At 30.9% G+C, this 57,671-nt stretch carries 43 protein-coding genes, 1 tRNA gene, 2 rRNA genes, 1 pseudogene and 2 riboswitches (1 of these 49 running past the window's edge); of the genes and pseudogenes, 35 read left to right on the forward strand and 12 right to left on the reverse strand.

What is annotated here, in order from left to right:
* From CLRAG_RS09040 to CLRAG_RS09050, 3 genes are all read left to right on the forward strand, one after another.
* Positions 1-173, forward strand: a 23S ribosomal RNA gene (locus CLRAG_RS09040); the annotation flags it as partial.
* Between the two features lie 110 nt (positions 174-283).
* Positions 284-400 (forward strand): 5S ribosomal RNA (gene rrf, locus CLRAG_RS09045).
* A gap of 14 nt (positions 401-414) precedes the next feature.
* Positions 415-489: transfer RNA gene (locus CLRAG_RS09050), tRNA-Asn, on the forward strand.
* Positions 490-579: 90 nt separating this feature from the next.
* Here CLRAG_RS09050 and CLRAG_RS09055 read toward each other — a convergent pair.
* The 3 genes from CLRAG_RS09055 to CLRAG_RS09065 all read right to left on the reverse strand — a co-directional run bounded on the left by CLRAG_RS09055 (position 580) and on the right by CLRAG_RS09065 (position 3,322).
* Positions 580-1,494: a DMT family transporter gene (locus CLRAG_RS09055; protein WP_065078143.1), complete on the reverse strand. Its 915-nt coding sequence runs from the start codon at positions 1,492-1,494 to the stop codon at positions 580-582.
* A gap of 21 nt (positions 1,495-1,515) precedes the next feature.
* On the reverse strand, positions 1,516-2,376 hold the full coding sequence (locus tag CLRAG_RS09060; RefSeq protein WP_065078144.1) for a ComEC/Rec2 family competence protein: 861 nt from the start codon (positions 2,374-2,376) through the stop codon (positions 1,516-1,518).
* A 220-nt stretch (positions 2,377-2,596) separates the two neighbouring features.
* Positions 2,597-3,322, reverse strand: a complete 726-nt coding sequence (locus CLRAG_RS09065) for a lysophospholipid acyltransferase family protein (protein ID WP_065078145.1) — start codon at positions 3,320-3,322, stop codon at positions 2,597-2,599.
* 398 nt (positions 3,323-3,720) lie between these two features.
* Between CLRAG_RS09065 and CLRAG_RS09070 the strand changes: the two genes are divergently transcribed.
* Together CLRAG_RS09070 and CLRAG_RS09075 are read left to right on the forward strand one after the other, a co-directional pair.
* A complete protein-coding gene (locus tag CLRAG_RS09070; protein WP_065078146.1) occupies positions 3,721-5,082 on the forward strand; it encodes a beta/alpha barrel domain-containing protein in 1,362 nt (453 codons plus the stop codon).
* Between the two features lie 46 nt (positions 5,083-5,128).
* Complete coding sequence (locus CLRAG_RS09075; RefSeq protein WP_065078147.1) at positions 5,129-6,139, forward strand: isocitrate/isopropylmalate dehydrogenase family protein; 1,011 nt, start codon at positions 5,129-5,131, stop codon at positions 6,137-6,139.
* A gap of 300 nt (positions 6,140-6,439) precedes the next feature.
* Here the strand turns inward: CLRAG_RS09075 and CLRAG_RS09080 are convergent, their stop codons facing one another.
* A complete protein-coding gene (locus CLRAG_RS09080) occupies positions 6,440-7,723 on the reverse strand; it encodes an O-acetylhomoserine aminocarboxypropyltransferase/cysteine synthase family protein (protein ID WP_065078148.1) in 1,284 nt (427 codons plus the stop codon).
* A gap of 111 nt (positions 7,724-7,834) precedes the next feature.
* Positions 7,835-7,943, reverse strand: a riboswitch (SAM riboswitch).
* Between the two features lie 334 nt (positions 7,944-8,277).
* Positions 8,278-8,385, forward strand: a riboswitch (SAM riboswitch).
* 273 nt (positions 8,386-8,658) lie between these two features.
* Between CLRAG_RS09080 and CLRAG_RS09085 the strand changes: the two genes are divergently transcribed.
* From CLRAG_RS09085 to argH, 7 genes are all read left to right on the forward strand, one after another.
* Complete coding sequence (locus tag CLRAG_RS09085; protein WP_065078149.1) at positions 8,659-11,058, forward strand: homocysteine S-methyltransferase family protein; 2,400 nt, start codon at positions 8,659-8,661, stop codon at positions 11,056-11,058.
* Between the two features lie 93 nt (positions 11,059-11,151).
* Positions 11,152-11,838: a beta/alpha barrel domain-containing protein gene (locus tag CLRAG_RS09090; RefSeq protein WP_065078150.1), complete on the forward strand. Its 687-nt coding sequence runs from the start codon at positions 11,152-11,154 to the stop codon at positions 11,836-11,838.
* A 387-nt stretch (positions 11,839-12,225) separates the two neighbouring features.
* Complete coding sequence (locus tag CLRAG_RS09095) at positions 12,226-13,050, forward strand: ABC transporter substrate-binding protein (RefSeq protein ID WP_065078151.1); 825 nt, start codon at positions 12,226-12,228, stop codon at positions 13,048-13,050.
* A gap of 29 nt (positions 13,051-13,079) precedes the next feature.
* Positions 13,080-13,730: an ectoine/hydroxyectoine ABC transporter permease subunit EhuC gene (ehuC, locus tag CLRAG_RS09100; RefSeq protein WP_023162835.1), complete on the forward strand. Its 651-nt coding sequence runs from the start codon at positions 13,080-13,082 to the stop codon at positions 13,728-13,730.
* A gap of 33 nt (positions 13,731-13,763) precedes the next feature.
* A complete protein-coding gene (locus CLRAG_RS09105; RefSeq protein WP_065078152.1) occupies positions 13,764-14,543 on the forward strand; it encodes an amino acid ABC transporter ATP-binding protein in 780 nt (259 codons plus the stop codon).
* A gap of 86 nt (positions 14,544-14,629) precedes the next feature.
* A complete protein-coding gene (locus tag CLRAG_RS09110; protein ID WP_065078153.1) occupies positions 14,630-15,835 on the forward strand; it encodes an argininosuccinate synthase in 1,206 nt (401 codons plus the stop codon).
* A 1-nt stretch (position 15,836) separates the two neighbouring features.
* Positions 15,837-17,153 carry an argininosuccinate lyase gene (gene argH / locus CLRAG_RS09115; RefSeq protein ID WP_065078154.1) on the forward strand — a complete coding sequence of 439 codons (1,317 nt, stop codon included), beginning with the start codon at positions 15,837-15,839 and terminating at the stop codon, positions 17,151-17,153.
* A 222-nt stretch (positions 17,154-17,375) separates the two neighbouring features.
* On the opposite strand, the gene CLRAG_RS09120 is transcribed toward argH, so the two are convergent.
* Both CLRAG_RS09120 and CLRAG_RS09125 read right to left on the reverse strand, forming a co-directional pair.
* Complete coding sequence (locus CLRAG_RS09120; RefSeq protein WP_065078155.1) at positions 17,376-17,594, reverse strand: DUF378 domain-containing protein; 219 nt, start codon at positions 17,592-17,594, stop codon at positions 17,376-17,378.
* 104 nt (positions 17,595-17,698) lie between these two features.
* Positions 17,699-18,178 carry an Lrp/AsnC ligand binding domain-containing protein gene (locus tag CLRAG_RS09125; protein ID WP_065078156.1) on the reverse strand — a complete coding sequence of 160 codons (480 nt, stop codon included), beginning with the start codon at positions 18,176-18,178 and terminating at the stop codon, positions 17,699-17,701.
* A 294-nt stretch (positions 18,179-18,472) separates the two neighbouring features.
* On the opposite strand from CLRAG_RS09125, the gene CLRAG_RS09130 reads away from it, so the two are divergent.
* The 6 genes from CLRAG_RS09130 (at position 18,473) to CLRAG_RS09155 (ending at position 25,537) form a co-directional block, all read left to right on the forward strand.
* Positions 18,473-19,441, forward strand: coding sequence for an asparagine synthetase A (locus tag CLRAG_RS09130; protein WP_065078157.1), 969 nt, complete (start codon positions 18,473-18,475; stop codon positions 19,439-19,441).
* 152 nt (positions 19,442-19,593) lie between these two features.
* Positions 19,594-19,956: a hypothetical protein gene (locus tag CLRAG_RS09135; RefSeq protein ID WP_013237345.1), complete on the forward strand. Its 363-nt coding sequence runs from the start codon at positions 19,594-19,596 to the stop codon at positions 19,954-19,956.
* 697 nt (positions 19,957-20,653) lie between these two features.
* A complete protein-coding gene (locus CLRAG_RS09140; protein ID WP_065078158.1) occupies positions 20,654-21,352 on the forward strand; it encodes a GntR family transcriptional regulator in 699 nt (232 codons plus the stop codon).
* Positions 21,353-21,645: 293 nt separating this feature from the next.
* Positions 21,646-22,731, forward strand: coding sequence for an XdhC family aldehyde oxidoreductase maturation factor (locus CLRAG_RS09145; protein ID WP_065078159.1), 1,086 nt, complete (start codon positions 21,646-21,648; stop codon positions 22,729-22,731).
* 213 nt (positions 22,732-22,944) lie between these two features.
* Positions 22,945-23,325 carry a BlaI/MecI/CopY family transcriptional regulator gene (locus CLRAG_RS09150; RefSeq protein ID WP_065078160.1) on the forward strand — a complete coding sequence of 127 codons (381 nt, stop codon included), beginning with the start codon at positions 22,945-22,947 and terminating at the stop codon, positions 23,323-23,325.
* Positions 23,326-23,365: 40 nt separating this feature from the next.
* Positions 23,366-25,537 (forward strand): M56 family metallopeptidase, encoded by a 2,172-nt coding sequence (locus CLRAG_RS09155; RefSeq protein WP_065078161.1) that lies wholly within the window; start codon positions 23,366-23,368, stop codon positions 25,535-25,537.
* 83 nt (positions 25,538-25,620) lie between these two features.
* On the opposite strand, the gene CLRAG_RS09160 is transcribed toward CLRAG_RS09155, so the two are convergent.
* Together CLRAG_RS09160 and CLRAG_RS09165 are read right to left on the reverse strand one after the other, a co-directional pair.
* Positions 25,621-27,054: a hypothetical protein gene (locus CLRAG_RS09160; RefSeq protein WP_065078162.1), complete on the reverse strand. Its 1,434-nt coding sequence runs from the start codon at positions 27,052-27,054 to the stop codon at positions 25,621-25,623.
* Positions 27,051-27,615: pseudogene (locus CLRAG_RS09165) on the reverse strand (sigma-70 family RNA polymerase sigma factor). The gene CLRAG_RS09160 and the pseudogene CLRAG_RS09165 overlap by 4 nt, the downstream one beginning before the upstream one ends.
* A 291-nt stretch (positions 27,616-27,906) precedes the next feature.
* Here CLRAG_RS09165 and CLRAG_RS09170 point away from each other — a divergent pair.
* The 6 genes from CLRAG_RS09170 (at position 27,907) to pfkA (ending at position 34,468) form a co-directional block, all read left to right on the forward strand.
* Positions 27,907-28,608: a FadR/GntR family transcriptional regulator gene (locus CLRAG_RS09170; RefSeq protein ID WP_065078163.1), complete on the forward strand. Its 702-nt coding sequence runs from the start codon at positions 27,907-27,909 to the stop codon at positions 28,606-28,608.
* A gap of 549 nt (positions 28,609-29,157) precedes the next feature.
* A complete protein-coding gene (locus tag CLRAG_RS09175; RefSeq protein ID WP_083985644.1) occupies positions 29,158-30,009 on the forward strand; it encodes a transketolase in 852 nt (283 codons plus the stop codon).
* A complete protein-coding gene (locus CLRAG_RS09180) occupies positions 30,009-30,941 on the forward strand; it encodes a transketolase family protein (RefSeq protein WP_065078165.1) in 933 nt (310 codons plus the stop codon). The genes CLRAG_RS09175 and CLRAG_RS09180 overlap by 1 nt, the downstream gene beginning before the upstream one ends.
* 56 nt (positions 30,942-30,997) lie before the next feature.
* A complete protein-coding gene (locus tag CLRAG_RS09185) occupies positions 30,998-31,756 on the forward strand; it encodes an SDR family NAD(P)-dependent oxidoreductase (RefSeq protein ID WP_065078166.1) in 759 nt (252 codons plus the stop codon).
* Positions 31,757-32,081: 325 nt separating this feature from the next.
* On the forward strand, positions 32,082-33,410 hold the full coding sequence (locus CLRAG_RS09190; protein ID WP_065078167.1) for an MFS transporter: 1,329 nt from the start codon (positions 32,082-32,084) through the stop codon (positions 33,408-33,410).
* A gap of 104 nt (positions 33,411-33,514) precedes the next feature.
* The gene (gene pfkA / locus CLRAG_RS09195; RefSeq protein ID WP_065078168.1) at positions 33,515-34,468 is read left to right on the forward strand and encodes a 6-phosphofructokinase; all 954 of its coding nucleotides are present in this window, start codon (positions 33,515-33,517) and stop codon (positions 34,466-34,468) included.
* A gap of 313 nt (positions 34,469-34,781) precedes the next feature.
* Here pfkA and CLRAG_RS09200 read toward each other — a convergent pair whose 3' ends face one another.
* The gene (locus CLRAG_RS09200) at positions 34,782-37,823 is read right to left on the reverse strand and encodes a vitamin B12-dependent ribonucleotide reductase (RefSeq protein ID WP_065078169.1); all 3,042 of its coding nucleotides are present in this window, start codon (positions 37,821-37,823) and stop codon (positions 34,782-34,784) included.
* Positions 37,824-38,134: 311 nt separating this feature from the next.
* Here CLRAG_RS09200 and CLRAG_RS09205 point away from each other — a divergent pair, with 311 nt between their 5' ends.
* The gene (locus tag CLRAG_RS09205) at positions 38,135-38,641 is read left to right on the forward strand and encodes a gamma carbonic anhydrase family protein (protein ID WP_065078170.1); all 507 of its coding nucleotides are present in this window, start codon (positions 38,135-38,137) and stop codon (positions 38,639-38,641) included.
* A gap of 74 nt (positions 38,642-38,715) precedes the next feature.
* Entirely contained in the window at positions 38,716-39,987 is a 1,272-nt protein-coding gene (locus tag CLRAG_RS09210) for a M14 family metallopeptidase (RefSeq protein ID WP_065078171.1), read from the forward strand.
* Positions 39,988-39,995: 8 nt separating this feature from the next.
* On the opposite strand, the gene CLRAG_RS09215 is transcribed toward CLRAG_RS09210, so the two are convergent.
* Positions 39,996-40,418, reverse strand: a complete 423-nt coding sequence (locus CLRAG_RS09215) for a YaaR family protein (protein ID WP_065078172.1) — start codon at positions 40,416-40,418, stop codon at positions 39,996-39,998.
* Between the two features lie 485 nt (positions 40,419-40,903).
* Here CLRAG_RS09215 and CLRAG_RS09220 point away from each other — a divergent pair, with 485 nt between their 5' ends.
* Positions 40,904-43,528 (forward strand): calcium-translocating P-type ATPase, PMCA-type, encoded by a 2,625-nt coding sequence (locus tag CLRAG_RS09220; protein WP_065078173.1) that lies wholly within the window; start codon positions 40,904-40,906, stop codon positions 43,526-43,528.
* A gap of 501 nt (positions 43,529-44,029) precedes the next feature.
* Here CLRAG_RS09220 and CLRAG_RS09225 read toward each other — a convergent pair.
* Positions 44,030-44,902, reverse strand: a complete 873-nt coding sequence (locus CLRAG_RS09225) for a CvfB family protein (protein ID WP_065078174.1) — start codon at positions 44,900-44,902, stop codon at positions 44,030-44,032.
* 460 nt (positions 44,903-45,362) lie between these two features.
* Here CLRAG_RS09225 and CLRAG_RS09230 point away from each other — a divergent pair, with 460 nt between their 5' ends.
* On the forward strand, positions 45,363-45,605 hold the full coding sequence (locus tag CLRAG_RS09230) for a hypothetical protein (RefSeq protein WP_065078175.1): 243 nt from the start codon (positions 45,363-45,365) through the stop codon (positions 45,603-45,605).
* 178 nt (positions 45,606-45,783) lie between these two features.
* Here CLRAG_RS09230 and CLRAG_RS09235 read toward each other — a convergent pair whose 3' ends face one another.
* Positions 45,784-46,920, reverse strand: a complete 1,137-nt coding sequence (locus CLRAG_RS09235) for an acyltransferase (protein WP_065078176.1) — start codon at positions 46,918-46,920, stop codon at positions 45,784-45,786.
* A 170-nt stretch (positions 46,921-47,090) separates the two neighbouring features.
* Between CLRAG_RS09235 and CLRAG_RS09240 the strand changes: the two genes are divergently transcribed.
* From CLRAG_RS09240 to addB, 7 genes are all read left to right on the forward strand, one after another.
* Positions 47,091-49,013, forward strand: coding sequence for an NAD(+) synthase (locus tag CLRAG_RS09240; protein WP_207644806.1), 1,923 nt, complete (start codon positions 47,091-47,093; stop codon positions 49,011-49,013).
* Positions 49,014-49,107: 94 nt separating this feature from the next.
* Positions 49,108-49,533 (forward strand): NfeD family protein, encoded by a 426-nt coding sequence (locus CLRAG_RS09245; protein WP_065078178.1) that lies wholly within the window; start codon positions 49,108-49,110, stop codon positions 49,531-49,533.
* Positions 49,534-49,537: 4 nt separating this feature from the next.
* Positions 49,538-50,476: an SPFH domain-containing protein gene (locus tag CLRAG_RS09250; RefSeq protein WP_065078179.1), complete on the forward strand. Its 939-nt coding sequence runs from the start codon at positions 49,538-49,540 to the stop codon at positions 50,474-50,476.
* Positions 50,477-50,920: 444 nt separating this feature from the next.
* Entirely contained in the window at positions 50,921-51,607 is a 687-nt protein-coding gene (locus CLRAG_RS09255) for a response regulator transcription factor (RefSeq protein ID WP_207644804.1), read from the forward strand.
* Positions 51,608-51,637: 30 nt separating this feature from the next.
* Complete coding sequence (locus CLRAG_RS09260; protein ID WP_065078181.1) at positions 51,638-53,032, forward strand: sensor histidine kinase; 1,395 nt, start codon at positions 51,638-51,640, stop codon at positions 53,030-53,032.
* Positions 53,033-53,045: 13 nt separating this feature from the next.
* On the forward strand, positions 53,046-54,500 hold the full coding sequence (locus CLRAG_RS09265) for a hypothetical protein (RefSeq protein WP_242872123.1): 1,455 nt from the start codon (positions 53,046-53,048) through the stop codon (positions 54,498-54,500).
* A 21-nt stretch (positions 54,501-54,521) separates the two neighbouring features.
* Positions 54,522-57,671, forward strand: partial view of a helicase-exonuclease AddAB subunit AddB gene (gene addB, locus CLRAG_RS09270; RefSeq protein ID WP_065078183.1) — the 5' portion only. 303 nt of this gene lie beyond the right edge of the window; the window shows 3,150 of its 3,453 coding nt (coding positions 1-3,150); it begins with the start codon at positions 54,522-54,524; its stop codon lies beyond the right edge, outside the window.

The following is a 57,671-nucleotide window of genomic DNA, read 5'->3' on the forward strand; positions in this document are numbered from 1 at the left end:
AGTTGGGAAGGGATAAACGCTGAAAGCATCTAAGTGTGAAGCCCACCTCAAGATAAGATTTCCCATAGCGTAAGCTAGTAAGACCCCTCGAAGAACACGAGGAGATAGGTCAGAGGTGTAAGCAGGGCAACTTGTTAAGCTGACTGATACTAATAGGTCGAGGGCTTGACCAAATAAAAACGAAAGAAAAGTTTACTGTGCAATTTTGAGAGGACAGAGTAATTTGAACTCTTAAAAGATAATAGAAAAGAAAATTGATAGAAATGGCAATTTTCGATAATAATCTGGTGGTAATGACGTGAAGGTAACACCCCTTTCCATACCGAACAGGAAGGTTAAGCTTCACAGTGCCGATGGTACTGCAGGGGAGGCCCTGTGGGAGAATAGGTCGCTGCCAGGTAAAAAAATTATTGTTCCGTGGTAGCTCAATGGTTGAGCATTCGGCTGTTAACCGAAGGGTTGGAGGTTCGAGCCCTCTCCACGGAGCCATTTTTATTTTTTGAATTAAAAGCAATAAATTTGAATATACATAAAAGCAGATTAGTTTAACTAATCTGCTTTATTTTAATGCATCTATTATTAAGATTTTTTGTTGTAGGATAAAATTAAAACCGTACTTAAAATAAGTATACTTCCTATAATATCAAATATACCAAAAGGAGTGTGAAGCCATAGTATTGACACTGTAGTTGCAGACATAGGTTCTAAACAAGAAAGTAAACTCGTTTCTGAAGCTTTAATGTACCTTGTACTATCCAAATACCAATAGAAGGAAACAAGGGTTCCAAAAACAACCACAAAAGTAATTCCTAAAATTGAATCAGTAGAATATTCTCCTTGTATTCTCCAAAAAGGATGAACGAAGCTAAAGAATATTCCACCTAAAAGCATTCCCCAACCAATTACAATATCACACCCCCATCTTTTAATAATATATGCAGGTTGAACTACATAAAATGCAGCAGCAAATGCTGATAAAACTCCCCAGAATAAAGCTAAGTTGGAAATAGCTAGGCTATGTATATTACCTCTAGTAATGAGGAAGAACGTACCTAATAAAGCCAGCAGAATTGATAATGTTTCCCTTAAGGAAGGAAGTTCTTTAGATTTAAAGGACACATAACATACAATTATTACTGGACTAAGATATTGAAGTATTGTAGCTGTAGCAGCATTACCATATTTAATCGATGCAAAATAGCCATATTGTACGCCTATTAATCCTATGATACTAAAGAGAATAATGTTTCTTCTACCATATTTAGATTTCCATATATTAAAGATATTTTTGCCATTCTTTAAGTATAGAAATATAAGTAGGAGTGATCCTGACAGTAAAAGACGAATATCTACAAGCCATTCTGGACTAATATCTTTTTTTTGAAAAAGATATTGAGCTACAGGTCCTGAAACGCCCCAGAGTATAGAAGCAGATACTACTAGTAGTATTCCTTTCATTCTTGAATTGTTTTTTAGTGTAATTTGAGCATTCATTGCAATTCCTTTCTGTGATTATTAATCTAGTTTATTTATTTTAGTTCCATTACTAGTGAGTATGATTGTTCCACTTACATCGGTTCTATATATTTGTATATTTTTCTTTTTAAGTTTATTTATTGTCTTTTTATGTGGATGTCCATATTTATTATTTTTTCCGCAGCTTATTACTGCTATTTTAGGATTAACTTTATCCAGAAATTGTTGTGAAGTGGAGCTTGAACTACCATGATGACCAACTTTTAATACATCAGCTGATAGATCATAATTTTTATCTATCATTTCCATTTCACTTGTTTTTTCTGCATCCCCTGTAAAAAGAAATTTGGTATTTCCATAAGTTAGTTTTAATACTACTGAATAATTATTTGTATCTGGATAACTCTTACTATTAGGTGCAAGTATTTCTGCAGTTGTATTTTTACCTAAGTCTAACTGTAATCCAGGAGTTGGAGTATCTATTTTCATATTTTTATTTTTTAATTGTTGAATCATATACTCAAAAGTTTTTGTATTAACTATTTTTTTAGGAGTATAAAACTTATCAACAGTGTATTTTTTTATTACATTTCCCATGCCACCTATGTGATCTTCATCAGGATGGGTTGCAATTACAAAGTCAAGTTTTTTAATATTTTGTTTACTTAAATAAGACATTAATTTGTCTCTACTTTCATTTGGACCAGCATCTATTAAAAGGTTTTTCCCATTTACTTGTATTAATTCACTATCTCCTTGTCCTACATCTATATAATGAACTTTAAGTCCACTGTAGTTGGAAGTAGTATTTGAATTTGTATTACTTGTACATCCTGACATTAGAAATATGAAAATAAATACAATTGATAGTATATTAAAGTATTTTTTTATAAATTTCATTCAGTGTCCTCCTTTATCCGATTGCTACCATCGCTAACCCCCCATCGCACTCTGTGAAATCGACTATCACTAAATCAAAGATTTGGAATATCTGCTTTTTCTTCAAAGTGGGGATAAGCACTTAGAAGGCGTTATCCTTTAGGGAGAATTGTTATCCAGGGACATAGCTGCTCATTACTCTGGGAGTATTAGAGAAGGTAGTCATCGGATGAATCCTATATTAATTTTCTAAATAAATATGTTTACTTATTTCTGATTTTATGTTATCTGCTAAAGATTCCCTCTCTTCTCTCGAAAGAGAATCTGTATAGATGGGCTTACATATAGTTACATTTACATTTGCAGATTTTATCATAGAATGTGCATTTCCCTCTCTTAGTTTATAACTTCCATCTATAGCAATTGGAACTATAGGTACTTTAGATTTTAAAGCCAGTTTTAAACTTCCCTTTTTAAATTCTCCTATTCTAGGGCCTTTACTTCTGGTGCCTTCAGGAAATATTACCATACTATGTCCATTATTTAATAGTTCACTACCTTTATTTATAGACTTTATGGATTCTCTTATATCCTCCCTATTTATAAAAATACAATTAATTTGCTTCATCCAGTAAGAAACTAATTTGAACTTTGTTAGTTCTTTTTTAGCTATAAATCCTACAGTCCTATCTAAAGAAGATAGTATTATAGGTATATCTAAAAAACCTTGATGGTTTGAAACAAAAAGGCAGGGAACCTGTGGGATGTTTTCTGTACCGGTTACTTTTACAGATGCATTTATAAGCTTTAATATAAAATCAGACCATTTTTTCACAGATATATATATATAATTTTCAGCTTCTTTTTCAGAACCACTTTTTCTAATTCTGTCTAATTTTAATTTTTTAACTAATGAATAGACCATATACAAGAAAAAAACTACATAAAATAAAAAAGTTTTTAACATAAAATTATTCCTCCTTGAAAATTCTAATTATGAGTTCATGATAATACAACATTTATTATAACATATACAGTACTTTAAATTAGTATGGAGCCAATATTTGATTTAAAAATCCTATTGCACACTATAAAAGATCTATAATGAATACGTTATATAAAATAGCGTCAAAAATAACAAATAAATATTTGCTTATCAATAATAAAAGTGATACAATATAAGCATATTTATTATAGAAATAGTCCTAATAAGCCATAAATATACTTATAAATATTCAAAAATAGTACATAAATATAAATTGCAAAAAATAGGCGCAAAATTCATATATGAAATATAATGTATAAAATAATTCAAAAAGCCATTTTAAAAGATAGGTCCAATATTAATCCGAGGAGATGAATTAAATGAAAAAAAGTTCCTATGAATATAAATTAAATAATGTAGATAGTCCCAATTTTTATAAAAATATATTTCCCTATGATGAAATTCCAAAAATAAATTTTAATGGAGTACAAATACCTAAAGATTTACCTGAAAAAATATATATTACGGACACTACATTTAGAGATGGTCAGCAGTCAATGCCTCCTTATACTACAGAGCAGATAATTAGAATTTTTGATTACCTTCATGATTTGGATAACAATTCGGGAATAATAAAACAGACGGAATTTTTTTTATACACAGAGAAAGATAGGAAAGCTGCCCAGGTATGTATGGAAAGAGGATATGAATTCCCGGAGGTTACTTCATGGATAAGGGCTAATAAAGAAGATTTTAAGTTGGTAAAACAAATGGGAATTAAAGAAACGGGAATGCTTATGTCTTGTTCAGATTATCATATATTTAAAAAGTTGAGAAAGACTAGAAAAGAAACTATGGATATGTATTTAGGTATAGTTAAAGAAGCGTTGGATAATGGAATTCGTCCAAGATGCCATCTAGAAGATATAACTAGGGCTGATTTTTATGGATTTGTAGTTCCACTTGTAAATAAATTAATGGAATTATCGAAACAGTCAGGCATTCCTATAAAGATAAGAGCCTGTGATACTCTTGGATTGGGAGTATCCTATAGTGGCGTGGAATTACCAAGAAGCGTACAGGCTATTATGCATGGACTTAGGAACAATTGTGGTGTTCCTTCAGAATGTATAGAATGGCATGGACACAATGATTTTTATGCAGTAGTGAATAATTCGACAACAGCTTGGCTATATGGTGCATCAGCTGTAAATACCTCATTTTTAGGAATTGGGGAGAGAACAGGAAATTGTCCACTAGAAGCTATGATATTTGAATATGCGCAGATAAAAGGAAATACTAAAAATATGAAACTTGAGGTTATAACCGAATTATCAGAGTATTTTAAAAAAGAAATGGAATATTCAGTTCCACCTAGAACCCCTTTTGTGGGAAAAGAATTTAATGTAACTAGAGCTGGAATACATGCAGATGGAATATTAAAAGATGAAGAAATCTATAATATATTTGATACAGATAAAATTTTAGGAAGACCAGTTGTAGTAGCTGTAAATCAATATTCCGGTCACGCTGGAATTGCAGCCTGGATTAATACCTATTATAGATTAAAAAATGAAGAAAAAGTTGATAAATGGGATACTAGAATTGCTAAAATTAAAGAATGGGTGGATGAACAATATAAAGCAGGAAGAACTAGCATAATAGGAAATGATGAATTAGAATTATTAGTTGATAAGATGCTGCCAGATATTTCACAAAAAAAAGAGGAAAGAGCCAGTTAGAGTAGGTATAAAATTTAGAATAATAGATAACAATGGAGGATAAAAAATGACACATAAAGTTACTCTTATTAAAGGTGATGGTATAGGACCAGAAATCTGTGAAGCTGCAAAAAAAGTTATAGATAAGAGTGGGGCAGATATTGACTGGGAAATATTTGAGGCGGGAGCCTCAGTTCTAGATAAATATGGAACACCAATACCGGATAATATTATAGAAAGTATAAGGAAAAATAAAGTAGCACTTAAAGCACCAGTTACGACCCCTGTGGGAAAAGGATTTAAAAGTGTAAATGTAACTCTTAGAAAAAATTTAAATCTATATGCAAATATAAGACCTATAAAAACTTATGCTGGAGTAAAATGTAGATACGATAATGTGGATCTTGTAATATTTAGAGAAAATACAGAAGATCTGTATGCAGGGATTGAACATATGATAAACGATGAAATAGCGGAAAGCGTTAAAATAATATCTAAAAAAGCAAGTGAAAGGATAGTAGAGGCAGCTTTTCAGTATGCAATTAAAAATGGAAGAAAGAAAGTTACCGCAGTTCACAAGGCTAATATAATGAAACTTTCAGATGGGCTTTTTTTAAGAACAGCTGAAAAAGTAGCAGAAAAATATAAAAACATTGAATTTGAAAGTGTAATAGTAGATGCTATGAGTATGAAACTTGTACTTAATCCAGAGAACTATGATGTACTTGTTATGCCTAATTTGTATGGAGATATTTTATCAGATATGGCATCAGGCCTTATAGGTGGGCTTGGATTAGTGCCAGGAGCCAATATAGGAGAAGATGCAGCAGTGTTTGAAGCTGCCCATGGCTCGGCTCCAGATATTGCAGGACAGAACAAAGCAAATCCAACAGCTATAATACTTTCAGGAGTTATGATGCTTAACTATTTAGGTGAAACAGAAGCGGCAAATAAAATAGAGCTAGCTGTAGAAGCTGTACTTAGAGAAGGTAAATATTTAACAGAGGATTTAGGAGGGAATACCACTACAAGCGGATTTACTGAAGCTATTATAGAGAAAATTGAAAATTGTAATTAAGTATACTTAATTCGATTCTTTTAGAGAACAAAGTACAAAGTTAAAATGTCAAATAAGGATAATTTTCTTCCTAACGTCAGAAAATATTAAAATTATATATTTCCTGAGGTACGAGGAAAATCATCTTTATTTGTTCTTTGCTATTTGAACTTTGTTATTTTCAAAAGCTTTCCTTCCTAATTTTTTTATATTAAGTGAAAGTTTTATATGTGCAAAACTTTAGTACTTAATTATAAGATGATGACAATAGCAAATATGGGGCTGATATGCTAATTAATTAGTATGTCAGCCTCTTATTTATCAAGCTTTTGCAAGAGCCTGATCCAAATCGTATATAATGTCATCAATATTTTCTACACCTATTGAAAGCCTTATAAGATCTGGAGTAACTCCAGCAGCTTTTTGCTGTTCTTCATTTAACTCTGCATGAGTTGTACTTGCAGGGTGAATTACTAGTGATTTTGCATCTGCTACATTTGCAAGTAAGGAGAACAATTTGACGCTGTTTATAAATTTCTTTCCTGCTTCAAGTCCGCCTTTTATTCCAAAGGTAAATATTGAACCTGCTCCTTTTGGAAGGTATTTCTTAGCTAATTCTTTGTATGGGCTTCCATCAAGTTCAGGGTAATTTATCCATGAAACTTTTGGATGTTTGCTTAAAAATTCAACTACTTTTCGTGTGTTTTCTACATGTCTCTCTACTCTAAGAGAAAGTGATTCAAGTCCAAGTAAGAAATAGAAAGCGCTTTGTGGACTTAGTGTTGCTCCTGTATTTCTTAAAAGTTGTACTCTGGCTTTTGTAGCAAATGCTGTAGGGCCAAGGTCTGCATATACAAGTCCGTTGTAGCTTTCATCAGGTGTTGTAAAATCAGGGAATTTTCCGCTTGCTGCCCAGTCAAATTTTCCTCCATCTACTATAATTCCACCAATTGTAGTTCCATGTCCACCTATAAATTTAGTTGCAGAATGAACAACTACATCTGCACCATATTCTATTGGTCTTACAAGGTATGGAGTTCCGAAAGTATTATCTAGAATAAGTGGTATTTTATTTTCATGAGCTATATTTGCCACAGCTTCTATATCTAAAACATTTATTCTAGGATTTCCTATTGTCTCAGCATAAACTGCTTTAGTTTTATCTGTAATAGCTTTTCTGATATTTTCAGGATCATCAGGATCTACAAATGTTACATCAATTCCTAATTTCTTTAAAGTAACTGAAAATAATTCGTAAGTGCCGCCGTAAAGTGTGCTAGCTGAAACTATATTATCTCCTGCACTTGCCACATTTAATACAGCGTAAAGTATTGCTGCAAGTCCCGAAGATGTAGCAAGACCTGCACTGCCGCCTTCAAGGGCTGCTACCCTTTGTTCAAATACATCTTCTGTTGGGTTCATTATTCTGGCATAAACATTTCCAGGTTTTTTAAGCTGGAAAAAGTCTGCTGCTTCATCGGCATCTTTAAATACAAAGGATGTAGTCTGGTAGATTGGAACTGCTCTTGCACCTGTAGTTGGGTCAGGCACCTGGCCTGCATGTACTTGTAATGTTTCAAATGATAATTTTCTTTCTTCACTCATTGTTTATTCCTCCTAATACTTTTTTTAATATTTTGGACGAAACTTCTATAACCTGGCAGAATAAAAAAATCTTCTTGTAAGATAAGCTACAAGAAGATTCTATCTTCATGCTTCTCATCTTTCAGGTTTACACCTGCTGGAATTAGCACCGTTGAATGAAAATGATCATTCAGGTTGCCGGGCATCATAGGGCCAGTCCCTCTGCCACTCTGGATAAGAAGTTCCGTATTCGATTGAGAAAATCATACCAGACATAGATAAGGTTTGTCAATAGAAAAATAAAAAAATATTTAGAAAATTTTGTCTGATGGCTACCTACTGTAACACTCCCACTTCTATCAAAGTGGGAGTGTTACAGTAGCTACGCCCCTAGATAATTCATCTAGACTTAGTGGGAGAAATAAAACTCTAAAGAGAAAGCGATTCACTTTAAATCAAAGATTTAAGTTCTCTGCTTGTCCCACTAAGTAAGATTCATTGATATTACGAATTATAGTAAAATAGTCATGTAAATAGTATTGACAATTGATAGTTAAAGTATTAATATTAAAGCACTTTTATCACGAGAGGTGGAGGGACTGGCCCAGTGAAACCCAACAACCGGCACTAAAGTGCATCGGTGCTAATTCCTGCAGAATAAAACGAATTCTGAAAGATAAGGAAAGTTGATTTTGTCAAATTTAAAGCTGCTTTTCTGATTGAAGGGCAGCTTTTTTAGTTAATAGTTAAAAATGAAGAATTAATAGTTAATGTTCTAAATCTGAGTAAATAACTATTAATTTTAAATAATATTAATGTATATTTATACAATTATACAATATTAAATAATTTAAATGTATTGTATAAAATTTGTTTAAAGTTTAAAATTTTATACAAGAAGTAATGGATTAAATAATTTGAACATGAAACTTGTATTTGAAAAAGGAGTGCAGCAAATGCTATTTAAAGATTTATTAAATAAGTTTAACAACAAATTTATTTTTTTTGATGGAGCCATGGGAACCATGCTTCAAAGAGCAGGACTTAAAGTAGGTGAACTTCCAGAAACATTAAATATAACAAATTCAGAGATTATAAGAAAAGTACATAGGGAATATTTAAATGCAGGATCAGATATCATAATAACAAATACTTTTGGTGCCAATGAACTTAAGTATAGTTCTTCTGATTATACAATAAAAGATGTAATTACAGCTGGAGTAAAAATTGCAAAGGAAGAGGCAAAGGATAAATTAGTAGCACTTGATATAGGACCTACAGGACAGGTTATGGAGCCTACAGGGAGTTTAAGTTTTGAATCTGCATATGAATTGTTTAAAAGTCAGGTTATTATAGGGGAAAAAGCGGGAGCAGATATAATTTTAATAGAAACTATGTCTGATTTGTACGAAGCAAAGGCAGCTATTCTTGCAGCAAAAGAAAATAGTTCTCTTCCAATATTTTGTACAATGACTTTCCAGCAGGATGGAAGAACTCTAATGGGAACAGATCCCAAAACTATGGTATTTGTGCTTGAATCGTTGGGGGTGGATGCCCTTGGAGTGAATTGTTCTTTGGGACCGGAAGAATTGCAAGATATTGTAGATGAAATCTTAAAGTATTCTTCTATACCCGTTATAGTTCAGCCTAATGCAGGACTCCCAAAGTATGATGGTGAAAATACGATTTATGATATAACTTCAGATGAGTTTGCAGAAAACGTAGTTATTATGGCAAAAAAAGGAGTTAGGTTTTTTGGAGGATGCTGCGGAACAAGTCCTGAATTTATAAAAACTATGGTAGAAAGTTTGAAAAATACAGTACCTTTAGAGATAAAAGAAAAAAATTATACCGCAGTGTGTTCAGCCAGGGATACTGTGTTTTTAGGTAATAGGATAAAATTTATAGGAGAGAGAATTAATCCTACAGGTAGAGATATTTATAAGAAAGAGCTTAAAGAAAGAAAAGTGAATTTTATACAGAAAGAAGCGGTGCAGCAAAAAGAAGAAGGGGCACATATACTTGGACTTAATGTAGGACTTCCTGAGATTAATGAAGTTCAAGCTATGAAAGAAGCAGTAAAGGCAATACAAAAAGTAGTACAATTGCCTATAGATATAGATAGCCCAAATCCTAAAGTTTTAGAGGCTGGGGTTAGAGTTTATAATGGTAAACCTATAATAAATTCAGTAAATGGTAGAAAAAAGTGCATGGAAGAAGTATTTCCAATAGTAAAGAAGTATGGAGGCTGTGTTATAGCGCTTACTATAGACGAAAATGGAATACCTGATACTGCAGAGGGGAGGGTAAAGATTGCAGAGAAGATAATCAAAACTGCCGAAAACTATGGCATCAAGAGAAAGAATATAATAGTAGATTGTCTTACGTTAACTGCATCTGCCCAGCAAGAAGAAGTCCTTGAGACAATAAAAGCCATAAAGATTTTAAAGGAACAATTTGGAGTAAAGACTACCCTTGGAGTAAGCAATATATCCTATGGATTACCTAGAAGATGTATATTAAATAGGACTTTTCTTGCACTTGCCCTTCAGGCAGGACTCGACTTGCCAATAATAAATACAGCAGATAAAGGCGTGAAAGATATTATTTCAGCTTTTGAAGTCTTAACAAATATAGATAAAGAAGCGAAGGAATACGTAAAAAAATATAGCAGTAAATCTGAAGGTGAAAAAGCAAAATGGGGAAGTGATATTCCTAATTCAGGTGAAAATGATAAAAACCTAAAACAGGCGATTATTGATGGAATGGAAGAGGAAGCAGTAGAGCTAACTTGTAAGCTTTTGAAGAGTAAGAAGTCAGTAGATATAGTAAATTCCCATATAATTCCGGCGTTAGATGAGGTGGGCGTACAATATGAGAACAAGAATATATTTTTACCACAGTTAATACAATCAGCTGAAACTGTAAAACAATCTTTTGAAATAATAAAGAAAGATATGCTTAAAAGTGGCGAAAATAAGATATCCAGGGGAAAAATAGTACTTGCTACTGTTAAAGGAGATATACATGATATAGGAAAAAATATAGTTAAAGTACTTTTGGAGAATTATGGATTTGAAGTTATAGATTTGGGAAGAGATGTAGATATTAGCGAAGTAGTAAATGCTATAATAAAAAATAATGTAAAGTTAGTAGGGCTCAGTGCACTTATGACAACTACCGTAAGCAATATGAAAAAGACTATAGATGCTATAAGAGATAAGGGGCTTCAATGTAAAGTTGTAGTAGGTGGAGCAGTATTAAATCAAAATTATGCAGATATGATAGGTGCAGATTATTATGCTAAAGATGCTAGAGAAACTGTAAAGATAGCAGAAGAATTATTTTCAGTTTAGAATAAAAATAATTTTTATGGAATATTTGATGTGTTTAATATACAATAATATGTAAGAGAGACAATATAAAAATAGGTTTTGGGAGATATAAAAATGGGTGAGAAGATTAATAAAAAAGATGTTAAGTATGTACCAGAAATAAGAGGAGTACTTAGAGGACATATGATAAATTTTCCTGGTGTAATAAGAGAGGCCAGCGGCATAATAGTTTTTGGAAAGAGGATAAAATCTTTTGCATTTACTACGGATATAGCAGTTATAAAAAATATAGATGCAGATGCTATTTTAGCAGTTTATCCTTTTACACCCCAATCAGTTATAACAGAGTCATTAGTTACAGCTTCTGATGTACCTATATTTTGCGGTGTAGGGGGTGGACTTACTACAGGAAAAAGAGTTGTAAACTTAGCATTAAATGCTGAATTTACTGGAGCTATGGGGGTAGTCTTAAATAGTCCTACACCTAATGAAATTGTAAGAGCTGTTAGAGAGGCTATCGACATTCCTATTATAGTTACAGTAGTATCTGAAAGAGATGATATTCAAAAGAGAATGGAATCGGGAACTTCCATATTAAATGTATCTGCAGGTAAGAATAGTGCTTCTCTTGTGAGAAAAATAAGAGAAAAATATAAGGACATTCCTATTATAGCTACAGGGGGAAGGACTAAGGAAAGTATAGAGGAAACTATAGAAGCAGGTGCAAATGCTATTTCCTATAGTCCTCCTTCTACGGCAGAATTGTTTAAGGGAACTATGGAAAAGTACAGGAATATGTAATAAACAGAGTTCTTGGCATCAGATGGAGTTTTGACTCCACCTAATGCTTATTAACAGGATTCTTAGTGCTTCAGCACTTAGAAGGCGTTATCCTTTAGGAAAAATCGTTATCCAGGGACGTAGCTGCTCTTTACTCCAACTTGGAGAAGTGGGAGTATTAGAGCAGGTAGTCATCGGATAAACAGGGGCTGCTTCACTAGTTAACTAGTATGTCAGCCCTCTTATTTTTAATTAGCTTAACTTTTGCAGTTTAAAAATATATAAGAATACAATAAAATACTATGAAAAAGCAAAAAAGGTATTGAATAAATATAAAAATAAATGTATAATTATTTATATATTTAACCTAAGGAGTTAAAAATAATAATTATAGAAAAGGGGAAAAAAATGAAGAAGTTAAAAAAGACAATAATTGTAATGTTGACAATTGTTTTTGCAGCTGCTTTATTTGCAGGATGCGGGAGCAGTAACAGTAATAGTGGAGATGGACAAAAAGGACAGAATGCTTTAGAGAGGGTAAAAAAAGCAGGAGTTCTAAAGGTAGGTCTTGAAGATTCTTTTCCACCAATGGAATTTAGAGATAACCAAAACGTACTTAAAGGTTTTGATATAGATATGGCAAATGCCATAGGCAAAAAGCTGGGAGTAAAGACTCAATTTGTATGTACTGAATTTAATGGAATAATTTTAGCACTTAACTCTGGAAAATTTGATGTTATAATATCAGGACTTAGTATTGACGAAAAGAGAAAAAAGCAAATAGATTTTTCAGAGCCTTATATACAAAATGCACAAATTATAGTTACTAAAACTGGAAATGAAGCAATTAAGACTTCAAAAGATTTAGCTGGAAAGAAAGTAGGAGTAGGACTTGGTACAACTAGTGAAAAAGTTGTTCAAACGTTACAAGGCATAAAAGAAGTTAAAAAATATGATAAGACTACAGAAGAACTTCAGGATTTATTAATAGGAAGAATTGATGCTGTTATAGTAGATGAACCAGTTGGAAAATATTATATATCTAGCCCTGACAAGAAAGGAAAATATACAGTACTTAATGAAAAACTTACCAATGAGCCTATGGGAATAGGATTTAAAAAGGGAGACAAGGAACTTGAAACATCAGTACAAAAAGCATTAGATGAGTTAAAAAAAGATGGAACAATGTCTAAAATCTCTACTAAATGGTTTGGAGAAGATATATATAAATAGTATATGCAAAAAGAAAGTGGGTAAGGTAAGTGAACATAGAATTTATTAAAAATATATTACCTATTTTATTAAAGGGTAGTGTAATGACAATTGAACTTACAGTAATCACCTTGATATTAGGAACTATGCTTGGAGTATTTTTGGCACTTTTGAAATTGTCTAAAAATATTGTATTAAAATTAGTATCAAGTTTTTATACATGGATATTTAGAGGAACGCCTTTACTTTTGCAGCTATTTTTCTTCTACTATGGATTACCTTTTATTGGAATAGAGCTTACTCCTTTTACTGCAGCTATATTAGGACTTGGATTAAACTGTGGTGCATATATGGCTGAGATAATAAGAGGTGGAATACAATCCATAAACAAAGGACAGTTTGAAGCAGCAAAAGCTCTTGGATTTAGTTATGTAGAGACTATGAGAAAAATTATTTTACCACAAACTTGGAAGATAATAATACCACCAGTAGGAAATGAATTTATATCCATATTAAAGGATACTTCATTGGTATCTACTATAGCTATGGTTGAACTTATGAGGTCGGCTCAGCAGATATATGCAAGTAGCTTTGATCCAATATCTGTATTTTTAACTGCAGCAATATTGTATCTTATAATGACAACTGTATTTACAACTGTATTTGGAATATTCGAAAGAAGATTGGCCATTTACAGTTAGAAATTAGAGTAATTTTAAGTGGAGGTTTGATTTATGGAAAATGCTATTTTAAATAATGGCGAAAATTTAGATAAAAATGAATATATGATAGAAGCATCTAATTTAACTAAGAGTTTTAATAATCTTTTAGTTTTTAAAGATTTAAATGTGAAAGTAAAGAAAGGTGAGGTCCTTGTAGTTATAGGGGCCTCAGGATCAGGGAAAAGTACACTTTTAAGATGTCTAAATCATCTGGAGGAATTGGATAGTGGAACTATAGTTATAGAAGGGGATAAGCTAAACCCTAAGGACAAAAAAATGCTTCGAAAAATAACTACAAAGATGGGAATGGTTTTCCAAAATTTTAATTTGTTTCCACATATGACAGCTGTTCAAAATGTTATGGAAGCTCCACTAGTTGTAAAAAGAGAAAAAAAGTCAGAGGTTTTACAAAGAGCTAAGCAACTTTTAAGTAAGGTGGGACTTGCAGATAAGATGGAATATTATCCATCTAAACTCTCAGGTGGACAGCAGCAGAGGGTTGCTATTGCGAGGGCTCTTGCAATGAATCCGGATATAATGTTGTTTGATGAACCAACATCAGCCTTAGATCCTGAACTTGTGGGAGAAGTTTTGAATGTAATGAAGGATCTGGCTAAGGAAGGTATGACAATGGTAGTAGTAACTCACGAAATGGGGTTTGCCAGAGAAGTAGCTGATAGGGTTATATTTATGGATGGAGGAAAGATAGTTGAAGAGGGGACTCCAGAGGAAGTATTTTCACATCCGAAAGAAGATAGAACTAAGGAATTTTTAAATAAAGTTTTAAAATAAAAAGCCAGTATTTTAGCTGTGATTTTAATTACTTTTATTTGTTTAAGCTGTTTATTAAAATTTAAATATATATGGAGGGCGAATTCATGAAAGATAAAGTTGTGTTAGCATATTCAGGAGGATTAGATACATCAATTATTATTCCTTGGTTAAAGGAAAATTATGACTTAGAGGTTATTGCAGCTTGTATAAATGTAGGACAAGATGATGACATGGAAGAAGTAAAAAAGAAAGCCATTAGAACAGGGGCCTCTAAAGTATATATTGAAGATTTGAAAGAAGAATTTGTAAAAGACTATTTATTTAAGGCAGTAAAGGCCAATATATTGTATGAGGATGCGTATTTTTTAGGTACATCTCTTGCAAGACCACTTATGGCTAAGAGATTAGTTGAAATAGCTCATGCAGAAGGAGCAAAATATATAGCTCACGGATGTACAGGAAAGGGAAATGATCAGGTACGTTTTGAGGTTGGAGTAGCAAGTTTTGATCCTACAATAAAGATAATAGCACCTTGGAGAATATGGGACATAAAGTCCAGAGAAGATGCTATAGATTATGCAAATTCAAAGGGAGTAGATGTTCCTGTAACTAAGGAAAAAATATATTCAAATGATAAAAACATTTGGCATGTAAGTCATGAAGGTGGGGATTTGGAAGATCCAAGAAATGAGCATAAAACAAGTATGTACTTTATGACTACTACACCTGAAAAAGCAAAAGATGAAGACACATATATAGAACTTTATTTTGAAAAAGGGGAGCCTAAAAAATTAAATGGAAAAGAATTAAGCCCTTTAGATATGATGGAACAGCTAAACAAAATAGGTGGAGAAAATGGCATTGGAATAGTTGATATGGTAGAGAACAGATTGGTTGGCATGAAATCAAGAGGTGTATATGAAACTCCTGGTGGAGCATTATTATATGCTGCACACACTGCTCTTGAAAGATTAACTATAGACAAGGATACTTTTCACTATAAACAATTAGTATCTCAAAGATATGGTGAGCTTGTATATGATGGACTTTGGTTTGGAAGTCTTAGAGAGGCACTGGATGCTTTTGTTGAGTCTACTCAGGAAAATGTAACAGGAACCGTAAAATTAAAGTTATATAAAGGAAATATAATGCCAGCAAGTATAGATGCCTTACATCCTCTATTTAATGAAAGTATATCTTCTTTTGGTGCAAGTGATTTATATGACCATAAAGATGCAGATGGATTTATTAAAATCTTCAGTTTACCTTCTAAAATAAGAGCTGCGGTAAAAAAGGAAAAGGAAAATTAATATGAAACTCTGGGGAGGAAGATTTAAAAAATCTGAAAGCAAGCTTATGGAGGATTTTAATAGTTCTCTTAGCTTTGACAAACTTCTTTACAGTGAAGATATAGAGGGAAGCATGGCTCATGTAAAAATGCTTTCCAAATGCAATATATTGTCTAAAGAAGAAGGAGAATCCATATTAAAAGGACTGCAATCTATTTTAAGTGACATTGAAGATGGAAAACTTAAAATAGAAGGAGATTATGAGGATATACACACTTTTGTAGAAGTGAATTTAATAGAGCGAGTAGGACAGGTAGGAAAGAAACTGCATACTGCTAGAAGTAGAAATGACCAAGTAGCAGTGGATTTTAGATTATACTGTAAAAAAAGTGCATTAGAAGTTATAAAGAACATAGAGAAACTTCAAGATGTAATCAAAAATCTTGGAGAAAATAACAATATAATGATGCCTGGGTATACACACCTTCAAAGGGCACAAGTTGTAACTTTTAAGCATCACATAATGGCGTATTACAATATGTTAAAAAGAGATAAAGCAAGAATATTGAATGCAGTTGAAATTATGGATGAAAATCCACTTGGATGCTGTGCTCTTGCTGGAACAACTTATAATATAGATAGAAGTTTTACTGCAAAAGAATTGGGCTTTAAAAAGCCTGTAGATAACTTTTTAGACGGTGTAAGTGATAGGGATTATGTCCTGGAGTTATTATCGAATTTTTCTATAATAATGATGCACTTAAGCCGTTTAAGTGAAGAACTTATATTATGGAGCAGTAAAGAATTTGATTTTGTACAGATAGATGATGAATTTTCTACAGGAAGCAGCATAATGCCCCAGAAGAAGAATCCCGATGCTGCAGAACTCATAAGGGGCAAAACAGGGAGAGTATACGGTTCGCTCATGTCACTGCTTACCACAATGAAAGGCATTCCTCTTGCCTACAATAAGGATATGCAGGAAGATAAAGAACAGTTTTTTAACTCCTTAGATACTGTATTAAGCTGTCTTAAAGTTATGAGTGGTATGCTCTCCACATTAAAAATCAAAAAAGACAATACATTTAAAGCTGTTAAGAGAGGATTTTTAAATGCTACAGAAGCAGCTGATTACTTGGTTAATAAAGGAATGGCTTTTAGAGATGCTCACAAAGTAATTGGTGAAATTGTATTGTATTGTGAAGAAGGAGATAAGGCTATAGAAGATGTTTCTGTAGATGAACTGAAAAAGTTTAGCTCTCTTTTTTCAGATGATGTATATGAGTTTATAAACTATGAAAATACATTAAATAGAGGAATTAAGAAAAATCTCAGATAGTATGTAAAATTAAGGCGTAAGTAGAAGACTTTTATAATTGTTTTCTACTTACGCTTATAATTAGGCATTTTCAAAGAAATAACTAGTCAGTATGCTAGCCTATTTTTTATCATACTGCGTCGGTAGAACCCTTAGATAGGATTCACTATCTGCGGAACCTGCCTCCTTGTCTGATAAAAAATATTCGTCGCATCTTTGACTTGTTATTTTCTTTCAAATGCCTTATTTGACTTCTTTTGTATCCCCAGTGCTTCTTTCATTTCCGAAAAACGAAAGTGCATACAACCCTCCTAGTCCTACAAGAGCGTATATTACTCTAGTAGCTGTGGACATTGTTCCAAATAGTGACGCTACAAGATCAAATCTAAAAAAACCAATTAGTCCCCAATTTAACGCACCTATTACAACTAATGCTAGTGCAATTATATCTAATGTCCTCATAATTACATCTCCTTTTTATTTTTATACAAAAATATTATTTGCATATTTTATAAAATTTATGAGTTTAAATAAAAAGAAAATGAAAAAAGAAGGTAAGTAGTAAGCTATTCACCTAAAACATCGATATCAATGCTTCTATCTACAGGTTGAAATAAAGATATTATTGTATCAGTTCTTTGAACTCCATCTACAGATTGAATTTTATTCATAAGTAGATTTTGTAAGTCAGTGATATTTTTACATAGAACCTTTACAAATATAGAATAATCTCCTGTTGTATAATGGATTTCCACGATTTCTTTTATTTGTTTTAATTCATCTAGTGAATTATTAAAAGACTTAGCTTTATCCAAATAAATGCCTATAAAGCCACATACGTCAAATCCAATTTTTGAATTGTCGATTATAAGCTTAGTACCTTTTATTATGTCCATGTCCTCCATTTTTTTAACTCTAACATGTATGGTTCCACCGCTTACATGGCATTGCCTAGCTATTTCTAGAAAAGGAGTCCTTGAATCCTTCAAAAGAATTTCAAGAATTTGAAGGTCTAAGTCATCTAAACCATTAATTTTTAAGCTCAATTTATATTCCTCCTTTTAAAGTTATCCGTATTTTTTATGAAAACTTTAAATTAGTATGTGTACAATAACATTATAACAGAAATTTTGATAAATTAATAATTGTAAACCTTATCATTAATAAATAATTTATGAATTTCTAATTTTAGGTATAACGAAATGATAAATTTATAAAAAATTATAATATTAATTAATGATATTGCAAAATACATGAAAAAGTATTATTATATTGGTAATGAAACTAGAGAAAAAATATTCATTGAGAGTTTATATAAATTGTTTAGGGAGGCCACATATATGAAAACATATGTATTAGAAGATGAAAAGGAATTAAAACTTTTGGATGAAACTATGGAAAAAGTTAGAAGAGAAAAATTACCTACTATACTTGGTATACAACAAGCTATATTGAGGGCAGTAGATGATTATATGTATAAAAATGGAGTAGTTAGACTTTTACCTAACATGCTGGCACCTATAACAGATCCACTTTGTCACAGCGTAGAAGAGTGTGCAATTACTTATCAAGGACAAGAATTTAACTTAACAAAGTCCATGATATTTCATAAACAAATAGCTCTTTCAAATCCAAACTTACAAAAAATTTATATTGTATCTCCAAATGTAAGATTGGAGCTGCCAGAAAGAGGAGATAAAAGACATTTATTTGAGTTTACTCAAGTTGATTTTGAATTTAAAGATGGTACAATGGACACAGTATTTGAATTTATGGAAGGTCTTATAAAATATGCATTTGACTATATAAAAGAAGAATGTAAGGACAAGTTTGAAAAATTAGGAATAGGAACATCTCACTTAGATATAACAGGTCCTTTTGAGAGACATACAACTCAAGAGTTAAAAGCAAAATATGGAGATGATTTTGAAGCTATAGCTTCAAAAAAAGCGACACAACCATTCTGGTTAATAAACCATAAGAGAGAATTCTACGATGCTGAGGATTTGGATAACAGGGGTACGTATAGAAACTATGATTTAATATGGCCTATGGGTTATGTAGAAGGATTAAGTGGTGGAGAGAGAGAATATAAATATGATAGAATAATTACAAGAATGAGAGAAGCTAAAACGGATGAGAGTTTACTTAGAAACTACATTGAGCTTGCGAAAAGAGGAGAGCTCCCTAAAACAGCAGGAGCTGGTTTCGGAGTTGAAAGAATGACTAGATTTGTATGTCAACAACAAGAAATTGATGATGTGACTGTATTTAGCAGAAAACCAGGAAAAGAAAAATATATATTCTAAAAAAGAGGCTGTCTAAAATGGACAGCCTCTTTAGTTATTTTTTTAGAAATTTTACTGTCATGTAGGTTTTCAGACAAATAAATAGAAAAGGTATTGATATAAGTTAGAAAGTATATAATAATATATATAGACAAACTAAGGGGGGAGAGCAAATGCCTTTATGGTTACAAGTACTATTACAGGTAGCATTTATTGCAATAATATTTTTATTTGTATATAATCAATTAAAAATACGTATTTTATACAAGTTTCATCCAAACAGATGGATAATTCTTTTATTGTCTATAGCAGCTTTTTTCTTGCCTACAATAATAGCAGCCTATTTTAGATATAATTTAAATGGGAGTGTATGGCAATACATATCTTCTGCTGTATTTTTAGTTTTATTTTTATGGTTTGTGGATTTAAGAAGCGGCGCCATATATGATGTAAAAGGTTCACAAAAAGAAAAGAACATAAAGATAAAGCCTAAGGCTAAACCAAATAGAGCAAAACATAATAAAAACAAAAAGTAAGTTTTTTATACAAATTAAAAGTCTACTTATAGGTAGGCTTTTAATTTGTATAAAAAAAATCCACATGGGGGAGCATGTGGATAAATAGGGGATATCTATTAACCTTTTAATACATGTTCATAATATCATAGATTTTTACATAAATCAATATTTTTTATTTATAAATGCTATTTTTCGACACTAATTATGAAACAGTACGTATGAATTAAGAAACGTATATTTTACTTAAATATATTATCGGAAGTAGTAAGAATTGTAATAAAAACGTTGACAAAACACAAATAACTGATATATAATAAAAATACAAGGTATACATATACTAACATGTATATACAAGTTGTTACCTTATTAAAAAATATATAGCTTATATCTGTAATTTTTTTAGTAAATAAATTACAGCTTATATTTACCAGATTATTATTTAGTTTTAAACTTCCATTTCTGAGACCCCCATCTCTAGATAATAAAGTGATTACTTGAGCTATCACTTGGGAAGAAGAGGCAAATATGCATCTGGATCATAGAGTCCTAAGTGTACTTGAAATTAAATTTTATGTATGCTCAGGACTCTGTTTATTAATGACTTAATTTTTAAAAGCCTATAATATTGACAATGACGTTTTATAATTCTAATATTATAATTATGTTAAAATTGTTTTATATGGATTAGATGAAATTTAATAAGGAGTAGTAAATAATGAAAAACTCTATATATTGTAAAATAGCTGATGATATACGTGATAAAATTATTAGTGGCGAACTTAAAACAGGGGATGATTTGCCTTCTGAAACAGCTTTATGCAGTGAATATAGTACAAGCAGGATGACGGTTAGAAAGGGACTTTCCATTTTATCCAATGATGGATACATATATTCTATACCAGGAAAAGGATATTTTGTTCAAAAGCCTAATTACAACAAATATACTATTTTTTATAGTGAGAGAAACAATTTGATAAATGATGTGGATCGCATAAAACTTCTATCTGTAGATGTTGTTTTGCCTGATGATAAACTTGCAACTAATCTTCGTATAAGTAAAAATAGAAAGATAATAAGAATTAGAAGATTGTTTTATACACAAGGAGATGCCATGGCTTATGATTTAAAATATCTGATATACCAAAAGGGAGTTCCAATTATAGAAAATGAGCTTGAAAATGCTACTTTCCCAGAAATGATGTCCAATAGGGCTTCTCTTTATAGTTTGAATAAGGAAATTGTAATGTATGCTAAAATGCCGAGAGAAGAGATTAAAGAACTTTTAAAAATGTATGATGAGGTTGCACTATTTGTTGTAGAGCAAAAATTAAATGATGTTAAAGACAAGCCAATTGGGTTTGGAATAACTTACTTTAGAGGAGATTATATTAAGTTACACGGGGTTAGTCAATAAAAGTAGGATTTAATTATTACAGAGTTTTCAGAATGAAATAAATATTAGAAAAAGGGCTGGTGCACTAATTAATTAGTATATCAGCCCTTTTAACACGTATACATGTTTTTAAACAGTCTACAGTTGATAGTGGAAAATTGAAACTTATAAAAATGTGCTAGATAAACTAATTTTAGAGCTATAGAGCCTAAAATAATTTAAGTTGAACAATTACAAATTTTGTTATAAAATTTAAGAGTAAACGTTTTGAAACGTTAATCTATCTTATATTTAATGAATATGGAGGTATGTAAATGAAAGAATTATACAAAGAGATGGTAAAACTTTTACAGAAAGAAGAAAGTTTTGTAGTAGCGACTATATTCGATAAAACTGGTTCGGCACCGCGTACTGCTGGTGCAAAGATGGTAGTTAGAAATGACGGTTCAATTATTGGAACTATAGGGGGAGGGCGTTTAGAAGCTAATGCTATAGATCTTGCTAAAAAGTCACTGGCTTTAAAACAAACTGTAATACAGTCTTTTGACTTAACTCACAATGATGTAGCTTCTATGGATATGATTTGTGGTGGCAAAGGTGAGGTTTTAATAGACTTTATAGATGCTCAGAATGAAAATAATCGAATGATTTATGAAACAGTAGTAAAAATTCAGAAAAAGAGGGAAAAAGCATGGTTTATTACAGTGCTAGATAATGTCTCTGGTACTTCTAATTTGAGATGCCAACAATGCATAGTAAAACCAGATAAAACTCTTATTGGTAAAATTGATTGTGATCCAAATATCTTAGAGAAACTGATAGCTGGACCAGCAAAAATATCAATACATGCTGAAGTAATAGATAATCAGCGTTTTTTGGTAGAACCTTTACGTCCTGAAGGAACAGTTTATATTTTTGGGGCAGGTCATGTATCTCAAAGAATTGCACCTTTAAGTGAGACAGTTGGTTTTAGAACAGTAGTATTAGATGATCGTGAAGAGTATGCTAATCGAAGAAGATTTTCAGAGCCTACAGAACTTATGACCATTGATTCATTTAACAAATTACCAAATTTACATATTGATGAAGATAGTTATTTAGTGATTGTGACTAGGGGACATCTTTATGATAAAGTTGTTCTAGAGCAGGTACTTCGCAGCAATGCCAAGTATATTGGCATGATAGGAAGTAAGAGTAAGCGAGATAAGATTTTTACTCAATTACTTAATCAGGGATATACAAAAGAAGAAATTAAAAGTGTTTACTCACCAATAGGTACAAGTATAGGAGCAGAAACACCAGAAGAAATTGCAGTAAGTATTGTGGGAGAACTGATTAAAGTAAGATCAGAAGGTGAAAAGATAGATAAGGGTAATAATTCAGATATTTGTTGTAACTAAGTATGATTAAGATTAAAAAATAGAATAGTATAGTGATTCAAACAAAAAATAAAACTTCTAGTGTACTAAGTATACTGGAAGTTTTTTGTTATAAAGAAGAATTGTAAAATAAAAAGATGTAAATAATATAAGTTTTGCCTTGACAATTTCAGTTTACATATGTAGACTGAAATTGTAGATCTACACTTGTAAACTAAAAATGGAGGAGTAAGTATGAAAGAAATGCCAAAAATCTCAGCAGCTGAGTGGGAAGTAATGAAGCTTCTCTGGAAACAAAATCCCTTAACATCTGAAAAAATAATTAATTCTTTAACAGTTAAAATGAATTGGTCGGCACAAACAGTAAAAACATTTATAACAAGGCTTTCAAAAAAAGAAGCAATAGGATTTAAAAAAGTAGGCAGAATATATAATTATTATCCATTAATATCTGAAGATGAATGTGTAAGGGCTGAAAATCAATCTTTTCTTGAAAAGGTATATGACGGGGCTGTAAGTATGCTCTTTACCAAGTTTTTAGAGGAAGAATCTCTATCAGAAAAAGAGATTCAAGAGTTAGAACAGATTCTTAAAAATAAAAAACAAGGAAAGTAGGGTTTAAGCTTTTGAAACTAAAAATAGGGGGATATTAAATATGGATATTTTGATTAGAAGCTTTTTATGGGTTTTTCGTGCTTCCATAACAGCAAGCATTGCAGGATTATTAATAATTTTAATTTTAAAGTTATTTGATAAACACATTTCAGTAAGACTTCAACATGCTTTATGGATCATAGTTGTTATAAGATTAATAATACCAGTGGAGTTTCAAAGTAATTTAAGCTTACTTAATTTGTTACATGAAAATCATCAAAATAGTTCAAATATTGAAAATAAAAGTACAATAAAAAGTATGACTTACGCTGCATCTGATTTTTTAAGAGAAGGAAAAATCCAATATAGCTATACTTCTAAGAATCAAATATCCAAGATAAACCAATCTCCATCAAAAATGGTTTATAGTAGAGAAAATACAATAAAAGAATATATAACTTCCTGTATTTTAGGTATAGCTTCTTTTATATGGATAGTAGGAGTTTTCAGTATAGCTGCATTTTTATTAGCAGTTAGACTGCAATTCAAAAGGAAAATTATAAATTTGGAAGAAGTAAGAGATTTGGAAAGTATAAAATTACTGAATGAGTGTAAAAACAAAGCAAATATAACTAGGGATATACCTGTTTATATTTGTGATAATTTTAAAAGTCCATGCACATTAGGAATAATAAAACCCAAAGTTTATATTCCTAAGTGTGTATGTACTAAAAATAATTTAAAACAATTATATTATATACTTTTACACGAATTAATTCACTATAAAAGGATGGATTTAGCCTATAATTTTTTTGCTGTTCTTGCCGTTATACTGCATTGGTTTAATCCTATTGTGTGGTTTTGTATGAAGAAAATGAAACTTCAAAGGGAATGTGCTTGTGATACTTATGTGCTTGAGATTATTGGGGAAGAGAAGGCTGAAGACTATGGAATGACGTTAATTAATTTTTCAAAATTAGTGTCAAGCAATAAGATCCCACGATTAGCAGTTTTTTTTGAAACGAAAAATCAAATTAAAAGGAGAATAGAAATGATAAAAAATTTTAAAAAAGGTTCCTATAAAATGTCAGCTATTGCAGTAATATGCTGTGTAGTAGCCTCAGGAGCTATACTTACAACTGCTGTAAATGCTAAAAGTATGAAAGCAGATAAAACTACTGCAGTGGTTAGTAGCAATAAATCATCAGTAAAAAATCAAAATAATAAATTTCTTATTGATGCACCAATTAAATATTATGATAACTTAAAAAAGGCAGAAGAAGTTACAGGTTTTAAAGTTAAAGTACCCAATTATATTCCGACAAAATACGTATTAGCAAGTATTCATGTTATAAAAGTTTCTGATACAGACAATTCTTTAGAAGTGTCTTTTTCAAAAAAGGATGGTGTTTTTAATTTTGAAGCTTCCAAAGTTGACATGGAACAATGTTTAAAACAGATTGCAGAAGATCAAAGCAAAGGAAAAGTTGAAGTTAATAAAGAAGCAATGAATTTGGAAGGAATAAACGGATATAATATTACAATAAAAAGTACATTGCCTATGGGTTATAATTATAAAATAATAGATAAATGTTTTATATGGCAAAATGAAGGCGTGTGGTATAGTATAGGATACAGTATAGAAACTCAACGTAAAGAAAATAAAAGCTTAACTGTAGGTATTCCTATAGATGATGTAGGAAAAATTGCAACTTCTATAAAATATGATCAAGATGTTAAAAATGTAAGTTATTCCATACCGAAAGATGTTTCTACTGAAGTTGCAACTTTACCAATATATGAAAAACAAGATTTGAAAAAAGCTAAGGAACTTTTAGAATTTAATCCAAAATTTCCATTAAGTATTAATAAGAATATAACTATAAAAGGTTCAGCAGTAGGAATTTCAGGAGACTCTGATATAAAAAATAAAAAAATGGGTTATGAATTGAATACATTTTATAATTTAAAAAATGGATTCTTGACATTTACACAGGGGAAAAGTTCAAAAGCATATGATGATATGAGTAAAAAAGCTAATACGATAAAAATTGATGGTAAAGAAGTTCTTAAATATGAGACTTATGAAAAATCAGAAGCAAATAAACAAATAAAGGAAGATACTTATGTTTGGAAAGAAAATGGATTTTATTGTGAAGTTTTAATAATGGCAAATATAGCAAACCAGGATGAAATAGTTAAAGGATTTGTTGATTCAAAACCAATAGACTAAATTTAATTATGAGCATGTCAAGAATATTTTAAAAAAGAATATTTTTGACATGCTGTTTTTTTGGTTAGTGATAAACTAAAAAGCTATTTAATTGTTGACGGATTTAGGTCTATTTCAAAAGGACCAACTGAGGAGAAAGTATATTGAATGTGATTTAATTTTAACTTGTCTCCTATTTCATTTTTTAGTTGATAAAAGACTTTAATATTACCATTATTTTGGCTAATGTTACTCTCACCATCTCCATCAGTAACGCTTTCAAATAAAATATTTAAAGTTTGTAATCTTGAATTGCTGTCATTTATATAATTGTAAATTAATTCTATACTGTTATTTGATAAACGGTTTATACTAATAATTTTGAATTTAAATCCCTTATAGTTAACTATTTTGTTTAAAATGCTTTTGCCTGATTTGGGAACATCTAATTCTAAGTTAAAATCAGAAGTTTCATTGTTATAATTATTAAGATCATTATTAATAGCATTAAAATTAATACTATCAGTATGATAAACTACATTTGAAACAGTTAACTTTAACTTTTTGCCAGTGAATTTGCTTAAATCAAATAAAGATTCATTTCCTTGATCTAAATAATTAATATTGTTATGTCCATATACTGCGTTATTATATTCATCAGAAATTATAATATGGGAATCTTGTATAGAATTATTATTTATTAATTTTGCACTAATTGGTTCTTCTAATCCTAATTTTTTACTTTCTTCAAAGGTTCCTCGATTAACTTTATCTATCATTTTAGATTTAAAATCTGGTAAGGTATCTGTAAAATAATAATCTACTTTTAAAATATTTCTCTCTCTTTTTAATGAAGTCACGTTTAGTGTAGTTATTCCATTAGTTGCAGTATATAAAATTTTTAATTTAGCAGCTTCTTTAAAATCAGAACTTTTTAGTTTAAAAGTTGCTTTAGTAAACTTTTTATCATTATCTACAATACTTAAAGTATAACTATTAGCTTTTTTTACTTTACCATTGTATTCTGCTCTGTATGAACCTATGCGATTATCTGGCATCATGGCAAGATTGTTGCTTCTACGAAGTTTGTAGAAATTACCATGATTGTCTTTAATAGTGTAATAAGATCGCTTAAGTTCTTCTGGTTCGATGGTTAAAGTAACTATAATTTTGCTTTTGTCTACATACATATTAGCTAAAGTTATATTATCTTGTTGAATACTGTTTTTAAGAATTTTTGGCTTATCTGAAGAAACTTTTACTTCTCCAATACCAGATATGACAGTGAGTTTTTCTATCATATTAGCTAAAACATTCTTTTGTGATATGAGTATAGGAATAATTATCAGAAAGATGACTGCTGCTGCAATAAAATTTCTTTTACTCTTAGATTTCTTAGGATTTATTTTACTAATGATATCTTTACAGATTTTTTTCTTTTCAATTTCGTTGAGGTCATTACTACTAAATTCATTTTCATTTATATTAACATCATTTAAAAGTTTTAAAACATCATCTTCATTTAAATTTAAATTCATTTTGATACCTCCACTTCACCCGAAATATTTAATTTTCTTATAATCGAGTTTTTAGTACGCCATAGCCTATTGTAGATAGCTCCTTTTGATAAATTAAAATTTTTACACAAGCTGTCCATATCTTGATCCAAAATGTATTTTCGTATAAACAGTTCTCTGTCCAGCGTATGCTCATATTGTAAAAGCTTTATCAATTCTTCTTTTTTTTTCTTTCAATATATATTCATTTTCAACATCAGTGTTAGAGAGTAACATTTGTTCTTCTATTTGAAGGTTGTCCTGTTTAGCTAAGCTTCTTTTATAATCTATAGCCTTATATTTGCTTACAGCTAAAAGCCAATTTTTAAATGAAGATTTTTCAGGATTATATAAGTGGCTTTTATTCCATATTAAAAGATATACATCATTAATACATTCTTTTGCATTTTCGTAATTATCGTTTCCAAGTACATTTAGTACAATTTTAAAAACTAAATTGCAGTAAGTATTAATTATGTATTCTAAGGCTGCAGGATTTTTTCCCTTAAGTTCTAATAAAAAGTTTTTATCGTTAATTTTCATTTTTAACTCCTTTCGTCTTATCTTATCACTAATTAATACGGATAATATAGTTAGTATTTCACAATATTTATTTTGACATTTTGGGTGAAAGGAGAATGCCTATTAATTTGTCGAATTCACGTTATCATAAGTGATTTGTTAAGTAAGTAGACAAGTTACAAAAAATATAATATACTTTATATTGAGAAAAAGGAAAAAATACTAAACGACCTACTATATAAAGTTAAAAAATATACAAAGTTATGTTCTCGATATAAATAAAAATTATATTTTTTCTATGAGGTGATTTCTATGAGTTTTAATCCAGTATCGAGTAAAAAATTATATCTTCAGATTTACAATCAGATTCTTTCACAAATTCAGTTGGGGATATTTAAGATAGGAGACAAATTACCGCCAGAAAGAGAGTTGTGTACGCAATTCAATGTAAGCCGTGCACCTGTCAGGCAGGCTCTAAGTGCTTTAGAATTGAACGGATATATTTATTCCCGTCAGGGTGAAGGTGTTTTTGTCATGAGTACCCAGCCAAATATCGGTGACAATAAGTCAAATGTGATGATGGAATCGGTGACTCCGGAAGAGATTGTTGAAGCAAGGATGAATATTGAGCCTATAATTTCTAAATTTGCAGCTGAAAGAGCTACAGATGAGGAAATTAGGAACATAAAGAAGATTGAAAATAAATTCGAAGAAGAAGCAAATGAGGGCATTTACAATCCGGAAACAGATGAAAAATTGCACAGTGAGATAGCAAAGGCTTCTCATAATGATTTGTTTATCAAATTTATAAATGATATAAACAATGTGATGAGAGATCAGAAAATGTGGGTTTTCCTTCGTGATAGAACCGTTACTAAACCAGAATACAGGGATATTAATGTAAGTGAACACAAGGAGATTGTCAAATCCATTGAAAGTGGAAATGGTGAAGAGGCAATGGAAAAAATGACTAAACACATGAATAACCTGTACGACAGGTACTGGAAGGAATAAGAGATAATATAATGGGAGTTGTTGCACTAAGTAACTTAACATACAATATGTTGTTTTATAAATTAAAAACCAATGCAACATGTTGTAGAGTTTATTCTTGGTTCAACAACTCCTAGTTTTTTTGTTTGATATTATGTTAACAAAGATAATCCTGAACAACTTATATTTTCATTGTCTTATCGGAATACCATTATTTATAATATTCTTCGCAATACCATGTAATCTCTTCAACATTTTTCTATAGAGAATGTTATGTACCTCTCTCTTAATTCTTAGGAAGTGCTCATTAACTAAGAAACCTGGAATCATGCCAGCATATCTGAGCTTTTCTAACTTTATTTATCTAAGTTTTGCTCATATAAGAATAGAAAAATTTTCACATAAAACGATTTCACAGAAATCAAGATATAGTGTGGTGTCAGTAACGTTTTATTTTTCTGAAATTTAAGAAAAGAGAAAAAATTTTTAAATTTATTGTTGACAAAAGTTGAATCCAAAGTATAATAAAATCATAGGATACTTAGTAGACAAGTATACAATATAATAAATATTAACGAGGTGATTGATATGAAAGATATAAGTGTTGAAGAATTGAAACAAAAAGCTATTGAACTTAGGAAAACAGCCCTTACTATGATTTATGAAGCAGGATCTGGGCACCCAGGTGGCTCCCTATCTTCAGCTGATATAGTAGCAGCACTTTATTTTAAGGAAATGAATATTGACCCTAAAAATCCTAATTGGGAGGATCGTGACAGATTTATTTTATCTAAAGGTCATGTTTGTCCAATTCAGTATGCTGCATTAGCATTACAGGGATTTTTTCCGTATGAAACTATACACACATTAAGACAGTATGGATCAATCCTTCAAGGACATCCAAACATGAATAAGTGTCCAGGCATAGACATCTCTACTGGTTCTCTAGGCCAAGGTCTCTCTGTAGGAGTTGGTATGGCGATTGCTGGTAAGCGAGATGAAAAAGATTACAGGGTATTTGTTATAGTAGGAGATGGAGAAAGCCAGGAAGGGCAGATATGGGAAGCAGTTGAAACTGCAGTTAAATATCAATTAGATAATTTAGTTGTATTTGTTGATGATAATGGACTTCAATGTGATGGTGCTTGTAAAGATATTATGCCAACTCAAGATATAGAAAAGAAATTTAATGCATTTGATTTTGAAACAAGAAGAATTAATGGACATTCTATGGAAGAAATAGTTGAAACTTTAGACTATATAAGAGAAGTAAAGAATGGAAAACCTAAATGTATTGTAATGAATACTGTAAAGGGTAAAGGAGTATCATTTATGGAAAATGTAGCTTCATGGCATGGAGTTGCCCCTAATGATGAAGAATATAAACAAGCTATGGAAGAATTAGAAGGAGGTTTAAAGTAATGAGTATGATGAAAAAAGCAACAAGACAAGCTTTTGGAGATGAAATATTAGCATTAGGAAAAAAGAATAAAAACATATATGTTGTTGATATAGATATTGGTAAATCCTGCAAAACTGGAGAATTCTCAAAGCAGTTACCTAATCAACATATAAATGTTGGTATAGCTGAACAAAATGCTTGTGGAGTTGCTGCAGGGCTTGCGACAACTGGGAAAATACCATTTGTAAGTACATATGCTATATTTGGCTCTTTAAGAATGGGTGAGCAGATAAGACAAGAGGTTTGTTATCCAAATCTAAATGTTAAAATTGCTTGTTCTCATGGTGGACTTACTCCTGCTAATGATGGTGCTAGTCATCAATGTATAGAGGATATGGGAGTTCTTAGAACTTTGCCAAACATGACAGTAGTTATGGGTGCTGATTATTATTCTACTAAAAAGCTAGTACAACAAGCAGCAGAAATTTATGGACCTGTATATCTTCGTTTTACAAGAGATGCTATTCCAGTAATATATGATGAAAATGAAGAGTTTACAATAGGCAAAGCAAAGAAGATAAAAGACGGAAAAGATATAGCTATTATTGCTAATGGAGATACTGTATATCTAGCATTAGAAGCATCTAAAAAATTAGAAAAGGAAGGAATTTCTGTAAAGCTATTAGATATGCATACAATTAAGCCTTTAGATAGAGAAGCAGTAGTTGAATGTTTGAATGTTGGAAAGATAATTACGGTTGAGGACCATAACATTATAAATGGTCTAGGGAGTGCAGTATGTGAAGTAGTTGCCGAAGAAGGAAAAGGTAAAGTAGTAAGAATAGGGGTTCAAGATCAGTTTGGACAGTCTGCACCTTATGAAAAGCTTATGGAAATTAACGGAATTACTATAACTAATATAGTAAAAACAGCTAAGGAAATGCTAAAGTAATAAAAAATTGTAAAGATGTAATTATACATTAAATAAATTGTGAGGAGAGATAATTTATGTTTAAATTAAATGGAAGAGTAGCAATAGTAACAGGAGCTGGTTCACCAAAAGGAATAGGACGTACTATAGCATTGACACTTGCAAAGCAGGGAGCTGCAGTTGTTATAGCAGATTTGAATACTGAAGGTGTAAAGGATACTGTAAAAGTTGTTAAAGAAGCCGGTGGAAAAGCGCTAGGAGTAACATTGGATGTTACAAGCAAGGAATCAAACGAAGCTATGGTGGAAAAGGTGCTTAAAGAATATGGAAGAATAGATATCCTTATAAACAATGCAGGTATCTCACAGAAGGTTACTGTTGAAGATATGACATTAGATGATATGAAGAGAATATTTAATGTAAACGTGTTCGGATTATTCTTGTGTACTCAGGCTGTAATGAAAGTGATGAAGAAACAGAAATACGGCAGAATAATAAGTCTTTCTTCAGTATCAGGCAAAAGAGGTGGCGGAATATTTGGTGGTGCACACTATTCAGCATCAAAGGCTGCAGTATTAGGATTCTCAAAGAACCTTGCTCGTGAAGTAGCACTTGATGGAATAACAGTAAACAGTGTTGCTCCAGGACTTATTAACACAGAAATATGGAAATCACTTCCCAAAGAACAGGCTGACGCAATTATTGGGAATATACCTATAGGAAGACCAGGAGAAACACAGGAAATTGCATCAACAATTGCTTTCCTTGCTTCAGAAGAAGCTTCATACATAACAGGTGAGGATATAGACATCAATGGTGGACAACATATGGATTAACCCATAAAATTCCTTACTATATTATAGTATAGGATATCTGGTTGAGTGCTAAGATATCCTATATTATAAACGAGATATTCTTAATAGCTTTTTGATAAATTTACATTTTTATATCAAAATAATGAAATTAATTTCCACAACTATAATTTAAATACAGTAGTAATCGTTTACGAATTATCTTAAAATTGTATCAAATTCATATTTTGAAATAAGCGAGATTGGCCTAGGATAGAAGTGAAGATATATATACTTAATTGATTAATGAAGAATGAAGATATTTGATGAAAAATTAGAAAATGCTATAAATTTATTTGGAGGTAGTATTATGGATGTAAAACAGATTGAGGCTTCAACGGTCAAAAAAGTCACATTAAGACTAATTCCGTTTCTGTTTATATGTTTCGCAATAGCAATAATGGATAGGGTAAACATTGGATTTGCTGCATTAACAATGAACGCAGAGCTTGGTTTTTCCAGTGCTGTTTATGGATTTGGTGCTGGAATATTCTTCATCGGATACTTTATATTTGAGGTACCAGGAAGTGCAATAATGACTAAATGGGGAGCAAGAAAATGGATTGCAAGGATAATGATTTCTTGGGCATTCATTGCAGGGGCTATGTCTCTTATAAAAACTCCGGTACAATTCTATATAATTAGATTTCTTTTAGGAGCAGCGGAAGCTAGTTTCTATCCATGCATGGTATGGTATTTAAGTAATTTCTATCAAAGTAAGAATCATGCTAAAGCTATAGCTGGATTCATGCTTGCAATACCAGCAGCCAATGCAATAGGTTCTCCAATAGCGACTGTATTGTTAGGTACAAATGTGTTTGGGTTAGCAGGATGGCAGAGTCTGTTTGTATTGGAAGGTATACCATGTCTGATCTTAGGTATAATATGTCTATTCTATCTTGATGATAAAATCGAAGACGTAAAGTGGCTGACAAAGGAAGAATTAAATTGGCTTATAGATGTTACAACAAAGGAAAGACTTCATAAAGAGAAAGCAAAACGCTATACATTCATGGATGCTTTAAAGGATAGGGATGTGCTGGTAATGTCCTTAGGTTATTTTTGCTGGATGACAGGTTACTATGGAATAAATATGTTCCTTCCGACTATTACTAAAGGAATATCTGCATCATTTAAGCTCAGCACTATGGGGTTAGGATGGCTTGTAGGAGCGATGTACCTTTGTGCTATGGTTGTTATGTATCTGGTTGGTAACCATTCTGACAAGACTAATGAAAGACGTCTTCATGTTTTTGGATGTTTAGTAATAAGTGCAGCTGCAATGGTAGCAAGTGCTTATGTTGCAAAATTCAGTGTAATAGGAGCTTTCGTGTTATTAACTATCTCTGTATGTGGAGCATTTGGTTCATATTCACCATTCTGGGCAATTCCACCTTCATTCTTAACTGGTGCTGCTTCAGCAGGTGCTATAGCCCTTATAAACAGTATAGGTAACCTTGGAGGATTCTTTGGACCTTATATTGTTGGATACATCAAAGATATAACAGGCTCCTTCAATGCAAGTATGATATTTCTTGCAGTTGTGTTAGCCTTAGGTGGTATTATTATTGGATTTTTAATTAAGATTTCAGGTGAAGTTGTAGTCCTTGATGAAGAGGAGAAAAATAGTTTAATATAAATATTAAATGGTAAAATGAGATTCCGGCAGCTGGATTAAAATGGTTGCTGGAATTACTAAAAGTTTGAGTGAATTATATTCAAATAAAAGAGAGTGATATGAGAATGAAAAGATTAGGTGTTTTAACAAGTGGAGGAGATTCTCCAGGAATGAATGCTGCTATTAGAGCGGTAGTTAAATCAGCAAATCATTATGGTATAGAAGTTTTAGGAATAAAGCATGGGTACACAGGTTTGATAAAGGGTGAGGTAATACCGCTAGGTGATCATGAGGTTGATAGAATCGCAGAAAATGGTGGAACAATACTGAAAACTGCCAGATGTCCTGAATTTATGGAAGAGCAGGGAAGGCAAATGGCTGTGGAAACCATAAAAAAGCTTGGTGTAGAAGGATTAGTTGTAATTGGAGGAGATGGTTCTTTCAATGGAGCAGAAAAACTCAGCGAGCTGGGAGTTAATGTTGTAGGACTTCCTGGAACAATAGACAATGACTTAGCTTATACCGAGTACTCTATAGGATTTGATACAACTTTAAACACTGTTATGGATTGTATAGGTAAAATAAAAGATACGGACTCGTCTCATGAAAAAACAACAATTGTAGAGGTTATGGGAAGATACTGTGGAGATCTGGCGTTGTATTCTGCTTTAGCTGGCGGTGGCGAGATAATATCTACTCCTGAAAGAAAATTGGATTTAGATACTATATGTTCAAAATTGCAGGATAACATAAACAAAGGTAAACTTGATAACATAATAATAATAACCGAAAGAATGTATGACATAGAAAAACTTGGAAAATGCATACAGGAAAAGCTGAATATTACTATAAGAAGTACAGTCTTAGGATATATACAGAGAGGTGGGGAACCATCAGTTTTTGATAGGATTCTAGCAAGCAAAATGGGTGTCAGGGCTGTAGAACTGCTAATACTTGGAGAGAGATGCAGAGCTGTAGGAATCAGAAACAACAAAATAATAGATGTGGACTTTAGAAAAGTAAATTGTGTAGATTCAGGAAAAGATAAGGAATATGATCTTTTAAATCAACTCTTATAAAATTATATTGTTAGGAAGGAGATATTGATACGGCATTAGTTACTACTGTTCTATTTTTTCTTCATTATGACTTATTTAAATATTAATGAATAATATAAAAAAATTGCGAAGCAAAGCTTTTGAAAATAACAGAGTTCAAATAACAAAGAACAGATAAAGATGATTTCCATCGTACCTCAGGAAATCTATAATTTTAATATTTTCTGACATTAGGAAGAAAATTATCCTTATTTGATATTTGCACTTTGCACTTTGTTCTTTAAAAAAATTGCTTCGCAATTTTTTTAAACCTTGAACCAACTACTTTACCAAATTAACTGCATCCTGTAGTGGAACCGCAGTCAAGACATACCATGCAGGTGCCGTTCCTTACCATTCGAGTGCTTGAACAAGTAGGACATACTGCACCATAAACTTTTTCACCATCTATTTTTTTTATTTTTGTTTCATTTACATTAGTTTTTATGGTGTTTAATTCAGGTGAAGAGTTGCCTAAAACTAAGCTGTCTTTATCGTAGTTTTCAGGTTTAACTTGACATCTTGAATAATCCCCCAATTCTATATCAATTACCTTGCTTATAAGGTCTGAAATTGAGGATACATATTTTATATAAGGATGCTTCTGAACAAATCCATAAGGCTCATACTTTTGTCCCCTGAGCATTCGTGATATATCCTGAGGCGGAACATGGTATTGCAGCATAACGGATATTGCTTTAGACAGGGAATTTAAAAGTCCCATTATTATGGTACCCTCTCTATCTGTAGTTATATATATTTCAGATATTTCTCCATTAGAATTTCTGTTTACTGTAGTGTATATTTTAACGTCATCTATTTGAGCAGGATGGGTAGTTCCTGTGCGAATTCCAATGATTTTATCTCGCTTTGAATATTTTATTCCTTTTTGTAATTCCTTCACTTTTGATAAAAGTTGGTTATATGTAAAATCTTCTATCTTTATATCATTGGAATCTGATAAAGTGGTATTTAAAGGCTGAGCGGCTTTAGAAGAATCCCTATAAAGGGTGATACCTTTAACACCTAATTTCCAGGAAGTCAGAACTACATCTTTAAAATCTTGTACTGAAGCAGTTTTAGGTAAATTTACAGTTTTAGATACAGAACCTGATATAAGAGGGGTCAAAGAAGCTACCATCTTTACATGTCCCATAGGATCAATATATCTTTCACCGCTGCCGCATTTATTTGAAGTATCAAATATACTTAGGTGTTCATCTTTTAAATGAGGTGCACCTTCTATTTTGCCATCCAGTATTTTTTCATAAGTATAGTCATTTTCAGATACATTTTCCTTTTCAAGTACATAAGATAGTATGTCTTCTATTTGTTCAGGGGTATAGCCTAGGTTTTTAAGAGCAATGGTTATTACGGGATTTATAATAGTCATAAATCCTCCTCCGGATAACTTCTTATAAACAATGTGACTGAAAAATGGTTCTATTGAAGTAGCTCCACAGTCCATGGCGAAGGATATGGTTCCTGTAGGTGCTATAACTGAAACTTGGGCATTTCTGTATCCAAATTTGATACCACTTTTAAGTGCATTTATCCAGCAATCTTTTAAAGTCTTTCCTATGTAAGAAAGTCCTTCCTTTTTTAGAACGCTGTGTTTTACTTTTAACGGAACATAATTTAGATCTTCAAATTCATTTGAAAAGTTATTCCCTAGAATTGCTTGGAGAGACTCTATATCTACAGAGGCTGCTCTGGCATGATTTCTTAAAACTTTCATCATATAGGGCTTATTTATTTCAAACTTTTTAAAGGCACCTATTTCTTTTGCCATAAGAGAAGATACGTAATAAGACTCACCTGTAAGTATTCCAACAAGTGATGCAGCTAAAGTTCTAGCTTCATCTGAATTGTAAGGATAACCCATAACCATAAATAACGAAGCTATATTTGATATACCAAGTCCTGTAGTTCTAAAAAGGTAAGTTTTTCTAGCTATATCTTCTGTAGGAAATTGTCCCCAGTGTATTGAAGATTCAAGAATAAGCTGAACAAGATCTATTATGTGCAAATATCCTTCTATGTCAAAAGTATTATTGGTTATATTGTAGAACTTGTATATATTTATAGAAGCAAGGTTACAGGAAGTATCATCCAAAAAAGCATATTCTCCGCAGGGGTTTGTAGAATTTATCCTGTTATAAGGAGCATTTAGTTTTCCATCTTCACCTGCAGGACAGGTATGCCAGGCGTTAAATGTAGTGCTGAATTGAGGTGCAGGATCAGCACATTTCCAGGCAGAATTGTTAAAGGCATCCCATATGTTTTTTACTTTTTCTACCTTATTAAGTTTTGAGTCAACCCTACCAATAAGTTCAATAGTATCATCCGGGTTTTCCCTTAATTTATTTACTTTGTTCATAAATTCATCGGAGAATCTTACTGAATTATTACTGTTTTGGCCAGATACAGTTTCGTAAGCTTCACCATCGATATCTGTATCATATCCCATTTTACCAAGAGCTCTTACTTTATCTTCTTCTTTGGATTTCCAGTTTATAAAGTCCATTATTTCGGGATGGTCTACATCAAGGCATACCATTTTTGCAGCTCTTCTTGTAGTACCACCAGATTTAATAGCTCCTGCATTTTTATCCAATGCTTTTAAAAAACTCATAAGTCCGGAAGAAGAACCTCCACCAGATAATTTTTCACCTTTTGCTCTTATAGTAGAAAAATTAGTGCCAGTTCCAGAACCTCCTTTAAATAATTTTGTCTCTGTGACAAATTGATTTGATATGGAATGTGATCCTAAAAGTTTATCTTCAATAGAAAGTATAAAGCAAGCAGAAGCCTGGGTTCTTGTATAATTATCTTTAGATTCTACTACTTTATTGAGGTTTTCATCGAAGTAGTAATTTCCCTGTTTAGCACCACATATATCATAAGATAGTTTAAGACCTGTATTAAACCATTGAGGAGAATTAGGAGCACACATCTGATTTAAAAGAGCATATGCACATTCATCATAAAAAATAGAAGACTCCTCTTCTGTTTTTATAAGTCCTTCATCTTTTAGTGATTCACACCAGAAATTTACCATCCTGTGAGTTACAGATTTCATACTATTTTCATAACCATTGTCTCCAGGAACTCCAGCTTTTCTAAAGTATTTAGAAGCTATTATATCGCAAGCATTTTGAGAATAATTTTCAGGGAATTCTAGATTCTTCATATCAACTAATACTTTTCCTGTTTTATGATCTTTTAAGAACACGTCAACTTTTTTCCATTTAAATAAATCATATACTGTTTTATTATTGTTTTGTTTAAGAGATTTTGTAAAGTATCTTTTAAACAAGTCTTTTACACAGTCCAATTGATCTACCTCCTAAAAATATTTAAGAATTTTATTTAAGCTAATAATAGAAAAATTATTTATTATGTATAGCTGCTTAAATAAAAAATACCATATATAGTGTAAATAAGATTGCATAAATACCATATATAGTGTATTTATATTATATGATATATTTTACAAAAACTCAATTCATGATATGTATTATATTTTAGCATATTTTTAAAATAATATAGTTTTTTTTCTTCATATGTTTTTATTTTGCAATTATAATGATTTATAATTTAAATATAGATTTTCAAAATATTAAATCCTTAAGGAGAGTAAATTATATGATAAGAAAATTTGAACATTACATACCAGATATAGATAAAAGCTGTTTTGTAGTAGATAATGCAGAAGTTATAGGGAAAGTTAAACTTTGTGAAGATGTAAACATATGGTTTGGGGCTGTGCTCAGAGGTGATGTAAGTAATATATATGTAGGAAAAGGAAGTAACATACAGGATAACTGCACTGTTCATACTGGTGAAAAAAGCCCAGCAGAGATAGGAGAATATGTTACTGTTGGTCATAATGCAGTGATACATGGAGCTAAAATTGGAGATAATTCTTTAATTGGTATGGGTTCTATAATTTTAGATAATGCGGAAATTGGCTCTGAGAGCATCATAGGAGCAGGAAGTTTGGTAACTAAAAATAAAAAAATACCTTCAGGGGTGTTATGCATGGGTTCACCTGCAAAGGTAATTAGGAGACTTACTTTGGAAGAAAAGAAGTCTCTTAGACGGTCAGCAGAAGACTACATTGAAAGGGCTAAAAATTATAGTGAATATTAGAAAACAATATATTAATCACATATTTATAAAGTTTGCATAAAAATAATATAGTAATAATATTTAGGGGAATTCATATGCCAATATTTAAACTGAATTCCAGAGGCACTCAGGTTATGAAAATACAAGCTGTGCTGAGGAAAATAGGATACAATTTAAATACCATAGATGGGATATATGGCAGAGAAACAGAGGAAGCAGTTAAAAATTTTGAAAAAAATAATGGATTAGTTCCTGATGGCATAATAGGTCCTAATACGTATAGGGCTTTACGAAATTTTATACTTGGTTATGATACGTATATCGTAAAGCCTGGGGATACATTGTATAATATAGCCCAAAAATATAGAACTCAAGTTTACAAAATAACAGTAGCTAATCCACAAGTACAGGCATTGGGGTTGATTCCGCGAACAATGCTTAAGGTACCTTATAATATAGACGTAGTTGATACAAATATAAATTACACTTATGATATATTGGAACAAGACTTAGTTGGGCTAGAAGCTAGATATCCTTTTATAATTATAGGAAATGCAGGACAAAGTGTGCTTGGAAGGAAGATTTACTATGTGAGACTTGGAGTGGGTCCTAATGAGGTATCTTATAATGGATCTCATCATAGTTTGGAATGGATTACTACCCCACTTTTAATGAAGTTTATAGAAAATTTTGCAAAAGCTTATGCAGAGGGCAGGAATATAAGAGGTTATAATCCAGCTGATATATGGAGGAGAAGTAGTATATATATAGTTCCAATGGTAAATCCAGATGGTGTAGATTTAGTTTTAAATGGATTACAGAGAAGTAATCCATTTTATAATGAACTTATAAGGTGGAATAAAGGAAAAACTGATTTTTCTAAGGATTGGCAAGCTAACAATAGAGGAGTAGATATTAATCATAACTATAATGCAGGGTGGGAGCTTTCAAAAGCTGCAGAGCCTAGTTATGGTGTATATGGTCCAGGGCCTACCAGGTATTCAGGGTCTTATCCTGAATCAGAACCTGAAACTAGGTCTATGGTAGCATTTACAAATAGTCATAATTTTAGACTAGTTTTGGCATATCACAGTCAGGGTGAGGTTATTTACTGGCAGTACAATGCACTTACACCTCCAGAATCAAGGAGGATAGGAGAATTGTTTGCCAGGGTAAGTGGATATAGATTAGAACAGACTTCAGGAATAACATCTTATTCAGGATATAAGGATTGGTTCATAAAAAGCCATGGCAGACCTGGATTTACTATAGAAGTTGGAAAAGGTACTAATCCACTTCCAATAACCCAATTTTCCAAAATATATAATGATAATGAAGAAATTCTTTTGCTAGCCTCAGTTATATAAATAAGTGCTTATTTATATATATCTACTAAAAGACCGCTTATATCGTCTATAGTAGCTGCTACGTTTAAGTTATCTTTTTGTTCACTCATGAGCATATTAGTTAGATCCTCTAATTTACTATCTATAGTATCTACAGTTATGAAATATTGAGTTTGCCAGAAGCTTATATCTTTTTTTATGCTATACATGTAACTTAAGACGGATTCAAGGTATTCTTTTATCATTTTTTTATAAGATCTTACATCTGAATAGCATTTTGTTATGGCAAGCCTGTTTCCTTTCTTTTTTATACTATCAAACATATTTTTAAGTTCTTGCTCTGACTTTTTCTCCATTTGGGAATTAAAACTCTGGGAAAAGTCTTTTTTAACAGATATATTTTTATTGCTTGAAGAAGGTTTAGAAGTTACTCCAATTCTAGAAATTTCCATAATAATCCTCCACATTTTTATTTATCTGAGATAGTGATACTATTAAATACTCAATTTCCGCACATATAAAATTTTTTTAATTAATAGTTAAGAATGAAGAATTAATAGTTAATGTGGATTTTTTTCCGTTACACTACAAAAAATCTTTGATTAAGCTTTTCACCACTCGTTTCGCTAAAGCGAAACATTGCTGATTTATATAAATTTAAAGATTTTTTGCGACAGCTAAAAATCATCCTTCACTATTAATTTTTCATTATTAATTCTTAACTTGTGAAAGTCGAGTTATATATTTATTATATATAATATTTTGTGAAAAATATAGTTAATTGTATTGAAAATTAAATTAAAATACATATTTTTTGATTTTAAAAATATATCAACATATATTATCCTGTAGAGTATTATTTTGTAACAACAATAATTATTTAATGTGTATAAGATTGCGGTGAATTCAAAAAATAGAATGAAAGGCAGGGGATTTTATGTGGTACAAAAAAAGTATTGAAGAAATAACAAAAGAATTGGGTACAGATGTAATAAATGGATTAACATCTGAGGAAGCTTCAATTAGAATAAAAAAATATGGAGAAAATAAGTTAATTGAAAAAAAGAAGAAATCAATTTTAAAGCTTTTACTTGAACAAGTAAATGATGTACTTATATATATATTGGTTGCAGCGGCAGTGGTTTCAGCGGCACTTGGTGAAATAAGTGATGCAATCATAATAATGGTTGTAGTTGTATTAAATGCAGTAATAGGCTTAATTCAAGAATCAAAAGCTGAAAAAGCATTGGATTCTCTAAAAAAACTTTCAGTACCTAAAGCATTGGTTAAAAGAAATGGAGAAGTTATAGAGATTTCTTCTGAAAATATAGTAGTAGGAGATATAATCATATTAGATGCGGGTAAGTACGTTCCTTGTGATTTAAGACTGGTTGAAACCGGAAATTTGAAAATAGAGGAATCTGCATTAACAGGAGAATCTGTGCCTTCTGATAAGTATGTAGAAGATATTTTAGAAGATCAGGATATAGCTCTTGGAGATCAAAAAAATATGGCATTTATGTCCACCCTAGCCACTTATGGAAGAGGTGTAGGTGTGGCTGTGGCAACTGGCATGAATACTGAAATAGGTAAAATAGCCAAAATGTTAGATAATGATGAAAAAAATTTAACTCCACTGCAGAGAAAATTAAGCCAGCTTGGCAAAATGCTTGGCTTTGTAGTTATTATTATATGCGTACTTATGTTTATAACATCATTGATTCAAAAGAGAGATTTATTTGAGATGTTTTTAACGTCTATAAGTTTAGCTGTGGCTGCTATTCCGGAAGGTCTGCCAGCTATGGTTACTATAGTGCTTGCAGTAGGAGTACAGAGGATGATAGGTAAAAATGCAATAATTAGGAAACTTCCAGCTATAGAAACACTCGGTTCTGTAAATATAATATGTTCAGATAAGACAGGGACTTTGACTCAGAATAAGATGACTGTTACAAAGTTTTATGCAGACAATATTTTAAATAACATTTCGGCTGTTGATTTAAAAAATAATATACATAAAGAACTTGTAGAAAACATGGTACTTTGTAATGATGCTACCTATTCGGAAAGTTCTAAGACTGGAGATCCTACTGAAATTGCACTTTTAGAAATGGGGGTTAAATTCAATATATTTAAATCTAATGAAAGCAAGGAACACAGTAGGGTAAATGAAATACCGTTTGATTCAGATAGAAAGCTTATGACTACTTTAAATAAATATGGGAATGAGTATCGTATAATTACGAAAGGTGCAGTAGATAACTTAATTAAAATTTGTGAACATATATATTTAAAGGGAGAGGTTGCCCCTTTTACAGAAGAATTAAAGTCAAATGTAATTAATGCTGCAAATTCTATGTCAAATGAAGCACTTAGGGTTTTGTCAGTTGCTTTTAAAGTTATAAATTCACCTAAAATTCAAATTGATTCAATGGAAAGTGAATTGACCTTTGTGGGTCTTGTGGGAATGATAGACTCTCCTAGAGAAAATGTAAAAAAATCTATAGATGAGTGTAAAAAATCTGGTATAGGGGTAGTTATGATAACCGGAGACCATAAAAATACGGCTTTTGCTATAGCAAAAGAACTTGGTATAGCAGATCATGAATCTCAGGCTATATTAGGAGCTGAATTTGATAAATTATCAGAAAAAGATATACATGATAGAATCGATAATTTAAAAGTTTTTGCAAGGGTGTCTCCAGAACATAAAGTAAATATAGTAAAGGCATTGAAGAAAAAAGGGAATATAGTATCTATGACAGGAGATGGTGTAAATGATGCACCTTCATTAAAAACTGCAGATATAGGTGTAGCTATGGGAATTACGGGAACAGATGTGGCAAAAGGTGCTGCAGATATGGTGCTTACAGATGATAACTTTTCAACTATAGTGGAAGCTGTAAAACAAGGAAGAAATATATATAATAATATAAGAAAATCTATAGTATTTCTTCTTGCATGTAATATAGGAGAAATAATAGCATTGTTTATGGCAATAGTTTTGGGGTGGCCTACAATTTTAAGACCAATTCATCTACTTTGGGTAAATCTTATAACGGATAGTCTTCCAGCGTTGGCTCTTGGAGTAGATCCTGATGATCCTGATATAATGAAAGAAAAACCTAGAGATCCACGTAAAGGATTATTTTCAGGCAAGAGTGGGATATTTTTGGGAGTGAATGGTGTTCTGATAGGAGTACTTACTTTAGCTGCTTTTTATATAGGAACTAAGCTGTATACTAATTCACTTATACACGCGCAGACTATGGCTTTTGTAGTGTTAAGTGTATCACAGCTATTTTATACTTTAAGTATTAGACATCATGAAAAATCTATGTTTGAGGTTGGAATTTTCAGTAATAAGTATTTAATAGGTGCAATAGTTGTCGGTATAATAATGCAAAGTATAGTTATTACAGTGCCATTCTTATCTTCAGTATTTAAAGTGTTTAAACTTACAATAAATGATTGGATATTTGTATTAGCACTTTCTTTGGTACCTCTTTTAGTGAATGAAATTATAAAGCTTGTTTATAGAAAATGTAAAGTTTCTAAGTAAAAAATCAACTTATACTCTGGATATTTCTTACAACCTTCAGCTCATTAAATATTTTGATAAGTCTAAGTAAAAAATTCTAAAAAAGCTAATAACTTTTGAAAACTCGTACCTCAAACAATTCAAAAGTTCTAAGTTTTTACGAATTTTTTACTAAGATTTATATACAAAATATTTAAAAGAGTTTCATTATTGTAAAAATATGCTTGCGTATAAGTTGATTTTTCGTTTATAAACCTTGTATATAGTGATTCTAATTGAAATTTTGACTTATACATAAAATATACTAACAAAATGGAAATCACACTTAAAAACTTTTTTTATAAGTCTTGGTGAGGTATTTTAGAAAATCTTAGAAGCTTATATATGTCTGAGGTACGAGTTTATATAAGCTTCTTTAGATTTTCAAAATACCGAGCTTTAGACTTATAAAAAGTTTTTAGTGTGATGGAATTTGTTAGTATATGGTTGGTATAAGTTAACTTTCTATTTAGAAGTTCCATATTATTTGTTGTTTTTAAGCTTTGTTCCGTTTTCGTCTTGTAGGATAAGGTGTCTTTTCATGAGTCCACCTAAAGCATTTTTAAAATAATTTTTACTTTCATGAAAGGTATTTCTTATATCTTCTGGAGAGCTTTTATCATTATATGGCATGAAACCATTATGATTTTCCAAATAATCTAATATACACTCTTCTAAGGATAATCTTTCATTTTTAGGTACGCTTCTAGGAGTGAGTCCTAGTTTGCCATCTTCGTATATTTTTTTTATTCTTAACTTAAGTTCATCCCCGGGATAAATATCCGTAAAATATTCATTATTCAATATAACCCCTCGGTAAAGATTGTCTACGGCAACCATAGCACTGTTATTGGTTTGAAATCCATAAATAGTCCCTTTTACTTCACTGCCAAGTGTGTACTTTTCATCTTTTTCATTGTTCTCAAGATCTAAGGTAAGCAGATATTTGTCTATGTCTGTAGTAGCTGCAATTCTATTGGTTTTATCTACATATAGATAAAATAAATAGTATTTTTCTGGAGTCAGCTTATATTTTTGTTCTGCTAAAGGTACAAGTACATCTCTTTCCAAGCCTATATCTACGAAACTCCCGAAACTAGTATTAGCTACAACTTTTAAATAGGCAAGTTCACCTATTTCTGCCTTAGGTTTTTTTAAAGTGGATATTATTCTGTCTTTTGAATCCTTATATATGAATGCATTGACTTCATCGCCAATGGAAAGGGTATCCTCAGTAATATCGCTTTTAGGAAGAAGTATATCATCTTTAGTTCTACCTGTTCCTGCATCTAAGTAGTATCCGAAATTTGCTTCCCTGGTTATTCTTAGTTTGTTAAATTTCCCTATTAGTATCAACTATATGTTCACTCCTCTGTAATGTTTAAAATACTTCTACTTCAAACATATTATATAATAATATCATAGTTACTGCCAGTTAAGTTAGTATTTAAAGTAGGATTTATAAGAAGAACTTTACCAAAATATATTTACATCCAACTGTAGTTGGCTTTTTTGAAATGGAGTATTGGATTTTCTCTAGAATATTTTCTCTCAAAATCTTCTTTTTTATTAATATTATTGAATTTGAATAATACATAATAATTACTTGTTAGTGTTATGTTAATTCTACGTTAAATATATTTAAGAAATGTAAACTTTCGACAATAAGATTTAAAAATATACTATAATTAATAAAGAATATTAGGTCGAAAATGGATTTAAATCTAAGTTAGGTAATTCTGTAAATTAATTAAATATTAAAAAGGAACATGCTAATTGTTTATTAATCTAAGTTTAATATAAAGGGGAGTGCATTATGATAATTAATTCTGAGAAAAGTTTTTTTCAAAAAATTAAGACGTTTGACAAAGTTATGATTGAAACTATTAAAACTAATAAGGACATATTTGAATTTGAAGACGAGCAGTATGCAATTTATTCAAATGGTGTATTTGTACAAACTCTGATTAATGACAGAATATTATATCGCATCTTTATTGATGAATGTAGAAATGATGCTTCTGTACACTATGATTTGTTTAAATGTTTACATAATTAGTATTTGTGTAACTTGCTTTTGATAAAATTTCTATGCAACTTTGAAGCAAAATTTAATATAAAAATAGGGTATTGTAACTTAATTTTATAACTAATTTTAAGTACAATGCCCTATTTTTCACTTGTTTTAATGTTAGTACACAAAAAGAATAAATAAATTCATATTAAACAAAAATAATCTACCTGTTAACATTTATTTTTAACTTCTGTACTACTGTAGATTTGATTTTAAATTTTGATCTAATACCTATCAGGTACTTGCTACCAGGAATGTAACTTATTGCACAACAAATAATAGGAGTTATTATTATAGTTACTAAAAGTTTTATTAATGGACTATATAGATAGTGAGTTGAAGGTATCTTTTCTGACCATTTTTGAATAACAATAATATGGAGCATATATGCTGGAAAAGAATATTTTCCTACAAATGATAGTAAAATACTAATTTTTTTGCTGACAGTATCTATGTATAGAGACAGCATATAGAAGAAAATTATTGCTGTAGTTACATATACTATATATAAAGCATGGTCAAATTTTATAAATGGCAGTGGATTACCTATAAAATCTTTTATATCATCATAATAAAAATATGATAAAAGTATAGTGTATCCACCAATAAGTGCATATTTGTATTTTTTTATCATAACTTTTAAATTTGTATAATTAAAAATCATATATGCTCCAACTACAAAATAAAAAATCCATAGTAGAGGTGTTATATTTATAAAACTTTGCTGCAATTTAGATGGGGTTCCAAATAATAATTTTCCAATTGTAGAAGTAACATAATTGTTGTTTTTCAGTATTAAGTAGTATAGTACAAAAGAAAATATAAAAAACGATTTTTTTATGAAAGTGCTTGTACTATTTAATTTCTTTATAAATAGAAAGATTAAGGGTATATATAGATATAATCTGATTATCATGCCCATATACCATAAATGGTAGGCAGAATTACCAGTAACTATTTGTCCTATAAAGTTGGTAAAACCATAAGTGCTGTGATTTAAAATTAAATCATTTATAAGGGAACAAAAAATATAAGGTAAAATTAAAAATTTTAATTTTTTGATATAGAAATTTAATACATCCATACGATCATAATATACATAAATGAGGCATATGGCAGTTAATGCTACAAACATAGGTACAGCAGTTTTACCTATTGAATAAATAAGCTTTGAAATAAGTCTATTTTCTAGAGAAATATCTTTTATAAAAGAATAACCGCCAAAAGTGTGTTGTATTACTACTAAAATAAAGGCGATTCCTCTCATTATGTCTAATTCTGCTAATCTATCTTTAGTCATATTTTCCTCCTCCTAAGTAAAAAATATCCTTGTACAGTTTACACTTATCTAAATGAAAAGGCAATTTCTTATGATTTAAGATTAAACTCATAAATAGCTTTAAATTTGCTTTACATCACTTATAATATAAAGTATATAATAAAAGTTAAAAGATTATTAGGGAGGAAAATATAATGTCATCAATGGATTTTGTAAGAGTATCTGCAGCATGTCCTTTAACAAATGTAGCAGATATAGAATTTAACTTAAATAATATAAAGCTTTGTATAGGTAGGGCTTTAGAACAAAAAGCAAAGCTTGTAGTCTTTCCGGAGCTTTGTATAACCTCATATACTTGTGCAGATCTTTTTGAACAGCAGCTACTTTTGGAGAAATCCGTAGAAGCTCTAAAAAATCTGTGTGATTACTCAAAAGACATAGACATACTAATAGCTGTAGGGGCACCTCTTACATATAATTGTTGTCTTTATAATTGTGCATACATAATATTTCGGGGCAGTATTCTAGGTATTGTTCCCAAAAGTTATATTCCAAATTATGAGGAGTTTTATGAAAAAAGATGGTTTACAGAGGGACTAAAGGTTATAGATGAAAAAGTTAACTTTTATTTTCAGGAAGATATTCCATTTGGAACAAACTTGATATTTACCTGTGGTAATTTTAAATTTGGAATTGAAATATGTGAAGATCTATGGACAGTAGTACCTCCAAGCAGTTATTTATGTCTTATGGGTGCAAATATTATAGGAAACCTCTCTGCATCTAATGAAGTTGTAAGTAAATCCACTTATAGGAGAAACTTAATATCATCTCAAAGTGCCAGATGCATGTGTTCTTATATATATTCATCTTGTGGAGTATTTGAATCTTCTACAGATTTAGTGTTTAGTGGGGATATGTGTATTTCTGAAAATGGAGCAATTCTAAAATCTGGTGAAAGGTTTAAAAGAGAAAATCAAGTTATTACTACAATTGTAGATTTAGGACGATTAGCTGGGCAGCGTTTAAGAAATGTAAGCTTTAGGGACAGCGTAAAGTTATTTTTGGAGAAACCTATAGAAGTGAAATTTCAATTTGAAACTATGGATTATGGAAAATTTGATAGAGCTGTTGACAAACATCCTTTTGTACCCTCAGGTAAAGATGAAAGGGAACTTAGATGTAGGGAAATATTTAATATACAAACTTCTGCCCTTGCTAAAAGGGTAAGTCATACTAATTTAAAAAGAGCGGTTATAGGTATATCGGGTGGACTTGATTCTACCTTGGCCTTGCTTGTTACAGTGAAAACCTTTGATATGTTAAAGATATCGAGAGACAATATAATAACTGTTACTATGCCAGGGTTTGGTACTACAGATAGAACTTATAATAATGCAGTAGATTTGTGTAAAAGTTTAGGAACGGAACTTAGAGAAATAAATATAGTAGATGCATGTCTCCAACATTTTAAAGATATATCCCATGACAGAGAAATACACGATGTAACTTATGAGAATGTTCAGGCAAGAGAGAGGACGCAGATTATAATGGACATAGCAAATAAGGAAGGGGGACTTGTAATTGGGACAGGTGATCTTTCTGAGCTTGCACTTGGATGGTGCACTTACAACGGCGATCATATGTCTATGTATAGTGTGAATTGTTCCATACCTAAAACGCTGGTAAGATATTTAGTAAGATATGTAGCAGATAAAGAGGTATCAAAAAATATATCGGATATTTTGATAGACATACTTGATACCCCAGTAAGTCCAGAACTTTTGCCTAAAGATAAAAATGGAAAGATAGTCCAGAAAACAGAAGACATAGTGGGTCCATATGAGCTTCATGACTTTTTCTTGTATTATTTTGTTAGACATAGTTATTCACCGGAAAAGATATTGTTTTTGGCAAAACAAGCTTTTAAAAATGATTATACTAATGATGTTATTTGTAAATGGCTAAAAGTATTTACAAAAAGATTTTTCACTCAACAATTCAAGAGATCTGCAATTCCAGATGGACCTAAGGTAGGTACTGTAAGTTTATCTCCTAGAGGAGATTGGAGAATGCCTTCAGATGCCAGCTTTAATTTATGGATGCAAAAATAAAATTTATATAAAATCAGATTTATTGATGAATAGATATAGTATACTATTTATAATATTAAAGATAGAAAAATTTTGATAGGGGGTTGGAATTTACATGTTTAATATTATTTTATGGACTGTAATTGGTTTAGTAGCCCTATTTGTAGACATGGTAACTAGTGCTTTCTTATTTGTATGGTTTACTATAGGAGCAATTGCTGCCATTGTAGCAGGAATGTTAAAATATTCCTTTATAGTTCAACTTATAGTGTTTTTAGTAGTTAGCATAGTGCTTACAGTTGTTTGTTATCCAATAGTTAAAAAAAATATTAAAAAATCTATAAAGCCTACTTTGCTTAGGGAAAAAACTTATGTGGGAAAAAAGATTACTATAGATAAGAAAATGGTAAAAAATAATGGAATAAAGGTTGATGGGGTGTACTGGAATATAAAGAACGAAGGATATACTATTAAGGATGGAGATACCGTAAAGATAATTGGAATGGAAGGAAATAAAGTTATTATAAAAAAGGAGATGTAAATATATGATAAGTAAAATTTTTATTTTGATTGTACTTGTAGTTATTATTGCAGTTATAGTTTCTTCTATGAAGGTAGTAAATACTGGTTATGTAACTATTATAGAGAGATTTGGACAATTTCATAGGGTATTGGAACCAGGATGGCATTTTCTAATTCCTTTTGCTGATTTTGCAAGAAGAAAAGTTTCAAATAAGCAGCAGATACTGGATATTGAACCTCAAAGTGTTATAACTAAAGACAATGTAAAGATATCTATTGACAATGTTATTTTTTATAAGATATTAAGTGCTAAGGATGCTGTGTATAATATAGAGGATTACAAAGCAGGTATAGTTTTTTCAACAATAACCAATATGAGAAATATTGTAGGAGATATGACTTTAGATGAAGTACTGTCGGGAAGGGATAAAATAAATGCAGAGCTTTTAAAAGTAGTAGATGATATAACAGATGCCTACGGCATAAAAATATTGTCTGTAGAAATTAAAAACATTATTCCACCGGCTGAGATTCAGCAAGCCATGGAAAAACAGATGAAGGCAGAACGTGATAAAAGGGCTGTTATACTTCAGGCAGAAGGTCAAAAACAGAGTGATATAGCAAGAGCCGAAGGTGAAAAGCAAGCCAAGATACTGCAAGCCGAAGCTGAAAAGGAAGCAAATATAAGAAGGGCTGAAGGATTGAGACAATCTCAAATGCTGGAGGCAGAAGGTAAAGCAAAGGCAATAGAATCTGTAGCAGAAGCACAGTCTAAGGCAATTCATCTTGTTAATAGGGCTATAATTGATTCAGGTACAGATGAAAAGGTAATAGCACTTAAACAAGTAGAAGCATTGAAAGAAATGGCTAAAAATCCGGCAAATAAATTGATATTGCCAAATGAGTCCATTTCTTCTCTTGGCAATATAGCAGCAATAGCAGATATGCTTCAGAAGAAGTAATTTTTATAAGAGTTACAGCTTAAAATTTGACCTATTCTCCGGATATTTTTACAACCTTCAGCTCGTTAAATATTTTGATAAGTCTAAGTAAAAAATTCTAGAAAAGCTAAGAACTTTTGAAAACTCGTACCTCAAACAATTCAAAAGTCCTAAGTTTTTACGAATTTTTTCTAAGACTTATTTGCAAAATATTTGAAAGAGCTTCATTATTGTAAGAATATCTCTGCGAATAGGTTCAAATTTAAGATGAGAATCCTTATAGGCTTTCTAATCGAGATTTGTCATTATATTTTATGTATAAGTTTAAACTTCAATTGGAAATCTTATATAGATATCTGAAATCAAAAGCAGTTAGTAACTTTAGTTAAGAGTTAAAAAATTGTAGTTTGAGAGGTTATATACTTTTAAATTGAAATTGATAATTGAAATATGGGGGAAGTTTGTGTGAAAAAGGTTTTAATAGTAGAAGATGAAGCTTCTATAAGAGGATTTTTAAAAATAAATTTTAAAAGAAACAAGTTTATAGTGATAGAAGCAAGTACGGGAGAAAGAGCTTTAGAAAAGGCAAGAACTGAACATCCAATAGTTACAATATTAGATGTAATGCTTCCTGGAATGGATGGATTCAAGACTTGTGAAATACTTAGAAGAGAATTTCCTAAAATGGGTATAATAATGCTTACAGCCAGAAGTCAGGATATGGATAAGATAATGGGTTTTGGATTTGGAGCAGATGACTATGTAATAAAACCTTTCAATCCCCAAGAGTTAATAGCTAGAGTAAATGCACTTTTGAGGAGAATAGGAATACAAAGTGATAGTAAAAATGAAGTGCTTGTATCGGGTGAATTTAAAATAGACGAAGGAGCCATGAAAGTCTATAGAAGTGAACAGGAATTAGAACTTACCCCAAAAGAATATATGTTGATGAAAATATTTATAGAAAATCAAGGAAAAGCTTTAAATAGGAATGAACTCCTAAATCTTGTCTGGGGGTATAGTTATCCTGGAGATGCAAAAATAGTTGACGTAAATATTAGAAGGCTTAGAGAGAAGATAGAAGAAAATTCTTCAAAACCAAAATATATTGAGACTGTTTGGGGAGTAGGGTATAGATGGAGAAAAGAATAATATGTTAAATGGAATAAAGGAAAGAATGATATGTTAAATGGAATAAAGGAAAGAATGATAGGAAGCTATCTATTTATAATAATTTTTACTGTAGTGATAATTGAATCTTTTTTGATATTCTCCATTAGCAGATACTATTATAAAAATATGGAGAATATGGTTTCTAATCAAATAAAAGTTTCTGTAGATTTTTATAATAGCTATCTAGCTTCTTCCAGTTTAAAAAAAAATATAAGTGACAATGCAGATATATTTTGGAAAAATACTTCTGCAGAAGTTCAAGTAATAGATGTTTCAGGAAGAATGCTTATGGATTCTATAGGAAACTTTATACCTGGTAAAGTGAAAGGGGAAGACATAAAAAATGCTTTAAATGGAGATTTAGGCATTTCTATAGAAACAGATAAAAAAACTAGTGAAAAAGTGTTGTATGTATCTAAAGCTTTAAAATCCAATGGAAAAGTTGAAGGAGTACTTAGATTTGCTACTTCTCTTTCAGAAGTGGACACGATAATAAAAAAAATATCTTTTATGCTCATATTTATAGGAATTGCAGTAATAGTAATGGCAGGAATTGTAAGCGTGTTCATTTCAAATAGTATAACAAGACCGGTAAGAGAGGTCACAGCTATGGCAAGAAAAATGGCGAGTGGAAGATTTAATGAGAGAATTGAAAAAAAGAGAGATGATGAGATAGGGGAACTATTTGATGCACTAAATTTTATGGCAGATGAGATATTAAAAAATGAGAAGCTAAAGAACGAATTTGTAGCCTCCGTATCCCATGAACTCAGAACCCCACTTACATCTATAAAGGGATGGGCTTCTACTATGAGAACTGGAGATTTCAGTGATAGGGAAGAATTACAAACTGGACTTGAGATAATAGAAAATGAAAGTGATAGGTTAACTAAAATGGTAGAAGAACTTTTAGACTTTTCTAAATTTATATCTGGTAAAATTACACTGAAAAAAGATTATGTAGATATAAAAAGTACTATAGAATATATAAAAAAGCAATTTTCTCTAAGGGCATGGCGACAAAATATAAACTTTTCTGTAAAAGTTCAGGATAATATGCCTTTGGTTTTACTGGATGAAAATAGAATTAAACAGGTGCTTAACAATTTGCTGGACAATGCATTTAAATTTACGCAAGAAGGAGGAAAGGTAACTTTAAAGGCTTTTATGAGAGATGAAAACTTAATTGTGATAGTAGGTGATACTGGAATTGGGATACCTGAAGATGAACTCCCAAAAGTCACTGAGAAGTTTTTTAAAGGCAAAAGTGATAAGTGCAGCAACGGAATAGGACTATCAATATGCAAAGAAATAGTTTTACTTCATGGAGGAAAAATTGAAATAACAAGTGAATTGGTTAAGGGAACTGAAATAACTTTGACCATTCCAGTAGAAGACAACTAGAATTTTAGAAAAGGTGATATTTTTGAAAAAACTTACTGCACTTATTGGTATTTTAGTTGTATGTATAGTATTTGTAGTGTATAAAAATATAAATTCTTCTCTTAATCCCAACATTGTTCCCGTAAAGAATATAAATTTACCTATTGCAGGAACATGGATTTTAGATAGATATGTATTTACAGGGGATTCTTCTATTTCTGAGGACAAGGCTAAAAGTATGCTAGGTGAAAAGGCTGAATTCAGTGATAAGGGAGTATACTTTGATAATTTGACATGTAAAAATCCTAGTTTTAAAGTAAAAGTTTTAGATAGTCAGGATTATTTTCAAAGTAATTTTAAAATTGACCCCTCTTCCATAGGAATAAATGAAAAGTACATAAAAGTGGTTACTGTGTCTTCTGAAGATAATTTTTTTGATGAATTCATTCAGATAAATAGAAACGTAATGTTAAAGTTTACAGATGGAATAATATTTTTTTTCGTTAAGGATGGCACACAAATAAACAATTCTGAATTTAAAAATATAGATAAAAATAATTCTAAGATTATAATTCCCAAGAGTCAAAAAGAGACAAATTCTAAATCTGGATTGCTTTTAGGACTTAAGTGTATTGATGAGTCGGGACTAGGGTGTAATTATAGAACTTTGTGGATAAGTTCCTCATATGGGAAGATTATGCCTATTGTGAATATAAAAGATTTAGTAATTCCAAGGAAAAGTGGATTTTGGAAGGTTGGAGTAAAAAAAGTATGGGAAAAAGGTGTGAAAAAGGATATTGTTTGGGGCGAAACCCTTGGAAACAACAAAACTTCAAGAATTAAGTATCGTAATATTTCTGGGATTAGCAGCGAAATATTATTTGTAGGTGAAGAATATATTTCTATGGATGACAAAAAAGTTTATAATGATGATGATGGTGACCAAAGATTTGAAAATGGAGATTTTAGTGTACTTCCTCTAGATAATTTCAATGGAAATAGGATGGATTTTTCTAAAGCTTTTGGGGATGATGCAGGGAGTAGATTAAAATATAGTGCAGATTTATATTTAAAAAAGATGAACTTAAGTAAAAATAAAATAGATGAAAATAAGCTGCAAACTAATTGGTCTGTAGATAGGAGAAGCGGCAGGTGGATGCTAAGAGGGAGAATTCCTTATGGTAATTTTGATGTAATGTATGCAGCGCCTACAATTTTAACTGATTATGATGATTTATATCCATCATTTGATGTAATAAAAAAAGAGATACCAGATGCAGTGGATGCGTATACTTCTCCAAATAGGGACTTTATAGTTGTTTTAACTGAAACTGAGTTAAAAATCTACTCTTTAAATAATAAAAAAATAGGCAAACTAGACAGGGAGTTTGACTTGAAAAATGGAGAAACAGCAGTTATGTCTCAATGGTCATTGGGAAGTTATGTAGATGAATGGAATAAATTAATTAAGAATATGAAGAAAAATTAATATTACAGGTGTGTGATTATTATGAGCATAAGGTTTATATATGGAAGGGCAGGAAGTGGAAAAAGTTATTATTGCCTTCAGAGCATAAAAAAGAGAATAGAAGAAAATGAAAATAGAAATCTCATATTTTTGGTACCTGAACAATTTTCTTTTCAAGCAGAGAAAAATTTATTAAAATCAGTAGGACAAAAGGGAATGTTAAAAGCTCAGGTACTGAGTTTTAAGAGAGCTGCAGAAAGAGTGTTTGGTGAAGTAGGTGGTGGTACAAGAAAGCATGTAAATGATTCAGGAAAAGCTATACTTCTCTATGAAATAATAGAGAGGAATAAAAAGAAATTAAAGGTATTTGGTAAATCTACTAAAAAACAAGGTTTTGTAAATATGATTTCAGATATGATAACTGAATTAAAAAAGTATAACATATCAATTAAACTCTTACAAGATAGTCTAGATAGAATAGAAAATATAAATCTGAAAAACAAGTTAGAAGATATAATAATAATTTACTCGGAGTTTCAGGAGAGGCTTCATAAGAATTATATAGATTCTGAGGATATACTATCCCTGCTATATGAAAAACTTGATAGATCTAATTTTTTTAACAATGCGGAAGTATGGATTGATGAATTTTATAGTTTTACGCCTCAGGAATATAAAGTACTGGAAAAGATTATATGTAAATCATATAGGACAAATATAACCTTATGTACAGATATTTTAAGTGAGAATTCTTCTCTTGAAAGTATGGACTTATTTTTACCTACCAAAGTTACCGAAAAAAAACTTTTAGAAATAGCTAAAAATAATAATATAGCCTATGACAAACCAAAATCATTAAAATCCAATTCTTATGGCAGATTTAAAGATAATGCAGAGATTGGACATCTAGAACAATATATTTTTTCATATCCTTACAAAACTTATAAAAGATCAAATTCAAGCATAAGGGTATTTAAGGCCTTAAATAAATATACTGAAGTGGAAAATAGTGCTCGGGACATATTAAAAATGTGCAGGGATGAAGGTTTTAGATTTAGAGATATTTCAGTTGTAACGGGAGATTTGGATGGATATGAAAATATTATAAAAGCTGTGTTCAATCAATATAATATACCTTATTTTATAGATAAAAAAAGAGAAATTGATGATAGTCCTATTATAATTTTAATAATTTCAGCCGTAGAAATACTTTCAAAAAATTGGTCCTATGAATCTGTATTTAGATATTTAAAAACAGGACTTTTGAATTTAGAATTTGATGAGATAGATATGCTAGAAAATTATGTGCTTGCTAATGGAATAAGAGGAAAAAAATGGACTGATCCAAAACCGTGGAATTATAGAATAAACTATGGAAATTTTGATGAAGAAATATCTGAAGAAGAGGCAGAATATTTAAAAAATATAAACTGTATAAGGGATAAAGTTAGGGAACCTATTTTAAAGCTTTCGGAAGATATAAAAGGTAAGAAGACAGGACAACAGATGTGTGAAGGACTATATAATTTTTTGCTCAATTTAGAGGTGCCAGAAAAAGTGGAGGCACTTATAAAGGAGTTTAGAAATACTTCTAAATTAGATAAGGCAAATGAGTATAGCCAAATATGGAATATAGTAGTAGACATATTAGATCAAATAGCAGTTGTTATAGGGGATGAATCCATTGGAATGGGGCTATTTAGTGAAGTGCTTGCAAATGGCTTTTCCCAATATGAAATAGGAGTAATACCTGCATCATTAGATCAAGTTTTAGTCAGTAGTGTAACTAGGTTAAGAAGTCATGATGTAAGAATACTTTATATTGTTGGAGTTAATGATGGAATATTTCCAGCATCTATATCTGCAGATGGAGTATTTACAGATGAAGACAGGGATGAACTGAGGAAAAGAGGAATGGAACTTGCAAAAGATACTAGAAGCAGGGCTTTTGAAGAACAACTTTTAGTATATGGAATACTTACTAAAGCAGATAAATATTTAACACTGAGCTATTCAATGAGTGATGAAGAAGGAAAAAGTAAAAGACAATCTATTGTCATATCTATTATAAAGAAATTATTTCCTAAGATTCAAGAAGAGAGTAATTTAAAAGGTATTTTGGGAGAGAGAGCAGGGATAGAAGCTGTAAATGGACCTAAAGATACATTTAGTGAATTGATTTCAAATATAAGAAGAAGTATAGAAGATAACAATTCTGTAGATCCACTTTGGATTAATGTATATAGATGGTATAAAAATAATACTAGTTGGAGTAAGAAAGTTGAAACTGTTTTAAAAGGATTTTCCTATAATAATTACATTGAAATTTTAGACAAAAGTAAAGTTAGAAGACTTTATGGAAGCCACTTGAATATAAGTGTTTCAAGACTAGAGAAATTTTCAGAGTGCCCTTTTGCATATTTTGTACAGTACGGACTTAAAGTTGAAGATAGAAAAATGTATAATTTAAGTTCTCCGGATTTGGGAAGCTTTATGCATGATATACTTAAAAAGTTTTCCATACAGTTAAAAGAAAAAAATTTAACCTGGAATGATATAGATAAGAATTGGTGTGAGGAAAATGTAAAAATTGTAGTAGATAGTACTTTAAGTGGTATACCAGGGTCTATATTGAACAGTTCAAAGAAGTATAAACATATTACAGATAATTTAAAAAAGATACTTACAAGGTCAGTATGGCTTATAGCAGAACATATGAAAAGAGGTAAATTTGTACCAAGGGCTTACGAACTTTCTTTTGGAGATTCTGGAGATATACCTCCTATTTCAATAAAACTTCACTCTGGAGAAGAAGTTAGTCTCATAGGAAGAGTGGATAGAATAGATTTATTAGAGCAGGATTCAGTTGTATATCTTAGAATAATAGACTACAAATCTGGTAGAAAGGAATTTAAGCTGTCAGATATATATTATGGTTTTCAAATGCAGCTTTTAATATATTTGGATGCCATACTTGCGGAACTGGATGAAAAATTTAATAAAGAAGGTATACCGGGAGGAATATTATATTTTAAATTGGATGATCCCATAATAAAAACAGAAGGGAATATAAGTGACTCTGAGATAGAGAAGAGGATACTTAAGAGTCTTAGGATGAACGGATTGCTTTTAAATGATCCTGAGATAATAAGGCAAATGGATAGCGAAATGGAAAAAACCTCAGATATTATA

The sequence above is a fragment of the Clostridium ragsdalei P11 genome, from assembly GCF_001675165.1.
Lineage (GTDB): Bacteria > Bacillota > Clostridia > Clostridiales > Clostridiaceae > Clostridium_B > Clostridium_B ragsdalei.

Excerpts from the sequence above, each read along its gene's own strand:
- CLRAG_RS09260 (WP_065078181.1), top strand. The coding sequence starts at position 51,638 with ATGTTAAATGGAATAAAGGAAAGAATGATAGGAAGCTATCTATTTATA.
- CLRAG_RS09215 (WP_065078172.1), bottom strand. The coding sequence starts at position 40,418 with ATGGAAATTTCTAGAATTGGAGTAACTTCTAAACCTTCTTCAAGCAAT.
- CLRAG_RS09095 (WP_065078151.1), top strand. The coding sequence starts at position 12,226 with ATGAAGAAGTTAAAAAAGACAATAATTGTAATGTTGACAATTGTTTTT.
- CLRAG_RS09190 (WP_065078167.1), top strand. The coding sequence starts at position 32,082 with ATGGATGTAAAACAGATTGAGGCTTCAACGGTCAAAAAAGTCACATTA.
- CLRAG_RS09140 (WP_065078158.1), top strand. The coding sequence starts at position 20,654 with ATGAAAAACTCTATATATTGTAAAATAGCTGATGATATACGTGATAAA.
- CLRAG_RS09230 (WP_065078175.1), top strand. The coding sequence starts at position 45,363 with ATGATAATTAATTCTGAGAAAAGTTTTTTTCAAAAAATTAAGACGTTT.
- CLRAG_RS09090 (WP_065078150.1), top strand. The coding sequence starts at position 11,152 with ATGGGTGAGAAGATTAATAAAAAAGATGTTAAGTATGTACCAGAAATA.
- CLRAG_RS09080 (WP_065078148.1), bottom strand. The coding sequence starts at position 7,723 with ATGAGTGAAGAAAGAAAATTATCATTTGAAACATTACAAGTACATGCA.
- CLRAG_RS09155 (WP_065078161.1), top strand. The coding sequence starts at position 23,366 with ATGGATATTTTGATTAGAAGCTTTTTATGGGTTTTTCGTGCTTCCATA.
- CLRAG_RS09065 (WP_065078145.1), bottom strand. The coding sequence starts at position 3,322 with ATGTTAAAAACTTTTTTATTTTATGTAGTTTTTTTCTTGTATATGGTC.
- CLRAG_RS09055 (WP_065078143.1), bottom strand. The coding sequence starts at position 1,494 with ATGAATGCTCAAATTACACTAAAAAACAATTCAAGAATGAAAGGAATA.
- CLRAG_RS09085 (WP_065078149.1), top strand. The coding sequence starts at position 8,659 with ATGCTATTTAAAGATTTATTAAATAAGTTTAACAACAAATTTATTTTT.
- CLRAG_RS09250 (WP_065078179.1), top strand. The coding sequence starts at position 49,538 with ATGATAAGTAAAATTTTTATTTTGATTGTACTTGTAGTTATTATTGCA.
- CLRAG_RS09160 (WP_065078162.1), bottom strand. The coding sequence starts at position 27,054 with ATGAATTTAAATTTAAATGAAGATGATGTTTTAAAACTTTTAAATGAT.
- CLRAG_RS09235 (WP_065078176.1), bottom strand. The coding sequence starts at position 46,920 with ATGACTAAAGATAGATTAGCAGAATTAGACATAATGAGAGGAATCGCC.
- CLRAG_RS09075 (WP_065078147.1), top strand. The coding sequence starts at position 5,129 with ATGACACATAAAGTTACTCTTATTAAAGGTGATGGTATAGGACCAGAA.
- CLRAG_RS09150 (WP_065078160.1), top strand. The coding sequence starts at position 22,945 with ATGAAAGAAATGCCAAAAATCTCAGCAGCTGAGTGGGAAGTAATGAAG.
- CLRAG_RS09135 (WP_013237345.1), top strand. The coding sequence starts at position 19,594 with ATGCCTTTATGGTTACAAGTACTATTACAGGTAGCATTTATTGCAATA.
- CLRAG_RS09170 (WP_065078163.1), top strand. The coding sequence starts at position 27,907 with ATGAGTTTTAATCCAGTATCGAGTAAAAAATTATATCTTCAGATTTAC.
- CLRAG_RS09205 (WP_065078170.1), top strand. The coding sequence starts at position 38,135 with ATGATAAGAAAATTTGAACATTACATACCAGATATAGATAAAAGCTGT.
- CLRAG_RS09210 (WP_065078171.1), top strand. The coding sequence starts at position 38,716 with ATGCCAATATTTAAACTGAATTCCAGAGGCACTCAGGTTATGAAAATA.
- CLRAG_RS09120 (WP_065078155.1), bottom strand. The coding sequence starts at position 17,594 with ATGAGGACATTAGATATAATTGCACTAGCATTAGTTGTAATAGGTGCG.
- CLRAG_RS09180 (WP_065078165.1), top strand. The coding sequence starts at position 30,009 with ATGAGTATGATGAAAAAAGCAACAAGACAAGCTTTTGGAGATGAAATA.
- CLRAG_RS09070 (WP_065078146.1), top strand. The coding sequence starts at position 3,721 with ATGAAAAAAAGTTCCTATGAATATAAATTAAATAATGTAGATAGTCCC.
- CLRAG_RS09130 (WP_065078157.1), top strand. The coding sequence starts at position 18,473 with ATGAAAACATATGTATTAGAAGATGAAAAGGAATTAAAACTTTTGGAT.
- CLRAG_RS09185 (WP_065078166.1), top strand. The coding sequence starts at position 30,998 with ATGTTTAAATTAAATGGAAGAGTAGCAATAGTAACAGGAGCTGGTTCA.
- pfkA (WP_065078168.1), top strand. The coding sequence starts at position 33,515 with ATGAAAAGATTAGGTGTTTTAACAAGTGGAGGAGATTCTCCAGGAATG.
- CLRAG_RS09060 (WP_065078144.1), bottom strand. The coding sequence starts at position 2,376 with ATGAAATTTATAAAAAAATACTTTAATATACTATCAATTGTATTTATT.
- argH (WP_065078154.1), top strand. The coding sequence starts at position 15,837 with ATGAAACTCTGGGGAGGAAGATTTAAAAAATCTGAAAGCAAGCTTATG.
- CLRAG_RS09110 (WP_065078153.1), top strand. The coding sequence starts at position 14,630 with ATGAAAGATAAAGTTGTGTTAGCATATTCAGGAGGATTAGATACATCA.
- CLRAG_RS09245 (WP_065078178.1), top strand. The coding sequence starts at position 49,108 with ATGTTTAATATTATTTTATGGACTGTAATTGGTTTAGTAGCCCTATTT.
- CLRAG_RS09105 (WP_065078152.1), top strand. The coding sequence starts at position 13,764 with ATGGAAAATGCTATTTTAAATAATGGCGAAAATTTAGATAAAAATGAA.
- CLRAG_RS09145 (WP_065078159.1), top strand. The coding sequence starts at position 21,646 with ATGAAAGAATTATACAAAGAGATGGTAAAACTTTTACAGAAAGAAGAA.
- CLRAG_RS09220 (WP_065078173.1), top strand. The coding sequence starts at position 40,904 with ATGTGGTACAAAAAAAGTATTGAAGAAATAACAAAAGAATTGGGTACA.